Here is a 42,091-nt window from a genome sequence, read left to right as displayed (position 1 = left end):
CAAATCCTATCGCGGTCCAACCTGGCATCAAAAGGTTTGCAGTTCGCACGCTATCTTGCTGCTCCGAGTAAGGGCCAATTTCATTTTGCAAATCACAATCTAATCGGGGTGGACGGAGATAGATGGAGTAAATGTCCTACGATCACAATTTATTCTGAGCCCAATTTCACAAAAATAATGACTCCCAGTGTGGATCCATTTGTTGAAAGAGAAGGAATTCAAATCAATCTGTTGTTTCCACGTACTGAAAAGCTTGTTTTTACAATTTCTTCAATCTCACAAAGTACCACATCCAATTTGTTGCCAGACCTCCTCCTTGTTTCCCCCAAGACAGCCAAGAAAATTCCGCCCGATTATATTTCCTTAAAGACAGGAGTAACAAGCCCAGATGGTTTATTTTTACTGAACTCCAATTCACACTATCGTTCGCTCACGGAAAGATATGTGGATAGTATTGTTACAAATTTATAAAAGTCATTTTTACCTATGTTGTTTGCTGTTTACGGAACAAGAGTTTTTGTTAGGTAGTAATGAATCGCTTCTTTCCAAATACATTAATTCTTTTTGTCAGTTCTCTTTTTTTAGATGCTGATGTGGTATCCGAAAAAAAATGGTTTTCTGAAACTCCGCAAAACCATGCTGATCTCAATGCAATTCAGGATCGGTTGAGGCTAATTCTATCTGAGGCAAAAAAAAGTTTGGTCGCAATTGAATCTGATGATGGTGCAGGGAGTGGTGTAATTGTATCAGAAGACGGACTCGTTCTTACCGCGGCACATGTTATTGGGAAAACTGGCAAAAGAATGAAGGTTCGTCTCCCTAACGGTAAGAGTTTACCGGCAGTAAGTTTAGGTGGTTCAGAAATTTCCGATGCGGGGATGTTAAAAATAACTAAAAAAGGAAAATGGCCTCATGTGCAGATTGAAAAAATGAACAGTTCAAAAGTGGGGGATTGGTGCTTCGCGATTGGGCACCCCGGGGGATTTGATAAGGAAAGGGGAATAATAGTTCGGCTGGGCCGTGTAATTGGGAAAACAGAGGACACATTACAGTCTGATAGCCGTCTTCTTGGCGGGGACTCGGGTGGACCATTATTTAATCTAGATGGAAAAGTGATCGCAATACATAGCCGTATTTCTAAAGAACCGGATCAAAACTTCCATGTTCCAATTGAATGTTTTCATATAAATTGGGACTTTTACAGAGAGGGCCAACTACTTACTTTTGATAAACTTGAAGAGAAAGGATTTTTGGGAGTATCTTGCGAAGCCACAAAGGACGGATTAATGATACTAAATGTAGTAGAAGGTAGTTCCGCACAAAAAATAGGTCTTCAAAAAAACGACGTCCTTTATTCATTAGATGGGGAAAAATTGGATTCGCGAGAAGAACTGACCATTTTAATTTCGGGTAAAAAACCAAATGAAGCAGTTACGATAGAATACCATCGAGGTGAAAAACAACTTTCTCTTCGAGTTGTTTTGGGCGAAAGACCAACTGAATAAAGCTATTTAAAGATGAAAATCTTGAATCAAATCATTCTTATTTTATTATCTACATTACAAGTTCATGCATATACGGACTTGAATAATTCAGAGTTGTTAATCGCTTCAGATCGACTCAATGGGAGTTCAATTCAAAATGCATTTGGGAGTTCAAAGGAGGTGGCAATTCAAGCAACGGTACGATTACTGAGAAATAATAAATTAATTGCACTGGGTAGCATTGTCCATCCCAGTGGTTACGTAATAACCAAGGCAAGTTCCTGTGTTGGTGCTCGTGAGGCAGAAACTTTTGACGGGGAAAAATATTCGCTTAAAATTAAAAAAAGGTACGAAGAAACGGACCTCGCTATATACAAACTCGAGACCGACAAGAATTCTTTTCAGGTAATTGACTGGGATGTAGATTGTAACACGTCAGAAGGAAGTTGGGTTTTTGCAGCCCATTCGAATCTAGAAGAAATTCGTATCGGAGTCACTAGTGGCCTGCCTCGAAAAATTGGCCGGGAAGGCGGCGTAATGGGTGTTCTTTTAACAACTGACACCAGCAAAGTTAAAGGAGTAAAAATTTCAGAAGTTGTTCCGCAAGCAGCCGCCTACCGAGCGGGCCTTCTAGAGGGCGATATTATAACAGAGGTTGATAATAGAAGGGTTAAAAACCAGGACTCACTCATCAAAATAATCGGTAAAAAGGATCCGGGTGATGTGGTTCGTATAGAGGTAAACCGAAAGGATGAGATAAGAAAATTCTTAGTAACCCTTGGCCATCGTTCCGTTACATTTGATTTATTTAATCGAAACTTACAAATGAGTGGGCCTGTCTCGAAGCGAAAAGATAACTTCGAAATGATTATCCAGCACGACTTACCGATCGGTAAGGAATCTATGGGTGGCCCATTATTTAATTTAGATGGAAAATGTATAGGAATAAATATTGCAAGAGTGGATCGAGTTTCGACTTATGCACTACCCGCTTACCTTCCAAGTAAGGTAATCGCACCATTCCTGGAAAAGCTTCCTTAATGTAAGACTATAAAACGGGATAACCAATCACCATTCGAAAGCCTATCTCTGAACCACGGTAGGAGGGCTCGTAACTCATTCTACTGGCTGAGCGACAATCATGTGCGGTTCTGTAAAAGCTACCACCCCGTACCACTCGCCTACTTCCATTAAATGGGCCTAGCGGGTTGATCACTGCTGACTTGGAAGAATATTGACCATAAAAATCTTGGCACCATTCCATCACATTTCCATGCATATCATAAACGCCCCAAGCGTTAGGGGGGTACCTCGGAGAATTGGGATTGATTGGAGATACCACCTTTCTGTTAATTAACATAGGCTCACCCCCCAAAACATACTCCGGGCGCGATCCGTTCAAACAAGCATTTACGCCCGACAAACGCTCCCCACTCCCCAAACCAGAAAAACCTAATGTTCCGGCCCGACATACATATTCCCATTCTGCCTCGGTTGGTAATCTAAAAAACATTCCTTTAGGTAACTTTCCGAGGCTGTGCGCAAGGGTAGATTTATTCCAACAAAATGCAGTTGCTTGTGAATATGAAATATGAGTAATGGGGTTCATTTGTCCAATTCGTCCGATCGCTGAAATTTTGTTTTGAGCAAAATATTTTGTAATTTCACTGAGAGAAGAGAACTTTATACTATTAATAGCATAACTTTTTCGGTTTTTCCCTCCTATTGCCCAATTTCCAATAGTTCCAAAATTAGGATATGATTCTTCTAAAAAAAAACTTTTTTGGATTTTCCCATTTGATATCACTTTTTCGTACTCTTGAATAGCATAATTCCCATCAATAAATTCTCCTTCTTTGCAAAGTTTTTGAATAGTCCTGCTTTTCAAAGAAAATACTGGATGACCACGCTTTAATGAGAATGGTAAATTTTGGTTCCATTCCCTCTTGGTGACCTCAAATTTACCAATCCAAAAAGGCTTAGTAAGAACGACCTTATGGGGATTCTCATCTTCTCCCCTTCCGGGCTCGCCTCGTGGACTTCCCATCGTAAATTCGCCCGGGTGAATCCTTACAAAACTTTTGAACTGACTTAATTTTTGAATGTCATTTTGTTTAATTTTTAAATCTAACTCAGATGAAAAAGGCGAATAGGGTTTCGTATCTAAGGAACCGGAAACTTCGGTTTCTGAGCAGCAATTAAAAAAAGCACAGGAGAACGAGAAAAAAAAATGAACTACTTTTAATCGCATTCTATTTATCCTCTACTCCCTTGTTATCCATCGGGAGTTTTATAAAAAAAGTAGTTCCTACACCCTCCTGCGTATCGAACCAAATTTGTCCGGAATGGGACTTTACAATTACATTATGTGCAATTGCTAAACCCTGTCCTGTGCCGACTCCGACTTCTTTTGTAGTGAAAAAAGGTTCGAAAATACGGGTTTGAACTTTTTTAGGAATTCCGCCGCCATCATCATTAATTGAAATAACCACACAGCCTGCATCTGCATAATGCATAGTAGAAACTTTCAAGTTACCTTTTTGGGCCTCTTGAAAGCGATCTCTAATTGCATGGGCTCCATTAACAACAAGATTTAAAACCACTTGGTTAATTTCTCCAATATTGCAGGGAACAAAAGGCAAATTCTCATCCAATTCTAATTTTAATTCGGCATGATATTTCCATTCGTTTGTCGCAACCACAATAGTGGATTGAATGGCCTGATTTAAATCACTTGGCCTCTTGGCTGATTCGGCATCTTTGTAGGCAAAATTCTTCATCGACTTAACAATTGTGGTAATCCGACTGATTCCTTCTTTTGCCTGATCCACTGCCTCAGGTGCATTTTCGACAAGAAATTGCAGTTCCTTTAGGTCGGGTGCCGTAGCCTCCCCTCGTAATTTTGCAATAAATCCGTCTACTGCATCCTTTAAAAATAGTATATTATCATTTGCAAATTGGGAGGGAGAGTTAATTTCATGTGCAATACCGGAGGCCAATTGTCCCACCGCTTCCATTTTTTGAGCATGTACTAGCTGGGTTTCTAATTCTTTCCGCTGGACCATTTCCTCCTGCAATTGCACCGTTTTAGCCTGCAATTGCACTGTCTTTGCCTGCAAGGAAGACGTGCGCTTTTTTACGGTGGACTCTAAGCCAAGAATAAGTCCTTGGAGCCTTCTAATTAAGGACTTTATTTCATAGGGGCCTGATTCTTTTAAGGTGAACGGTCGATTATCTTCAATTGAGCTTTTGGCAGCGGACTCGAGCTTTCTAATAGGGCTCGCAAAACTTTTATAGATGACAAAAGCTAACGAAGTAACGAGTAAAAAATATAAAGTGCTCGCAATCGACAAAAGAATCAAATCGCTCTCTTCTTTTTGATTTAATTCGGATTGCTTCGCATCTAATGAGGATTTCGATTTCTGTAAAAATTGTTCCGCTGCTTGCTCCAAAAAATTAAGCCCCTGGTCTAATTCTTCCCTCGCATTGTTAAATTGTTTTTTTAAATAATTTATACGTTTTATATCGTTGTCTTCTTCGGTTACTTCCCATACCGACATTTTTTCCATTTTCTTAATCGACAAAGATAAATTATTTAATCCGTTTGCAATAGGTTCCAACATGCTTTGAGGATAATTCTTAAGGTACTGGTCAGAAATTTGATTGAGTCCAATTTTAGCAGCCGTAAAACGATCCCAAGTTACCCCAAATATACCCTCGTAATTTTGGGGATACACTTCGAAAGATACTACAATTCCTCTGGTAACTTCCAAAAAATCCTTTACATCGGAATATTCTCCGGCTGATTGCCCAGAAAATTTACTTTCCTGGTGAAGTTCATTTGCTAATTGATTGGTGCTACGAAACATCCACCACCCAAAAATTCCCACTAACAGTGCACCTCCTATACTCGCTGATGAAAGTATCCAAATATATGTTCTTACTTTCAAAGCGTATACATATAAAATTCTTAAGAAGTCACTGGTACTGTGACTTGTAGTTTTCTTGGAAACGGGCTTTCCGCATAACAGGAATTATAATTACGAATTACCTTGAGGAGCTGTCGATCAACATCTGCACCGCAGGATGCAATCAAGAAACCGTCATCTAATCTTAATTCCTGAGCTAAACGCATTCCAATTTCTAACTCTTTAATTGGTATTTCCTCGAGATGGAATTTTTTTTCAGCGACCACCAATAAATTGGACAAGGAATCAGTTATTATTGGGTCATAATCATTACTCCGACTCTTTAAAGTCTGTACAATTACACTCCGATCGTGGCCAAGTTCTTCATAAAAGTCGAAATCTAAGCTGACCCGTAAAATAGAAGCAAGCGAACGAACACCCGAGCCGTCTTCTTTTTCAAATCGGTGTTGAATCTCTAATTTTTGCAGAATGGCATCGACCTCTTCCAGTCCGGGAATTTTGGAGATTAAGTTTTGGGTGTCAATCGGTACCTGTTTCACCAACTTTTTTACTTCAGAGCTTAAATCTCTTTTATGATAAACATCCTCTGAAACAGATTCTGGTAATGAAATATAGCCAAGTTGCGAAAAAACGCTCGCTACATCGACTCGCCACCGGTTGGGTATATTTAGCATTTCTGCTAATTCATTGGACAGTCGCCCCACCCGTTGCGCTCTTCCGAAGAAAAGTGGTTTTACCGTGGAAAGTGATTGGGCAAGCGCATCCACTGCTCCGCGCAAAGTTTTATCCAATAATATTCGCTTACTCCGAATTAAGTCGTGCTGCTCTAACCCCGCTCGCAATACTTTAACTAATGTTTGGGGAGGGCATGGCTTGGATAACATACGAAATACATTACCGTCATTCACTGCTGCCATTGCGGATTCAAAATCTGTATGCCCGGTCAATAAAACGGTGACCACTTCGGGATCTCTCTTCTTAATTTCAGAGAGCATTGTTGCCCCGTTCATCTCTGGCATTCGCATATCAGATAACACAAGTGCAAATCCTTTTTCCCTGTCGAATACCTCCAAACCTTCAACTCCGTTAGAAGCCATATGGAGTTCAAAGTCTTTTCTTAAGTTTAGTTGAAATCCTTTAAGGATAGATTCTTCATCATCGACGCAAAGTATTTTATTATTCATAGGGAATTATAGGGGAATTTTCAAATCCTTAAAAAAAGATACCCTAATATTACAATAGCAGTGTTTCATATCAATTACTTTTAAAATTTAATTCGTATACACTTTGTTCGAACTATTAATCGATTTTGTCATCCGCGCCTGAGACTTCCCAGTGTTTGGCATCCCATTGATTGATTAATGCCCAGTTCCTCAAATTCATAAAAAAGTGCAGGGATTTTGTGAAGATACTCAGGGTCTCCAAGTTGACCAATTAAATCTGCTGCACGAGCAAGACCAGCAAGATCATCAGTTCTTTCATGAGATTGTCCCTCAGGTACTAGAAATAGTATCTTTTCTATACAATCTGTCACTAAATCTTTACCTGTAAGCTTGAAGCTCTATTTTCACTGGCAAGAAAAGCAGCATAAATAAAGAAATTTTTGGTATAAAATATCGATCGAAATTATAAATTGAACAAATTCCTATTCTACTGGTGCCTTACCATTAAATTGTTTCATGCTTTGAATAATTTGGCTTGGGGGCCACCCTTTTGCGGGATAATCCTGATTGGCCTGTAAATCAGCAACTGACAGCTCACTCGCTTTGGCCCCACCTGTGGGTACTTTTGCTTTGGAAATCCAAATAATTCCATTCAAAACAAGCTTACGAAAATTATCAGACCCCCAATTTACATGGTTATGCCCACCAGTAAATCCGAACGCTCGTCCATTATTGTATTCTTCTCCTCGTTGGTAAGCCCACGCAACATGTTGTTTTTCTTTACGGTCTAAAACTGATTCTCTTACATGTGGATTATTGCTATGAGCTCCATCCTTTCTTTTTAATGTATCTGCAGATGGTAGCGCGGACAATATGGGAGTAACTCCATTCATCGATTCGCGAAACCGCATATGATAATACCATTCATCTTTAATTGAAAAAGGCTTTACTCCCGAACTAATGGGATGTTGGGGAAATAACTTAAATTCAGCGACCCAATGCGGGTTTACCGACCAATTGGTCTCAAAATATCCACCCAACCATTTAAGAAAATAATCCCCGGGTGCTCCCTTCGGTACCTCCACGCCATAGTGAATACAAGCCAGGCCAACCCCCCTCTTCATTACGCGATCAAACTCCTTGAGGTGAGCGTTTAAGAGGTGCCTTCCCCCACCATCACAATAAACAACAATCGCAACCGCATCGTCAAATACACTTGGATCTTTAGGGTAACCGCCATCGGTCACAACAACAGATTGTAATCCCACATCTGCCTCATCAAGTTGCCTGGCTAATAATTTGGAACCTGCAATGTGCTCATGGGAGAAATAACCATGGCTCTTCGCTCCCGCGACAAAGACCACTTTTTTGTCTTCTCCTGTCAGGAAAGAACAAAATAAAGGTAACAATAAAAGAAAGGATTTTTTTATAGTAGGCATAGAAGTTATGAGTTGAAATAAAAAGATTTATTTATCGGGGTTTCATAACCTGCTTTCAAGTAGAAAAATACCTACAATACAATGCTATTACTTGGTAACCTAACTTATTCCATTCGCCACACTTTCTTTTTGAAACCCCATTATTGTCGCATATGCCAAAACATGTCAGGCAAATTTGGGGGCTATTTACTCTTTTCGTTCGGGAGAGTAAAAAATATACATTGGAGGAGAAAAAAGGAACGATTGCATAGCTAAAAGGAGCAAAAAAGATTGAAGCCAATACTGATTAGCCATACGGAATTAACCTTAGAACAAACAATGATTGCATATATGTAATTATTTCTTGGCACTTACGGAGATACTGTTAACTTTAAAACCAATATGAGTACATCCTTAGTTTTTCGTTTTTGTATTATGATGTTTCTTCAATTTTTCATTTGGGGAGTCTGGTATGTCCCTATGTGGACCTTTCTTGGTACTTTAGAAATTGAAGCAAGCCTACGAGGAACTGCATATGCTGCAACTGGAGTCGCGGCAATTATTTCTCCTTTTATTGTTGGAATGATAGCGGACCGATTTTTTCCGACCCAAAAAGTGTATGGCTGGCTGCACATCTTAGGAGGAGCCAGCTTGTTAATGATAGGCCAAGCTACTAGTTGGGAAAGTTTTTATCCCTATTTGCTCCTACATTTAGTTTTTTACATGCCAACCTTGGCGTTAGCAAATTCTCTGTCCTTTCAGAATATGATGGACCCACAAAGGGAATTCCCACCGATTCGGACTCTTGGTACAATTGGTTGGATTGCTTCGGGCATATTAGTCGGTAGCAGTTTTTTTGAAAATGGAATTTATCATCTTTCATGGCCCGCTTTTTTAGGCGGGAACCCACCCCCAAATGGATGGAGTTCAATTGCCAATACATCAGGAACTTTTGAAATTGGTGCGATCGCCTCCTTCGCACTTGGCCTATACGCATTTTCACTTCCCAATACGCCTCCAAAAATGAAAGGGAAAACTGTATCTGTGGGAGAAGTATTGGGACTCAAAGCGTTTAGGCTGATGAAAGATCGATCCTTTGCAATTTTTATATTTTGTTCATTTCTTACCTGCATTCCACTGTCGTTTTACTTTCAGTCCGCCAATGGATTTTTAAAGGAAATGGGCATTTCAAATTCAGAAGGCGTAATGACCCTCGGACAAGTTTCAGAAATTTTCTTTCTCTTACTAGTGCCCTATTTTTTTCGTAAACTTGGTGTGAAAAAAATGCTGATGATTGGTATGTTTTTCTGGGTTCTACGGTATATTCTTTTTGCAAATGCAGATGCTCAAACACACGCATTACTTTACTTGGGAGTCATTTTTCATGGTATTTGCTACGACTTCTTTTTTGTAACTGGTCAGCTCTATGTGGATAAAGTTGCCCCCAAAGATATTCGCTCCAGTGCCCAGGGGTTTATCGCATTTGTAACTCTTGGGGCAGGCATGTTCGTTGGCGGAGAATTAAACGGTTGGTGGAATTCAAAGCAAGAGCTAGCCACCGGGATGAATTGGGAAGCAATTTGGTATTTTCCCGCGATTATGGCAGGAATAGTTTTATTGATTTTCTTTTTTATGTTTCGAGATCCAACCTCAACCAACGAAGTTTAATTTTTCTTACTTTATTGCTTTTAAAATAACTTAATATCAATAAAACTGACCTACATCTATGAACAATCAATCTACTCGACGAAATTTTGTTAAAACTGGTTCTACTTTAACCGCAGGTGCCCTGCTAGCCAGTCCCTACATTGCGAATGCTGCCAAAGATGATAAAATTATCAAAATTGGCCTAGTAGGGATCGGGGGAAGAGGTAGTGGTGCTGCCGCACAAGCCATGAATGCAGATCCTAATGTTGCCCTCACTGCTATCGGCGATCTTTTCGAAGATCGAATAAAGCTTCGAAGTCGAATTCTTAAGGCTCGAGGAAGAGATAAATATCAGGTTACTGATGACACCACCTTTATTGGTTTTGATGCCTACAAAAAAGTCATCGACTCTGGAGTTGATGTGGTGATCTTAACCACTCCCCCCGCCTTTCGCCCACAACATTTGGAATACGCTATTAAAAAAGGGGTTCATTGCTTTTTTGAAAAACCCGTAGCGGTTGATGCTGAAGGTGTTCGTAAAGTAATTGAACTGGCCAAAAGGGCAAAAGAGAAAAACTTAAGTTTTATGTCTGGTTTTTGCTGGAGGCACCACCAACCAAAAAAGGATGTATTTGGACGGATTTTGGACGGAGCCTTAGGGGATATAAATGCAATGTACAGCACTTATAACGGGGGTGAAGTTTGGAAGAAAAAGCGCGAGGAAGGCTGGGGAGATCTCGAGGCTCAAATGAGAAATTGGAATGCTCACTTATGGCTTTCTGGAGACTCAATCGTTGAACAAGCAGTTCATTGTATTGATATGATGCAATGGGCGATGGGCGAGACACTACCTACACACGCTGAAGGTTCGGGAGGTAGACAAGTTTACAATGATCCTGATAAATACGGTAATATTTACGATCATTTTGCAATCGCTTATCAATGGGAAAACGGTGCACGCGGTTACCATTTCTCTAGGCAACAAAATGGAACGGCTGGGAGTTATGAGCTTGAACTACTTGGGAAAAAAGGAAGCTGTTCTGCAAAAAATCGCCATATGATTGACGCGGGGGAAAATTCATGGAGATATCGAGGAGAAAATAATGATATGTACCAAAGCGAACACGATGAATTATTCGAATCCATTCGAAAAGGAAAACCATTCAATGATGGCGAACGAGCTGCCCACAGTACAATGGTTGCAATCCTCGGTAGAATGGTAGCATACACAGGTCAGAAAATCACTTATGACGATGCATTGAATTCTAAAGAAACCCTCGTTCCTGAAAACTTTGACTGGGAAATGGAACTCGCAGTTCCGAATCCTCCAGTACCAGGCGTTACCCGTTTTTCATGAGGTGTTGCTGATTGATTCCCTTAGTTGGATTGTAATTTTCTGCCTAACCAATCAATCACTGACTCAGTAGCTAAGTGAAGAGCATCACCAGAAAAAAGGTGGTCAGCACCTTCAATTTCTACAAGTTCGCGGGTTTTTTCGAAGTTTGTAACTAAAGACTGAGACTCTTTACAAGAGATAACATCATCCCTTTTTCCATGGATAAGAAGCCACGGAATTTCAACCCCAGACACACGGGGTACAATACTATTAATTTGAGTTATGTCGTCTGCAAATTCTTGAGATAATGGACATGTTTCTTCGTTCCACATATTATCCTTACCAGGAGTAAGCATAGCAAATTCTGACTCAAAAAAGTTCTTTGTATTGGCGATTCCGGCAAGAGAGATTAAAAATTCAATTCGAGAATCAACCGCAGCAGTCAATGCACCTACAGAAGCACCCATACTATGACCGGCATAAATAGGACGCCAACCGCGTTCTTTGACCGCGGTTACTATACATTGTAAATCCTCGATTTCCTTAGTCATTGTACATTGGTCAAACCGACCGCCTGAACTCCCATTACCAGGAAAAGAGAATCGCAAAACAGACATTCCCTGCTCCGCTACTTTTTCAGCCAACTTTTGAATAATTGGTTCATCCATGTTCGAGGCAACTCCATGGCCAATAATCAAAAGATAAGAATTTCGTCCGGTTCCTTCATGAAAAATATATTCAATATTCTCTTGTAGGCTATTTGAGATATTTTCGTTCATGGACCCTTTTGATTCTCAATACCTACATTCTAAAAACCCATCCAAGATAAAAACTTAATTAAGCGGTGATTCCTCAATTGCTCTCAATGAAATATAATATCGATAAAAAAGGGGGTCTTTGGTTTTGATTTGCCCTAATACCCCTTGGCCCATTTCATCAAAACCCAAACCTAGTTTTAAAATTAAATCACGATTAGAAACTAGCTTTAATTTAGGATCATCCGAATTAATTTGTCTGTATTCCTTTATAATTTCACAATCAAAACTCGGACGATTATCAAGCGGATTAATTTCCTCCTGCTTTTCCAAAACACTGATAGAATTTTCTATTCTGCCTAGATCAAAATTGTTTAATTCCTGAAAGTTCTCTGTCGTTTCTACGAGTTCATTCTCGGGAATTAAATTGGACTGAATTGATTCATCAACCGGAGCAAAATTTTGTGGTTTGATAAAATCGTACGAAATATCTTTCATAAATCGGGAACAATTTATGACATAGGAAGCAAAAGAAGAAGGAATCGATTTATTTAGATAAAAATTTTGGCTTATTCTTACTAACCCGGCCAAACGTGAAACATAAATATTTTCATTAGAACGAGCTAAATTAATCCACTGATATAAATGATCTAAGCCTTCTTCCTCTAATCTCCTGTCATCATCAATTTCAAAGTACATCCAAGGCAACTTCACATCAGTAGGGGGAGGAATGAAGTCGTCTGGATCAGTTATCATAATTGCTTGCCAGCAACTGGGCTTTATTTGGCATGACTTTAACAAGATTGTAGCAGTATTTCCATCTGCCCATGCATAAATGTTTCGAGCTAATAAACTTTCTTTCTTCTTAAAATTTTCAATTTTCTCAATGAGGTCTGTGCTGGAAAAAACGGGGAGTACGACGCAAGCAAAGCCTTGTTGTAGCATGAAGCCAAAACTGGATTCGAGTTCAGCATTTTGTTCTTTATATGAACCTGAGCTATCTCTTAAAACAACCTTTACAAAAACTCCATGCGCGTACTCCATAGGATCGCCCACTCTCCTCGCTTTCTGCTTTTGCACATCTACAACCGTTGCACTCTTTTTTAATCCCGGTAACACGACACCTTGAATCTCTTCATAATCCCGGATTTCATAATTTGCGAGAGGTTCAAATACTGTCTGAATGTAATTTTCATAAATATCTCTTGTTGGCCGGGTAAAGCTCATCACTTTAGAAGAGTATTGATCCTCCTCCCCAACCCAATAGCCCAAATGCTGAGGTTTGGGTAAATCTGTTGGTCGCCTGACAAAATGATCTAGCGGTAATTTTTTAAGAATCGAGTTGAAGGCAGCTTCGCTAGGTTTTCCCCAAGCTAAAGTAAGTCTCCAGTTCGCATAATTTTCAACTAAGCGAAAGCATGCACTCTCTAATATGTACAAACAAAATAAAGAAAAAAGGATACATAATAAACCCTTGGTGAAATTGATCATTTAAGTCGGGCTTCTTTCATTAGAATTTTTTTCCTTCGAATTACCAACCCTAGTTTCTGGAGTTTGTAATCCATCCTCTGCTGAATTATTACCAGAAGGTACTTCCGTTTCTTGAAGGTCAGTATTTTCACCTGCAAGCGTTGCGCTATTTTCAACAGGGTTATTATCTAACTCAGTTCCTTGATTATCAGTCTCATGACTAGGAGGAGTACCTGAATTAATAATTGGTAAAATGTCTTCACTTCCGGGTTGAGTTATTTCATTATCCAATGATTTGCCCTCCTCACTATTCCCTAAATCATTGCCTTGAGTAGGTTGTGAATCGATCGGGGAAGCTGTACCTAATAACTCGCCTTCACCACCCTCTCCAGATTTCGAGCCCTCGTCCTCAGAATTCGATACACCATCCGTTACACCAACTTGAATATCCGCACTGGATGATGAACTCTTTTTAGCAGAAGTTTCTACATTCTCTTCTACAAGTGTTCTTTTTGAAATTACCTTCCTCCTTGATCGTAATGAGTAGGAAAATAGAAAAATGGATAAAACTAATGAAATCGTAGTGGCGAGAAAAAGCTCTGTTTTTTCAGTCTTAACTATAATATGATCTTCATCGAGAAATTTGAGCCAAAATAAAATTACTATAGTAAATAGGGGAATTGCGATACCGCGAAAGAGAAACTTGATGCGCTTTGTATTTTCCTCCACCGAATATAAACTAATAAAAAATAGAGCATAGGCTAACAATGCGAGTGAAAGAAAAATTTTAAGTCGGAAAACTTGACTTACTGGTGAGTCAACATTTGAAGCACCAAACAATTCTGGTACGGGATACCCTACAAAATAACTTTGTGATAGGGTAAACATAAAATTTTCTAAGGACTTATAATCGAATACTAAAGCCAGCCAAAAAAATGGTATCAACAGAAAGCATACGCTTCCTAATGAAAGAAAAAACACTCGATTAATACTAAGCACGGAAATTTTATAATCTATATAAATAAGATTAATGCAAGAATATCTAGGTTTCAGTTCTTATCAAAAAGACTGTTTTTTTTATTTGGGAAACAATCCGGCTATCAAACCAAGTTGAAATATTCTGCCTTGCTAATTCATTTCCCGCAGTCGAAGCCCCAGCTTCCGCACACAAAATAAATTTCGCGATACGGGATATTCTCTTGTGAGAGAATTTTTCTAGTTGTCGGAAGCAAGCGGAAATATGTCACTGTCCAATTATATCTTTTCCGTCTTATTGGATTCTCCGCTTAATTGCACTGACAGGAATAGGAATAAAAAAGAAATCGTTTCATTTCTCCAAATTTCTAAAAAAACGGTCGGACACGGCACACATTACGCGTATCCAAAATGTCTTATTATCTTTCAATGGATAAAATCCTAATATCATCAAATTGAATCGGCGTTCCCGCATAGGGGTATCCCCAAATGACACATTTACCACCTTTAAATAAAACATCATCTGAATGTTCTACAAGCCAAGTTTTAGGTTCCTCTAAATCCCTTGGCCAAATTTTTAATTTTAGTAAATTCTTGTCCTGTTTTAGAGGAATAACTTGAAAACGGATTTTCCACCACTGGTCACTTTCCCAGGTAAATACTTTTTCCAACAATAGGGTCTCATCATTATAAATAAGGATTTTTCGAGTGGACGCATTCCAGCGAAATCGGTATCCGCGAATTCCCCCAATACCGGCAGCAATTGCTGGATACCTTCTGCCCTGCTTTGAGGAAAGAAAAGAGAAATTTAATTCCATCGCTTTTTCACGAACCCGAGGCCCGAACATGAATCCAAAGTCGCCGACTGGACTGCCAGACAATTCTAATTGGTTGCCGGCTTTATTTTGTTCTACCAAAAAAGAACCATCCAGAATGAATAGGTTTTCCGGTTCATCTTGGGGAGTGAGGCCGGAAAAGTTTTCTTCAAATTCAACTTTCCATGAATTTATGTTCTCTACGATATCATTGTCAAAATCACCGGATAAAAAAAACGGGATATTTAAAAGAGTAAAAATTAATAACGGTAATATTGTAACATTCATAATGTATTTCGAATTCGATTTCACTCATCGTGCAAATGCTTTATTTGGCTTTTTCTCAAAACCAAGTTCACTGAAAATTTAGTCCAAAGAAAGCACAAGATTATCAAAGCGAAGAAAAAGTATAGGAATCCCAACCCCGGTAACTGGCCAACTTCGCCAAGAATTGCCGGAGCAATTGCAAGAAGAGCAGAAATCGAACCCACGCCCAAACCCCAAAGGGCCAAAGTAAAGTGTTCCGAAAAAGCAAGATTTCTCAAATGTCCAAGCCGATAACCCAAGGCCTCCATTACACCAAATTCTTTTCCTCTTTCCATTAAGTTCCTTGCCACCACGACGGCCAACCCAACTGTGCCCAATAACATACCAAGACCACCAAGACCCTGAAAAATTGAGAGATAAGTATTCTCCACTTTCTGAAATTCGGAAAGACGATCAATTGATTCGGTGAGCTCCAATCCATAATTCGAAAACTTTTCCTCTAAATACGCTTGCATCATTTGAGATTCAGAAGGAGGAACACTGATCATAAAACTGCGATACCCTCCCTGTTGAGGAAACTTTTTTACAAATTGTTCTTCTGGTAAATAGATCGCTCCCTGTAAAATTGAACCCTTCACAGCTGCAACCAATTGAACGAAAAAGCTTCTTCCTTCTCCATCGAGAAATTCGATCTCATCTCCAATTCCTTTTTTTAAAGCCCACATCATTGTGTTCTGGTCCACCACCGCTGGTATTTTGCCATCTGGGAGTATTTTATTCAGTTGCGACCAATCTCCAATAGCAAAAGAAAATCGGCCCGCCATTTCGCTTGGATTGACTCCGTAAATCCTGGGTCTGACCGCCTTATTTAAATTTAAACAGCTGGCATCATCTCCCTCCCTAAAACGTATTGGAACTACCTGTGTATTTTGTAAAAGAGTAGTATTCAAATCGTATAATTCCCGTCCTTCCACACCATTTAGATCATCATAAATCGGTAACGCAGATTCACCAATCAATGAGAATCCTCCCGTGCCGGATAAAGGATCTTCTGGGGACACTGGCGGACCTTTGCGAAACGCTCCGGTACTGACTACTAAAAATGTCCCTGCCGCCATCGATGCCATGGTGACCAGACTCCGTCCAGTCCTTCTCCCCATATTTCGATTCGATAAATCTTTTGCAACCTTGAGTACTGTTATTTGTTGCCCGAATTTTTTTACCAAATAATAACGGAAATACAAAATTCCTGAAAGTAAAAGCATTGCTCCCGCTCCAAAATAACCTTCCGAAGCTCCCGGTGCTGAGAAATCCGTAATCGCGACCAATCCAATTGCTCCAATAAAAAAGATCATTGAAAGACAGAGCGAACCGCTCCATTTTCTTTTTTTGTGATTCAAATTGTTTTGATTCAAATTTTCTCCTGCTGAAAGAAGCTCTCTCGGTTCAAATTTCAACTGCCGACGCGTGGACCATGACATTGCAATAATCGACATTATTAATGCAGCAATTCCACCCCCTAAAATCGATTTTGGATCTACACTATACTCAAATATTGTACCGGATACGGCTCCGTTCCAATCGCCCGATAATAAACTTACCATTGACTGCCCGTAAAGAACAGCCAGTCCAACCCCAATCAATACTCCAATGATGGAGACGCAAAGCCCTTCACCAAGAACAAGCAGTCTAACCTTTTGGGGTGATAACCCGACGGCAAGAAGTAGCCCGACCTGCCGATTCCTTTGTTCAATTGAAAAAGCAAAAAGCATCCCCGTTAACGCTAAGGCAGCAATAATGACAAAAAAACTAAATGATAAAAATAACTGTCCAAAATCAACTGGAGACTCAGTTCCGGCTTTTGCATCTGCACGCAAAGATTGAAATATCAGACCTGCCTGATTTGCAGTCATTACATTTCTAAGTTTATTTTCAAACTTTATTGGAGAATGAATTTCGCGGGAAAACCGTAAACCGGTCAAAGAACCCCATCGATTCGTCCAAAGTTCTTGTCCCGCCTTCAGTGAGATGTATGCCTTCGGACTTCCCCTGTGCTGATTCCAATATTCTTCATCTTTTGGACGAATCTTATGGGTAATTGGAATTCCGGTATCCCATTCTCCACACGATTCTGCATCTGATAAACCTGGGAATTGCGGAGTCCAGTCACTCTCCTCCCCTTCTACCACATTTGGCGGATTGGGGCATACTCCACGAAGAATAAACTTTTTGCTCTCCTCCACCAGTTTTCTACGCTTACCCACAGAAAAATAACGCAATGTAATTGAATCTCCTATTTTTACACCGAGATCATCAATTGCCCATTGATTTAGGATGATCTCATCTTCACTCCAATCATCCGGCATAAACAACACTTTCTTCGGATCGACTGCACTAACCATTGAATACGGGATCAACCCACTACCATTGCCATCTACATTTTCCGTTTCAATGGTGTTGACTAGATAAGTGAGCACACCAGTGGCGTCTGAATCGATTGACAGAGCCGCTTTTTCCAAAGAAGGATTGAGAAAGACTTGCCGTGTACGAACTGAGAAGGCACTGGTATCCCGTAAAAGTTTTACGCTGATCCCTGCATCGGCCAAAGTCCACGATTTTTCCAAAGCGAAGCGGGTAGAATTTTCATCAATTACTCCCTTATCTGATCTGCCCAGCAAGAGGAAATTGGCAAAATCAGTTATTCCATTCTCTTCATCAAAAGAACGAAACATTCTCTTCTGTAGTGTTTGAAGAGGGACAAATAATGTGAGAGGTTCTCGCTGGTTTCCCTGAATCCCGAAATGACCAAATCCGTCCGAAGAAACGGGGCCTGACAATTTACCATTAAAAGAGACGAATTTGTTATCCCGCTCGCCCGACAGAGGAGCATCCCTCGAGAAAAGGCTTGGTTCTTCAATGCGTAAAATAATCCTGCCCTGCCCTGCCACCTTCAAGAGTTTATGTAACCGTTCATTGGCGAAGAAATTACCCGCTCCCCATTCCGGCCAGTTTTTTTGATCCGCCCACGATCCTATTGGAGAATGTGCGATATCCGGGGCTAGTTGCCAAAAACTCTCCTCCACACCAAGAACCTGTACATTCCCCACCCTCCCCGATCCATCGGGCAGAGAAATCGTTCCACGGGAAACCACAACCGGTGCCACCACAGTTCCACCTTCCAATTCCGTTGAAATTTCATTTGCTAACTCGTCACGAAAAAAACCGTCGGTTGCCAACAGGGCCATGTCTGCTTTGCCAATTCTCGCTTCGGCTATCTTAGATAAAGTAGAACGGACTGAATCTCCCACAGTCAATGCTCCAATTAAAACCATTGCACACAACGCGACACCCAATGCGACGCCCAGATTTTGTCTGCGAAAATAAAGGAGATTTTTGGCAATTATTTTCCAAAAACTCATCTTCAAAACTCGGTCAGTTTTCCCTCGTCCATCAAGTAGGTCGTCTTCATCTGCCTGGCAATCTCTGGAGAATGAGTAACCATCAAAAGGGTCAGCGCAAGAGCTTGGTTCAATTCAACCAATAATTCAATCAGCCTTTCTGAATTCATCTTGTCCAAGGCCCCGGTAGGTTCGTCCGCTAAAAGCAAGTCCGGTTGATTGATTAGAGCCCTCGCCACTGCGACCCGTTGCTTTTCACCGCCGGAAATTTCAGCCGGCCGATGATTCACCCGGTGGGAAAGTCCGACCTTATCCAATAGTTCCATCGCCCTTTTTTGCAGTTCCTTTCCCGTTAAGTTGCCAAATCCGGCCAATGCGGGAACCATTACATTCTCCATCACGGTACATTGAGGTAGCAGGTGATGAGATTGAAATATAAACCCGATTGATTGATTACGAAATTCAGACGCCTCTGCCACGGTAAACTTTCCCGTCGACCGTCCATCCACATAAACTTCTCCACCGTCGGGTTTATCCAGAGTACCAATCAAGTTAAGAAGCGTGCTCTTACCCGACCCGGAAGGTCCGACAATGGCCACCGATGAACCCTTGGGTATTTCCAGATTAACTTCGCCAAAAACATCCACTCTTTCTTCCCCTTCGGGAGACGGGTAGGATTTTGATATATTAGTAAGTTGTAAAAATGTTTCCATAAATTGATACGTTTAAATTGATTCTATTCCCATCTTTTTGCCTTCATTTCGAAACGGGGCAATTTTCCTTCCTCCACCGATTGAACCGGAATGCGAAGAGAGAAAGCATCCTTTAACTCCGTTTCCACTAATTTTGCAATTTCGGGTTCCGCCTCCACTTTAATTTTTATTTCAACCATTGAACCAGTATTTTCTTTGTATACGCGATACTCACGAACCTGGTTAAATCTTCGAATTACCGCATCCACGGATGCCGGGTACAGGTTTACTCCGCGTACCACAACCATGTCATCCGTACGCCCTAAAATTCCCCCAATCAGATCAAATATTGGATTTCCTTGCTGGTCCATCCCGGTTTCCAATCTTACCAAATCACCCGTTCGGTAGCGCAAAACGGGACAGCCAGTTCGTCCAAGGGTAGTAAGAACGAGTTCCCCTAGTGCACCTTCGGCAACCGGGAGTCCAGATTTTGAATCGACGACTTCAGGGAAGTAACTATCTGCAATAATACGCAATCCACCCTGCCCACCCGGAATCTCATAGGCCACCGGGCCCACCTCAGTCATCCCGTAATGGTCAATTACCTTTACCCCATGCCACTGTGTTGCGATTTTCTCCCGGAAACTCAGCTGACTTCCTCCCGTTTCGCCCGCAACTATGATCGAGCGTAAATGATTATCCGATAAATCTATTCCGGCCTCTTCCGCAACCTCGGGTAATCGAAGAGCGTAAGTAGGAGTGCAGAAAAGATGATCCGCTTTTTGCTCAAGAATCGTTTTTAATCTCTGCTCACTGCTTTGACCTCCACCCGGTATGCACAAGCAACCCCTCTTAGTAGCCGCATCATGGGCGGTCCAAAAGCCTAAAAAAGGACCGAAGGAAAAAGCGAAAAAACACTTTTCCCCTTTTTGTACACCTGCATTTTCCAATACCAAGTCCCAATTTCCCAACATCCATTGCCAATCACCCGGCGTGTCCAACCAGGCCATTGGGACTCCCAAAGTTCCGCTGGTCTGGTGGAAACGGGTATATTGATTCAAGGGGTAGGTTAAGTTAGTTCCGTAGGGCGGATTATCAATCCGGTCTTTGGCCAACATATCCTTGGTGGTAAAAGGGCACTGCTCCTGAAACTGGACAAATCCATTCAGTTGACTCACATTCTTAATTTGAGGCCAATGAGATTGTTGAAAACTATTTTTTTCCACCAACTCACCCAACATGGCCTGAAATTTTGGCCAGCGAATTGTATCTGGTTGATCAGCAGATTTTAAATCAGCCGATTGTTCCATGGCTCAACCTTAGGAGGGTTTAGTCGCGACCGTATCTAAGGGCACCTTCGGCGGCTTGGGTGCATGCTTGGTAATCAAGTAGCCACCAAAGGCAGCCATCGCAATCCCCAACACGAAAGGCCATTTCACATAGGACCAATTTCCTTCCTTAGTAGTGCTTACCACTGCATTGACCATCGGTGCACCCGCAAAAATAATCGACATAATGACCGGAACATAAGCAGGAGAAGACATTTTTCCAAAAGCAAGTAATACCCCCAATGCTCCAATTGCACCAAGAGTCCCGGCAATTAGTGACCATTGCCAACCCTTGGTCGGATACGCCCAAAAAGCAATATTACCCCCTTTCAGCTTAAGAATGATCAGAGGTGCGACCACTGCGGTCAGGAAGTATGCCAACCCGACCCATAAGAAAGCCATGATTCGTCCGTTTTCCTTATCTCCCATATTGGTTGAGCCAATGTGCATGCAAACACCATAGGTTCCCCAACAAACAACTGTAATTAATGCATAATATAAAAAATTCATAACAATCCTTTTTTCATCTGTTTTAAATATAGTTTCACGACTGAACATTTATTTTTTCGAGAACTACTTCCGGAATCATAATCGGGGCCATTGACCCCGATGCTTGGTCGAAACTAACACATGCAGCCACGACTTCTCCGACTGCAGCTTTTACCCGTTTTCCGCTTTCATCCTTCCAAAATTGAAAGGCGTAGGAAATTGATTTATCCCGAATTTCGGTAATGATTAATTTCACCTCCACTTCCTCCTCAAAACGAAGAGGTCTTTTAAATCGGCAGGATGTTTTGACTCGAGGCCAACCAAAGCGTCCATTCTCATCTTCCATGTCCACGGATAATCCCACGCTGCGAAGGAATTCATGTTCGCAAATTTCCATCCAGCGATAAAAATTGGTAAAGTGCATGATGCCGGCCAGGTCAGTCTCGCTAAATTCAACGCGTCGGGTGATAGAAAATTCAATTGCCATGTTCTCAGTATTAGGAAGTCGCTATTGCAGGGGCGAGAATATTATCGACCAAAGATTTTGCCAGTTTTTCGTTGGAATACTTTTCCATGACAACATCACGACCGAAAATTCCCATTTTTTTTGAAACTTCTGAATCTTTTAATATTTGATCGAGTGCAATGGCGAGGTCACTGGGATTATTTTCCTCATAAATAATTCCCCCACCCGTATCCTCCACAATTTCCGGAAATGCCCCACTTTTTGGAAGCACAACCGGAGTACCTGCCGCCAGCGCTTCGATTACATAAAGCCCAAACGCTTCGGGGTAGCGCGAAGGAACGGAAAACACATTGAGCCCCCTTAATAATTTGAGTTTCTCATCGCGTTCAATATTGGGTCGAAAAGTACTGCATGCAGAAAGACCGGCATTCTCGAGTTTGTCCTTTTGTTCCTGAACAAAAGGCTCATCTTCCCCTGTCATTCCACCTGCGATTTCTAACCGCAAGTCAGTATGCTTACTAGACTTTTTTAAAATAAGAAATGCGTCGATTAAAATATCCAATCCTTTCAACGGACAAAGACGGGCAAGAAATCCAACCGTTGGGGGGGAAACCACATTTTCATTACAAGAAAATCCATCTGTGGTAATCCCATTTGGATGATGCAGGACATTTGCCGGTTCCAACTCCAACCGGGTCGCCATAAATTCGCCAAAATATCGGCTTGGTGAAATACAACCATTCAATTCCCTGACATCGTTTCTAAGAAGTTTCCAGGCTTGGTTTCTGTACTCTGGAAGCAGAGAATCGAGAAAGGAATCTTCACCCTGTAAAAATCCAAAAACGGGAATGTTTAGTTCCCTACGCAGAACCTTACCAATCCCGGCAAGCATGATCGTGGAGAGAAGAATAACATCTGGTTTTCCGTGAGCGTGAAACCAGTCCACCACCTTGCGTACTTCTTTAACAAGAGGCCCATCCTCTCCCCGAAAAGTAGAGAGCGTAATTTCACCCAAATCTTTACTGGATGTCATACCGCTTTTCGCTGCGGCTTTCTTTAGCAGCCACTTACTGTCAAGTGCCTTGTCCATCCAGGCGGGGGTATGGCGAAAGAGAGAGAACTTGTGTTGTAAGTAGACATTAATTCCACCAAAGAAAATAGGTAACTCATCGGCGGCAGGTTCTTCATCCAAAAAATGAGGCAGGTAAGTGGGAAGCATGGTAACCTCATGCCCAGCATCAATCAAGCAACGGGCGAGGGAATTATCACGCATGCAAACACCGCAGTAGTAATTCCCCGTTCCCGGGGTAAGGAAAGCAAGCTTCACGAGGAAGCAGTCGTCAAACCATGCTCCACTGGCTCGGGAAGGTCGGCAAGGTCAGACATGGCATCAAAGAGTTCTCGGAATTCATTATCGTCCACATTGCCAATCAAACAATCAGTAAGGGCAGCACGTAAATGATCACCTCTTTTGGCAAGGTCTCCAAAACTAAAATCCTGATCGTAGAATGCATAGACAATTTTTCTCATCGTCTCGATGGAGGATTGCATTCGTTTTCCGTATCGATCAAAACTTTTGGCAGAAAGATCGCCGGCATCCAAAGCCAGATCAATTTCATCGGCAAGCATGACACCGCTTTTCAAGGCCAGGAAAACGCCTGAAGAAAAAACTGGATCTAAAAATCCTAGTGCATCACCAGCTAATACAAGGCCCTCACTTGCACAGTAACGATTACGGTAAGAGTATTCTCCGGTAATACGATATTCCCCGGTTTGTTCGGCTTCGGCCAAATGTTCCTTAATCCATTCATTATTCAATACTTCACGCTGAAAAATTTCCTCGTGATCCTTGGTCGATCCATTAAAAAGATAATCCCGCTCCGCCACAATCCCGACGCTGACCATATCACCGCTCAATGGAATATACCAAAACCATCCCTTGTTGGGCAGGTAAGCAACCGTGGTTGCGCCTTCATCCAACCCGGGGTCGCGCTTAGCACCCTTATAATATGTCCACAGTGCAATCTTTTTAAGCTCCGGGTCACGAATCTTCCATTTTTGTTTATGTGCAGCAAAGCAATCCCGGCCCGAAGCATCTACTACAATTGGTGCCCGTAATTCTAATGATCCAAACTCTTCGGACTCGACTGTAATACCTTCCACTCGATCGCCCGATTTAATCAAATTCTTGGCTTTCGTTTCCTCCATGACTGTAGCACCATTTGATCGTGCTTTGTCGAGAATCATTTTATCGAATTCAGAACGCCAAACCTGCCAAGTGGTAGAGGATGGATGGTCGAAGTGCTGGAAAAAATAAAAGGGCTGCGAAAGAAAGCCGTCTTGTCGAACAAATTGGACACAGTATTTTCGGGGATTTGCAGACTCCATCAAGGTATCAATCAAGCCCAGTCTTTCCAGCGGAAAATAACAAAATGGCATTAATGATTCTCCCACATGGTAACGGGGGAATTTTTCTTTTTCCACGATCAATACGTCGCGACCTTTTTCTGCAAGCAGTGCTCCGGTTGTGGAACCAGCAGGTCCAGCTCCCACAACGATTGCATCATAATTTTTTTTAAGGGATATCATGATAGTATTTATTCAAGTCAGGTTTTCTGTTTTTACAAATATAGAAACTAATCAAAGAGAGGGTAATATTTCTACAATGCGAGCTATTATATCGCCATTGTAAGAAGTAATTTCATTACTTCTACCATATAAATAATCCGCTTCCACGGAGCCAAATGCGTCGACAATTGCATTGTCGGGAACTATTTTCAGGAACGCCCGAGGCGCACTGGAGTAGGGAATGCGGGCTTCATTTAGAATCGCCCCCAAGGGTCGTTGAGCCTCGATTACTGCTGTTCTCAGTTCTTCCTCCAAGTTCTGCAGGGTAATTTCAATTGCACCATATTCTGTCGCTTTCTGAGCGTTTTCCGCGTGCAGTACAACTTCTCGAAAATAAGCTTTTCCATCACTGGAAGAACTTAACTTTCGGACCTTAATTTCATCTTCATGAAATGCTTCCAACCGGGATGTCATGTCTCCCTCATGTACTAATAAAGAATAATAGGGATCTGGTATTTCCTGGGGGTCCACTTCCTCAAAAGATAATTTCGGAATCCCGCGAGCCCGACGAATAAAGCTCAAGGGATAAAGAAGGTCAGGAGAAAAATTTGATAAATTTGCCATTACAATCGCTTACACATACCGAGCATCTTGATGGTGAGGTAAGAAAAACTGATGAAGTAAAGAATCTACTCGTAAAAGTGCATCGCGTATAAGAACAAGATAGTCTCCTTCTTCTATCAGGTCACCATTTTCTTTCCACTTCGTAATAATTAATGAAAATCGCTCGGTTACAGATATACCAAACTTTTTTTGAAAATATTTTTTGTCCACCCGGCCCAATTTCCATTGCAGAATAAGTTCCCTGATAAAACGTTCTTCTTCCTGAGTCATTAGTGCCCGTCGAACGGGAGCTTTTTTAGCTTCCACGGAGTCGCAATAATGATCGATATTGGTAATATTTTGATAATGAATACCACCCAAATGTCCAAAAGAAGATACCCCCAGGCCAACCATATCAGCACCCGACCATAATCGATCACGGTAAATAAATTTTGTAGTTTCTGGATTTTTAACTGCGGTGTAAGCACTGGTTATCGTATAACCTGCTTTTTCCAATTTTTCATACGCTTCTGCAACCCAGCGACGCTTAGTTGGCCAGTCTGCTACAGGAGCACTTAACTTGCCCTCCTCCTTCATATTTTTAAAAATCCCGGTATTAAATGGTACTTCCATTTGATAAATGGTGACACAGTCCGGAGATAAATCTACCACCTGATCCACACAATCAGACCAATTTTCATCAGTCTCTTCGAGCATGCCTGCAATCAAATCGATGTTAATATTATCAAAACCAAGTCCCCGAGCGAATTCATAAGCTCGAAAAACTTCTTTCGAGCGATGGGCCCGTCCATTAATTCCTAAGATATGATCATTAAAATTCTCGACCCCTAAACTTAATCGGGTCACTCCAAATTCTTTGATTACACTAAGCTTCTTCTCCGAAAGCGTTCCCGGTTCGCACTCAAAGGTGACTTCCTCAGCTTCATCCCATGGCAAGATTGCCTTCATTTGATCGGTTAATTCGGTAAGTTGCTGGGCCGATAAATAGGATGGTGTACCACCACCAAAATAAACAAATTTAGGCTTACGCCCCTGCAAGTAAGGTGACTCAGAATACGTCCTCAATTCCTCAATCGTGGCCGAGAGGTAGCGGCGAACATCATTCGAGTTTTTATCTGTATATACTTTAAAATAGCAAAAATGACAGCGCTTTCGACAGAAGGGAACATGATAATAAATTCCCAATGGTGCAGTTCCCTGGGAGGGACTATTAATCATGCTATTTACGCAGGGAACATCCTCATCATTCCAAAAAGAAAAAGGAGGGTAATTTGAAACAAAATAATTCCCTGCCTTTGTTTCATCTTCAGTCTGATAGTCAGGTTTAATAAAAGTTGAATCGCTCATTTGATTAATTTTACTTTAAAGGCATACACATTTCCATCTTCACAGCTTACTAGAATTCTTTCATTTACTACCGCTGGAGTTGATGAAATTGGCTCTCCCACTTCATAAGATGAAATTTCTTTTCCGTCTTTCATTGAAAGAAGATATAGTTTTCCATCCATTGAGCCAAATACTACTTTATCGCCCGAAACAACTGGCGAACTATCAATTCGGCCCCGTGCCGAGAAGCGCCAATCCTGCTTTCCCGAAATTCGGTTAATGCAATGAAGTCCTTTATCCCGTCCACCAATTATAACTTGGGTTTTAGTTACCGCAGGGGATGCAACTGGCGAACTATCAATTCGGCCCCGTGCCGAGAAGCGCCAATCCTGCTTTCCCGAAATTCGGTTAATACAATGAAGTCCTTTATCCCGTCCACCAATTATAACCTGGGTTTTAGTTACCGCAGGGGATGAAAAGTAGGGGAAACTTTTCTGCCGATAATTCCATACGATGTCTCCCGTTTTCAGGTCAAAAGCCATGACCGCTCTGTCCATATTTCCCACATAACCAATTCCGTCGGAAACCGAGACTGAAGCCGCAATAGGGGCCTCCACTTCTACGGACCGAACTAATTTCCCATCCTCTAGCCCTATCACATAAAGCACGGAATCACATCCCCCGATAACCACATATTTGCCCTCCGAAATAGTCGGTACTCCATTTACATAGTTTTGCGTTTCAAATGTCCAAACCACCTTACCTGTTTTAGCATTTACGCAATGAACAAAATTATCATAACTCCCAACCACCAGAACAGAGTCCTTTGTAGTAGGGCGAATTCCCTGATTGGCCGCCCCCATAATTTCACCCCCCGTTTCATATTTCCAAATTAACTTCCCACTTTTAGCATCAAGCGCATAAAGAAAGCCATCTGTTGACCCAGTGTAAACGACGCCCTCATGAACCAAGGGAGGAGCGTCAATCCCAAGACTCGTTTTGTATTTCCACACTTCCTTTCCATTATCTAAAGATAGCGCAAAAAGGGTACCCGTTTCGGCACCTATGAAAGCAAGGTTCCCAGAAACAACGACGGATGATTTAAGAAAATCGCCTGTTTTAAACTCCCAATCAAGCTCAAGAGTTTTTCCGATTTTAGCTTGTGATATTCCTCTCAATTCAGCTCCACCCCGATGGCGGGGCCAATCAATTCCAGCTTGTTTATTTTTTGCTATAATTGAACCACTTACAATGAACAAGAGAGCGTAAAAGAGTACTAGTATATTATTCCTCATTGGAATCAATTTGCCTGAGCGACCTGATTTTCACAAGTAGCAGTCGGAAAAAGAAGAGAATAAAGATTTTTGAAATCACTTGAATTAATGGATCGTGGATTAAAACTGGCTGTCCATTGCTCTTGAGCGGCAGCGGCTAAAGAGTTTATCTCTGAAGGTACAAAACCATAATCCTCTAACGAGGATGAAATATTAGCTAACTTCAAGATTTCACATACCCGGGCAATGAGATTTCTTGTTGCCTCAGAATCTAGGCTATTCGGCCCTGCCAGTCCCGACTTTCTTGCAACCTCCGCATAAATACGATTAGTCTCCTCTTGTTCTGCATTAAATTTCATAACTTGAGGCAGTACCATGCCCACCGCAATTCCATGGATCACTCCACGGCTTGCGGTTAATGGATTCGCCATTGAATGGGCAGCACCAAGCATACTTCTTTCAATTGCGGCACCCGCATGGGAAGCACCCAGCAATACCGCTCCCCTACTTTTTAAATCTTGAGGGTTTTCAAAAACTAATGGTAGGTTTTTCTGAATTAAATCAAAAGCAAGTTGAGCGTGTCGATTGGAACTGGGATTTCTTTTAGTTGTCACTAAAGATTCAAGCGAATGGGCCAGTGCATCAACTCCAGTACAGGCTGTAACCGAACTCGGTAAAGAAAGAGTTAATTCTGGATCCAGAATGGTAATTTTAGGAAGTGCTTTCTTATCCCCACAAGCCATTTTTTTATTAGTTTGATCCTCTGAAATTAAAGCAAACGACTGGCATTCGCTTCCAGTGCCCGCGGTAGTTGGAATTGCAATAAATGGGAGCATTGGTTGGCTGGCTTTGCCAATACCCCAGTAGTCTGACATCCTGCCTCCATTACTAAGAATGAAGTTACATCCTTTTGCAGTATCCATAGAACTTCCTCCTCCCAGTCCCACTATTAAGTCAACATGTGCTTCACTTGCTACCTGCACGCAACTTTGCACACTTGATTCAGTTGGATTCTCGATAGACTTGTCAAAAAGAGTAACATTCAAATTCGATTGTTCGAAAATCTCTTTTAGTTTTTGAGGGTGCCCCGCAGAAGATAAACCGGAGTCAGTAACAAGTAAGAGATTGCTTCCACATTCCTTAGCTACTTCCCCCGCCTTATTAATTACCCCATTTCCATAAATAATTTTTTGAGTAGCCTTCTCGCCATCAATAAAAAAAGAATCTCCTTTTACATCATCTGCGTGTGAATCTATCATTGGCAATGGAAAGTCAATTATGCTGCCATTCCGATTGATCTGCGCTTGTAGAGAAACTCAAACATATTTCCTTCGTGAGGCTGATCCCAAGATATTTTCATTGTGGAGATTGGGCCAAGGTTTAATCGTTCGATATTCGATGCAGAAAGTAATTGTCTCTTAAATGTTTCATCTTTTGTGATAGCAGAAACAACTAAGGTAGGCCCTATTGCATTGAGCATATCTGGTTGAGGAACTTCCACTACACTCGCATAGGGACATAGGAACTCGCGGTTAGAAAGCGGGTGATCCATCGATTCACAATAGACAATTGTGGGACATAAATAGGTTCCACCCTCCGCTTGTAATAGACGGGGTCCGGTACGATAAATCGCGGTAGTGTCGATCGCCCCTTTCTGGCATAAATCAGCATCGATTGCACCATCTATCCATTCGCCCATTTTAGGATTTGCAAATCCAGAAAGTACCGCGTTCGGGTCATCGACAGGTAGCGGTTTTAGGGAACCCAACCTTTTACCAAGAGCGTCCGCAATTTCCTTTGCATATTTGGGAACAATGATAGCGGATGCATTTACGCAACTTCTACCACCATTATCTGAAATAGAGGATGCCATAACGTCAATAAAGTCAGGCCAATTTTCAATTTCGTCTTCCCCAATCAGTACTTTACTAAAACCTGGTCCATGTACTTGTACTCCGGGATTGCCCGCATATAAATCAGTGGTGCTTTTATCTCCAAAAATCAATGCTCGATTGCAAAGTCGAAGAATATCCGCCGCACCCTCATGGTCAGTGGGATAAAAACCAAAGGCTTCCCGTGGGCAACCTGCGGCAATAAATGACTGAATAAGCCTGAAAGGGGTCCATGGTTCATCCCGACCCGGTTTCATAATAATGGGAATTTTTAGTGCAATTGAGGGCAACCATAGTGAGTTTACTGCCGGCGAATTACTTGGCATAACTAAGCCCAATGCATTGGTTGTGGGATAAAAACATACGGGAGATCCTGCCTGTTCTCCAAAACCTCGATCTAGAATCGAAGGATCAATCCCGCGGGTCAACCCATTCAAAATTAATTCCACATGGGTAAGAGCATAATGAATTTTATCCATATTTCTTTTTACCATCACATGGGGTAAACCACTGGTGGCTGAAAGCGTTTCCAGATAATCTTGCCCACTTTGTGACCTTCCCCCTTCTCCCAGCGGAAGAGTTCCATTCAGAAATAACTCACCAGCCTTTGCACTAATATCAATTAATTCTCGGGTAGTAAACTTTTGCAGTGCCTCACGTGCTTGATCGATCTTTAATAGATCTCTTCGAATTACGCCGGCATTGACTTGGCTCATAGTAGCTTTTACCGCACCGTTACGGTAATCTTTTACTTCTGATTCGTTAAAGCTACGATACTCTTTTCCAAGACGTAAGCACGGTATATGGGGTGTATTCATATTAATATACTCCTTCTACAATATTTTTTTCCATTGCACCGAAAGGGCGAACTTCTGCGACCCCGTCCCATGGAGCCTCGCTCCAAGGTTTTCGACGTAAAGCTTCATCACGCTCCAAAAATCGGGGCATAAAAAATTCTTTCGTTAAAGTTGTTAATTCGACCCGACCCCAAGAATCGTAGTCGACAGTATTATTTGTATCGGGGTTAATAACACGAAGAACGGCCCTTGGCTGTGGAGCATAGTACGCGATTGAGTAGTCATTTTCTGCACCAAATGGATGGTGCCTGGCAAGACCCATTAAGGTATTTCCATAAGTGGGTACAAATCCGATTTTTCCGCCTTCACATACTTCCTCGACTAAAAATCGGGCATATTGCTTGTCCATGGTAGTACCTCCACAAAAAACGCCCTTAATTCCTGCTTTTATCAAATCCTTTCTCTCCGCCAGGGCTTCAAGTAATTTCGGTGTGGTGAATAATGCACTTACTTTTCGATGCTTCAGAATTGTTAAGGCCTGATCCACGGCATGGTCCATGTAGGCCCGGGCCTGATCAAATTGCTTACTCGCAATCAATCTCTTCACCCATCGCGGGTCTAAATCAACAAAGTAACACGAACAACCTCGCTCATTGGCTAGGTGCTCTATCGAGAGTCGTAAGCGACGCGGCCCAGTAGGACCGACCATCATCCAATAATCATCACGCGGGAAATGCTCGTCTTTTAATGTTTCGGAGAATGCAGTGTAATCAATACGAAAATCGTCCCAACCAATTCTTTGCTTGGGCATACCTGTAGTCCCACCTGTTTCAAATATATTAAAAGGTTTTCCCTTGTAAGGTTGGGGAACCCATACTTCATTGGGCAGATCCCTCAACCATTCATCTTCAAAATTAGGGAATTTCTGACAAATATCCTCAAAGTTCTTGATTTCATTCAAGGGATCCCAATTTTGCTCTTTCGCCCAATCAAGCCAAAAGGGAGATCCTGTATCTGGCGAAAAATGCCACTTGATCATTTCTACAACATGAGCATCAAGCTCGTCTGCCGCATGTTTAACTTTTTCATCTATACTCATAATGTTTCCATTAAAAAAGGATTTAATAAATTTACAATTTTTTGGCCGAGGGGAAAAATTTTTGTAATGTTTCTTCCGTTGGTGGTTTTGTCAGCAGGGAAACAAGAACCATTGCGATTGCTGCCACGGCAAAACAAACTGCGGCTGGAATAATACCTGGGCCAATCACCAATTCACCTCCGTACCCAGAAAGGTGAAAGAAATAAAGCCAAGAAATAAGAGCTGCAATGATACTGGCAAATGCACCTTCTTTTGTTGCCCGCTTCCAATATAAAGCTGCAAAAACGACCGGAAAAAGAGCTGAGAATCCGCTAAAACACCAAATCGCGAGATCGAAGACGTTGGCATTTTTTGCCCACATGGCGAGGACATAAGTCAGGGCAACAATGACCACAATAAATACACGGGCGATCAATATCACCTGTTTATCACTGTACTTATTTTTTCCCGCTCGGTGGATCACAATATCATTGGTAAATATGGTTCCAAGACAAAGAAATTGAGAATCCAATGACGACATGATTGCAGCCAAAACTCCTGCCGTTAAAAGCCCAGTTAGCACGGGATCTCCAACTAATAAATTAAGCATGGCGGATAACACTGCGGGAGGAGGAATACCGGGCGGAAGCACTCCCGATGCCCACACTCCGACTAACACGCATGGCACCCAAACCACCATAATACACAGAGGGTGAGCAATTACGGTTAAACGAAATGCTTTGGCACTTTTCGCAGTAAGCCAATGTTGAAAGAGGTGGGGAAACATTCCCACGCTTAGCGGTATAAAGAAGTAGGATAAAAAGGTAATGAAAGGAATTCCGAGCTCTCTTTCAAACGAAGAAATTACTCCTGTTTTTGGGTTCTTCTTTTTGAATTCCACCTGGATTGGGGTACGGGCTAAGTGAGGTTGCTTATTTGATAAATCAACAGTGGTTGAATCGGTAACCCGTCCAATCGGTTTTGGTTTTTCATTCTTTACCAACTCCTTTGTGGTTTTATCAAATTGATAATCTTGTACAATTATTCCCTTCTCGGTTATTCGTGCCGGCACCTTACCCGCCTGCTCCATTCCCCCTAATCCATTAATGATATATACAAAAGCGACTACTCCCATCACCATGAAAACTATTGTCTGAAATGTATTCGCATACGCGGCCCCTCTGGACCCCCCCATAAAGACATAAGTCAGAACGACAAGGGAAACAACTAAGCCGGTTAGCCAGGGAGGTATCCCCCCCAGCCATTGGGGAGCGGTAGGGTTGGTAAAAATTTCTGTAAATGCACCCGCGGTAACCGGCTCGATCGTCTTACCGGCTCCAATTATTCCTATCAAAAGATAAGGAACAACGAGCAATACAAGAATTGGAAAAAGTAAATAGCCCAACCCATCTGATTCAAACCGAGCCCGAAAAAATTGGATTTGAGTAATATATCCATACTTTTTCCCAAAAGCCCACAATCGAATCCCAATAAGAAAAAATATACCAGCATGTACAAGACCACTGATCGAAGCCATTAAACCATAAGTTCCGATCCCTCTTTCAAAAGATTTTCCAGTCGAGCCAACTAATGCAAAGGCGGTCATAGTTGTACCAAAAACACTCATTAACAGTAAAAAAGGCCCAATACTATGGCTTGCAACGAAGTAGTCTTTGCTCGTACCCCTAAATAAACGACTACTAAAAAAACCTAGTCCAAGTAGTAAGCACAGGTAAAGAATTATTACAATTAGGGTAGTCATTATATGGCATTCTCCTCGTCGTTATTTTCTTCGGCAAATCGTTCCAAATCGTGCGGCCATGCATACTTAATTGCTGCCCAACCTAAAATTGCACACACGATTGAAAAACCGGCATGGAAAGCTAATCCTATTGGTAAGAAATCAAAAACAAGAAAGGCATCATCCCACCACCAAAAATCTTGGTGCACAATGAAAAGAAGTAGGAAAAGGAACCAAATAACTCTTTTTTTCATTAGGCTGGATAAAGAATTCACCTCTATTTTCCGATTGCGTATAGATGTGTTTGCGTACCGATATAAAGAACGCCGTTTGCAACGACAGGGGAACTATAAACAGGAGCACCCATGTTTATTGTCTTCACTTTCGGTTTCGATTTTCCATGATCCATTACCAATAAATCGCCATCCTCATTTCCTAAAATAAGTTTTCCATCGGCAATGAGAGTGGAACCCCAAATCCGGCTAAATGAATCGTGGGTCCAATATACTTTTCCAGTGTTTGCATCTACACAATGGATTAGCCCGGCATATTCTGCGATGTAGACCAAATCATCGGCAATAGATACCGTGGATATGGTTCGACCCACATCTGTGTATTTCCAGACTATTTTGCCCGTCTTTGCATCGATACAGGAGAGTCTCCCGACCCCATCTCCATGCTCTGGATCCTGACCGATCGCACAGTACACTTTTCCTTCATACAAAACTGGCGTCCCAATTAATTCACTTGGTCCAGGAGGAGTGGCATAAGGAATTTTCTTTCCGTCCGAATCTTTGCGGTAATTGGGTTCATTACAATCAACCTTCCAGATGGGTTGAAACAAATCATACCCATCGGCATCTTTCTCTGTTTTGTTATTATAACCATAACAAAATCCATCCGTTCCGCCCCATATCAAAATTTCAGCCCCATCGACATTACCATAGGTTAATGAAGACCAAGCCGCATGTAGTGCATTTTCACTTGCTCCGGAACCATCTTCCCCAATTAATTCACCCGTGGTCTTGTTGAGGGCAATCCAACTCGGTGAAAGTGGGCTGGGTATGTTCGTATGTGACCAATCCACCCCGTTAGAAGTCGCAACATATACTGTATCACCAATAATTACCGGAGAAGAACTCGTTACATTGTGCGGAAAAACTCCCAATTCGTCCCGCATGTCATACATCCAAAGGATATCAGCATCTAATTTTTCATTCAGAGCATCTGACATCCCCTTTGGTTTGATATAGGATGCCTCGTCTTTAAAGGGACCGTCATTTCCATTAGTTAAACCATGAATGTCCAAACAGACTACCTCACAGCGATTTGTAACAACATAAACTTTATCGCCGTCTATTGCGGTAGAGGAACAAATGCCAATATACTCCCAATCACTCACCTTTCCTGCACCGAGCTTGGGTATAACTAATTGCCACTTTAATTCGCCCGATTTTTCATCCAAGCACATCACTACTCCTCGGTCTCCTTTTTTTCCTGGATCGCGGGGCGACTCATTATTGGTTCCGACAAATACACAACCGTTTCCAATGGTTACATTTCCATATGCCTGAGATCCCAATTTCGCCACCCATCTAAGGTTTTTCGTGGTTTTCATATCCACCACTTCATCGTCACTCATTTCACCCGCCACGAAATCGAAAGTAATTTTCTTTTCATCGGAGACCATATTTCTACTTCCATCTTTTCCCCACATGGGCCAATCTGCGCCGAGCAAACTGGACATCGAAAAAAGGAATATAACGAGTGGGACTGTTGATTTATTGATCATGTGTAATTTCATAGAGATTTAAATTAATTGTTATAGCGGATAGACAAATTATCGAAATATACCTTCTTCTTACTCTGAGGTGACATTGCATAAACACCTGGAGCACCTTGTAAGTGGGGAGTTTCATGTGCCACCTCGATAGTCCATTGGTCTGGTTCTTCGGCCGATTTTGGCCAAGCTTTAGCCCGAATCATGCCCGTTCCATCCTCGAGAATGTCAACCCGGGTTTTTAGTGTATACCAAATATTTGTCTTAAAAGAAAACGGGACGGAATGCCTAAATCGATCGTAGTTTGAAATAATTTCTAACTTTTGCCCATTTCCAATCAATGCAAATATATAACGCTGATTAATTAACCCAATATTTGATTTTATACGACGATCCCCATCTGTCATAACATCGGCTTCAGCAGTATAATTATTCATATCCTTATGCCCAACAAAATTAATAGCCCGTTGAAATAAAATTCGATCCAAAGTATTACCGGCCACTAAATTTCCTGATAGCTCCTGTACCTGCCATCTCATTCTTGCTCCAAGCCAGGCAAGGGGAGCATAAGAAAATGGGATTTGGTCCGAACTTTTCTGGGTTAATGAAAATCCTTCCTCAAAATTTTCTTCATAGGGTAAGTCCTGTAGGATCCGGCCTCGAGTAACCCCGTGCAAGTCACCCTTACTTACCCGAATAGCACCTGCAGAAAGCGTGGCATCCTTTTCGGCTACCAAGATTCCGTTAGGCCTTATTTCTGCATCTACTTTAGATTGAACTTTTGCAGTTGGCGGAATCCATTTTGCCCAACTTAAGCCCTCTTTGATTTCAGCAATTCTTTGGCCATTCTCATTCAAAGAAAAAACCTTAAAGGCGAGTGAATCTCCTGACTTAAGCGCAAACTCTGCAGGAATTACTTGCAAGGAAACGGCTTTTTGACTGCTGAGTTCTTTTTCTGATTGATGGGAAATAAATGCAGGAGCGACTTTATTAGAACCAAAGCAATAAAGTCTTTTTTTGGATTGAACAAATACTCGCCCGTGCGCCACTGCCGGACCCGCTAAACACGAACCATCAAGTTGAACCTGGCTTAATATAACGCCTTCCTGACCTGTGTCCTTCACTACTGAAACTTGACCGTCAAACATGGGAACAAAAAGTTTTCCATCCGCCCAAACGGGGGAGGCATGAACCTGATCGGGTGCCAATTTTAAAGTCCAGATTTCTTCTCCTGTACCAGCATCTAAACAAATGAGTTCGCCGCGTTTAATCGTAGAATAGACTCGATCATCTTTATAAACTGGAGTGCTCGTAAATGCTTCCATTGAATTATTCCTCCAAACCTCATCCTCTTTTCCAAGAATTAGAATTTCTTCATTTAACAAGGGAAGTTTTTTGGGTTTTTGAATCGCGACCATTCTGCCAATGGTGGAAGAATCAATATTTTCCTTACCGTGAACCGCAATCACAGAGTTTTCGTGAATCACTACTCCGGAATTGACTCCTCCGTACGACATCTGAAATCGCCACAAAGGCTGTCCAGTACGTGCATCGATGCAAACCACATGTCCGCAACCCGTTCCACTGTAAAAGACTCTTCTTCCACTTGGCAAATCTTCAAATGTTAAAGGCGAAAAAGAACTGTCTTTCGGGGTAATTCCAGGAGTCGATGACCAAACTAAATCTCCAGTATTTTTATCAAATGCATAAAATCGATCCCGCGCAGGTCCTTGTTTGCCCCAATTAGCGGTAATTGCGTGAATGATCACTAAATCTCCATCCACGCAAGGCCCACCTGTCCGCCCATTAGGAAATGTTAGTCGGGCAAACTCCTCCATTAATGAACGCTCCCATAACTTATTTCCATCCGAGTCATACCCAATTAATAATCCTGGACTAGTTTGGAAGTAAACATTTCCAGTAGCAGGATCGACCGAAGCGGCTCCTACTCCATATCTATTATAAACAATATCACTTATGAAATCACTATGAGTACGCTCCCAAAGAATTTCACCGGATGCCGCATCAAAGCAAACCAAGGCCTCCTTCAACTCCTCTTCTACCCCATAATAACCGAATTGGTATGCCCTACCCCCAGCAATTACGGGTACTCCACCGCCTTGTATTTCGTGGCTCCACAAAAGAGATTCATCATCTAAACTAAGAATATCAGGCAAATTGGTCTGCTTAGAGACTCCGCTTCCGTCCGGCCCACGCCAAAAAAGCCAATCCTGGTCCATGGTGAGTGTTTTGACCTCTTCCTTAGAAACCCTCTTGGAACTGCTAACCGGAGAACAACTGGAAAGAAAAGTAAAGATCAAGCAAGTGGTAAATATTTGATAAATCATTGGATAATTCAGATTAATGTGGATTTATTTTAAATTAGTACTTGTATGTACTATATTGTCAAATACCGAAGGTCTAAAAACACTATTTTATAATTCAAGGTGAAACCGCTCATTCAAACACCCAAAAGATTACCTCCGCTACTTAGAGAGTGCTGGAATAAGTTAAACAGTACTTTTATGAAACGGGTAAAAACGGTAGGACTTACCCCCGATCAATACATTGCCCTTCGTTGGCTTCATGAATTTCCTGCGGGGCAAATATCGCAGGTAAAACTTGCCGAGTTGATGTTTACTGACTCGAATAACATTGCCGGCTTAATGAAGAGAATGGAGCAATTAAATTTAGTTCGAAGAAAAGCCAATGCAACGGACCACAGGAAAAAAAATATTTTTCAAACTAAACTTGGGAGTTCCTTATTCCACAAAGGGAAAAAAATTGCGGAGAAATTGGAGTCGGAGGCTCTTTCTTGTCTTTCTTCCAATGAAAAAGAACATTTCCTTGAATTGCTTACTCGATTGTCGGAGCGAATCAATGAAGAAAGAAATCTACCGATCGATCATACATAATTTATTCCCCCATCTTCAAACAAACCCAATTTCCTTTGGAATTTCGACAATGCATCTTTCCATTTAGATAAGTGGGAGGAGTCCAATTATTTTTTCCTGATAAAACTTGGAATCGAGCCAATTCGATAAATTGCCTGTTATTTGCCTCCGCCAAACACAATTCTCCGCGATCACTGAGAATGACCAGCGTATCCCGTACAAGAAGTACTGTACCAAGTCCGAAGCCTTTTTCACTCCATTTCTCTTTACCGGTCGCCAGGTCTATGCAAAAAAGTTTTGACTGTTCAGAGCGCCCACCCGCTTGCCCATGTATTCCAAAGCCATACTGCCCTTTTTTCACCAAACTCGCCATTTGACATGAGAAAGATTCTGATTCCCATATTGCAGTAGGAACCCGTTTTGTAAAATCAACCAAAGCAGCTCCTTTTCCATATGCAGAACTGATCAGGATACGATCTCCATAAAGCATTGGTTGTGCTGCGTTGATTCCATAACGGGTCTTATGCTGATACGATTTTATTACTTTTCCTGTGAGAATTTCGTGACTGACAATCCCAAATTCATTAAAAATAAGAATTTCATTTTTTGAATTAAGCATGGGCGAAGCATATCCCGCCTCATTTTCCCCACTCCTCCAAATCACATCACCCTTTTTGGCATCTAAGCAGACTAATGAGCCATTCGCCGAACCCGTCTCTAGAATTAGCTTACTTTTAACTACTAATGGAGAGCCAGAATACCCCCACATTGGTCGCCTTCCATCAAAATCCTTTATCAAATTTTTTGTCCATAAAATTTGGCCACTCTTGGCATCTAAGGCATAAAAGTCTCCCTCGTGACTACCTAGGTATAAAATTCCATTTGCTATTGTGGGAGTGGCACGGCTCCCACCGTCAAAAAACTTTGGTGCTTTTTCACAGGGATAACTGTGTTGCCAAATTTCTTTACCGGTCAACGCTTCAACGCAATATAATGTATTTCGACCCTCTGAATGACCCTGCGTGTAAGCGAACCCACCCACCTCTATTACTGAAGAATAACCGAGGCCAATATTAAGTTCCCATAATCTTTTTGGCTCTTCCTCCTCCCAATCTGTTTTTAATCCTTTCTCATCCGAAATTTGATTACGTAGAGGACCGCCAAAATTTGGCCATGTACCCCCATATGCTTGGGTCAAAAAGAGAAAAAAAAGAAGAAATTTCATGCCCCTCACCATTCCTCAGGCATGTTCGTTGTCAAGAACAACCGAATATTTTTATGCTTTTATCAGAGCGGTCCGATTGTATCTTTTCGATCAATCAAGAGATTGATCGAAAGCCCATCTGCATAGTGTCCTCCAATATCAGGAAGCAGTGCATTAGGACCTTCTTTTTTTGCAGTCATAGAAACGATTACAAATTCGGTTCCGGATGGTAGCATGAAGTCTTTTTTCAGTTCCTCCCAAGTGGAGGGATTCACATCGCTATCTAGTAAATAGTCCTGATACCCAATCGAAGTATTTTCATTATTCGCGTCACTTGCAATCGCATGGAAAGAGAGTGCAAATTCTGTGGAGTCGCCGGCAATGCTCACGCCTTTGTTGAAATACAAACTGGTCTGGAGATAGGCAGTCATGTCTTTGTCTTCTTGGCTTACCTCCCTTACATCTAGGATTTGTAAAGTCTCCGAAATTTCAGCAACTTGTGCATGCACATCTACATTCATCGAGGAGAATTTTATCATTTCTTCCCCCTCCATTGGTAAAATACCATTCTCTGCAGGCACTGAAAGATGTTCCGTTCTTTTCCAACTGGAAATATCATTCGCAAATTCAACGACTCCTCCCACTCCGAAACTTTTATTTTTTCTCAGAATTTCTATTCCATATGCAGCATCATTTCGAGCGACTACCGACCTGGCGAGTTGGGAATTAAACGGTAAATTAAGTGATGGGGAAGATTGTGCGGTGTCAGATTGCTCAAAAGTTAAGTTTGGAAAAGAAGTGAGATCCGGAAAATTACTTTTGCCGGGAGAAGCTTGGTTTGTGTAAAGTGCGACTTCTTTTGCATCCAGACCAGGATTTACATCGGTCGTGTGAAAACGCCATACTCCAAATAATGCGACTATTGCTGCCGCAATTGAAGTGATAACGGGAAAAGTAATAATTGAAGATCGACCGTTCCCCGAATTTGCGGTTTCCAAATAATCTACTGACTCCCAATGCAATAATGAATCTTGAATCGTTAATTCTGAATACCTCGTTCGTGCCGATTTACTCCCCTTCAACAGGCTATTTAATCGGTGTAGTTCTTCTTCGGTAAAATTATCATCCAAAATCTTGGATGTTAACAATTCAACCTCAGATAATTTATTGGGGTAAGTTCTCATAGGATAAAAGTTGGTATACAAGTACTTAGCACCAACCGGAATTTTCTTACAAAAAAATTCGACTTTCTTTTTGCAGAAGACTTTTTATGAATCCATTTCTGCCTCTATGGAGGGAATTTTTTCTTTTACGCAGGCAATTAAATTGATACGAATTCGATGTAATGTGGCCGAAACAGAACCCATAGGTCGTTTCAATGCCTCGGATATTTCACTTAAACTTTTATCCTCTCTAAACCGTAACTGCGCCATTGCTTTCATGTGCTTTGGCAGTAGTTCATAGCAAATTTGCAGTGCCTTCCGGGATAAGTCCATCTGTATTATATCAGCCGATTCCTCTGCGAGATTTTCGATCAAATCGGGGCTGAAGTATAATTTACTGCGCTTGAATTTTGACATATGGCCCATCACTTGATACCGAGCGATGTTAAATGCCCATCCTTGAAAATGCCCATCCGGGTCATATTCTTTTGCTTTTCGACAAAGAATGAGGTTTGTCTCCTGTAAAACATCCTCTGCCTCCGTCCGATTCGGAAGAAGCGTAAGTATGTAGGCGTACAGGGGTCTCTGCAATGCAGTTAACTTTCTTGAAAAGTCAAAAGGGATAGGATCTTCTTCCAAAACAACTACATGGAAAATTGAATAAATTCTTTTGTCAACCTAATGCAACCTCCCCACCGAATGCAACCACCCAGGATGGCTTTCATTGGAGGTGTGATAACTTGTTGCATTAATGCTAAATGTTTTTTTTACTATTCTCATGCATCCGTGGCAAAGCGTATTGCTTATATTGATTACTTTAACTGTTTTTGGGGTTGGCTTTTATTACGACCAAATCGAAAAAGATTCTGCCCTTGCATATGAAGATTCCTTAATCGCATTAAAAGAGCAGATTACGGAAAAGAATGAGATGAACTCTTCCACCCCGTTCCTGCAAGAAAGTGCCCATTTGGAAAAATCAAACGCCTGGGCAGAAACAAAAATAATCCTTGAGGTATTGCATAAGAATTCCAATTTCGCCCATATGCACAAAGAAGCCATTAAGGGGGATACTTTCATTGCCTCGCTTTTGGAAACTCTAGATAAAAACCCAACAGCGAAGGAACTAATTTTTAGTCCTTTTATAAATGATTTTTTTTCAGAACCCGAATCTGCAATTTTGCAATCACTCTACTCAATTGCTTTAGAGATTAAGGCCAAGAATCAGTTGTTATTAACAGTCCGGGGGCACTCGAGCAAAGCATCAACTCTCCTCGCTAAAGCGATTATTGACACCTACAAGAGAGATCTAGGACAAGAATCAAGAGATAAACCACTTGTGAATAAGTTACTCAAGCAACGAAAGGAAATTACAATGTTGGAGCAAAATCAATTACAATTGGCCGAACAAATACAAGAGGAAAATGAAAACAGCTCAAGCCAATCGATCGAAGAAATCGCGATCCGTTCTGAACTCATACAGACCACAAACGAAATTAATTCGTATGTTGCCGCACTCTTAGAAATCGAAAAAATTCATCTCAGTAAGAAAGATCCAAATGAATATCTTACCATCAACGAACTATCTACTTTTGGATCTGTAGAAGAATTTCTTACCAGTATTGATCGATTACAAAGAATGCTTGTTAATCAAGATTTGGAACCGATTTTGAAAAAAGAAGTTACTAAAAATCTGACAAAATTAAAAGCCTCACTTAATCAAGAACTCGCAATGGGAATAGAGCATATTAAAGAATTATCGAGAACTGCTTTGGAGCAAAAAATACAACTACAAAAAAAACTTTTGGATTTAGAAATGATGAAAAACGATATTCACTCGCTTCATCCACGCTTCAAATTATTAAAATCTGTAAAAAGTCAACTCGATGAAAAAAGAGCTATCTTTTCAGCCGATTTTCAAAGATGGCAAAATGTGAAACAAGGGGTAGTCTTTACAATAGTTCCTTAAGATAGTAACTCATCCACATAATTTCTTTGGTTAAATAATTTGTTAGCCTGTGCAAATATAGCGGTTGTGGACTGCATCTTTATTTCCGCCCGGGCCAGCCTGCTTGCCGTGATTGCCATATCAACATCCTCGATACGGGATAGGGATTTTTC

37 protein-coding genes are annotated in these 42,091 nt (G+C 41.5%); 7 read left to right on the top strand and 30 right to left on the bottom strand.

Going from position 1 to position 42,091, the window contains the following annotated elements:
* The 3 genes from ACKPQ5_RS04815 to ACKPQ5_RS04805 all read left to right on the top strand — a co-directional run.
* On the top strand, positions 1 to 471 hold a 471-nt coding region (locus ACKPQ5_RS04815; protein WP_407677967.1), incomplete at its 5' end, for a hypothetical protein.
* Positions 472 to 530: 59 nt separating this feature from the next.
* Positions 531 to 1,505 carry a S1C family serine protease gene (locus ACKPQ5_RS04810; protein ID WP_407677966.1) on the top strand — a complete coding sequence of 325 codons (975 nt, stop codon included), beginning with the start codon at positions 531 to 533 and terminating at the stop codon, positions 1,503 to 1,505.
* Between the two features lie 12 nt (positions 1,506 to 1,517).
* Positions 1,518 to 2,525, top strand: a complete 1,008-nt coding sequence (locus tag ACKPQ5_RS04805; RefSeq protein ID WP_407677965.1) for a PDZ domain-containing protein — start codon at positions 1,518 to 1,520, stop codon at positions 2,523 to 2,525.
* A gap of 7 nt (positions 2,526 to 2,532) precedes the next feature.
* Here the strand turns inward: ACKPQ5_RS04805 and ACKPQ5_RS04800 are convergent, their stop codons facing one another.
* The 5 genes from ACKPQ5_RS04800 to ACKPQ5_RS04780 all read right to left on the bottom strand — a co-directional run bounded on the left by ACKPQ5_RS04800 (position 2,533) and on the right by ACKPQ5_RS04780 (position 8,015).
* On the bottom strand, positions 2,533 to 3,735 hold the full coding sequence (locus ACKPQ5_RS04800) for a formylglycine-generating enzyme family protein (protein WP_407677964.1): 1,203 nt from the start codon (positions 3,733 to 3,735) through the stop codon (positions 2,533 to 2,535).
* A gap of 1 nt (position 3,736) precedes the next feature.
* Positions 3,737 to 5,374: a sensor histidine kinase gene (locus ACKPQ5_RS04795; protein WP_407677963.1), complete on the bottom strand. Its 1,638-nt coding sequence runs from the start codon at positions 5,372 to 5,374 to the stop codon at positions 3,737 to 3,739.
* Between the two features lie 80 nt (positions 5,375 to 5,454).
* The gene (locus ACKPQ5_RS04790) at positions 5,455 to 6,597 is read right to left on the bottom strand and encodes a response regulator (RefSeq protein WP_407677962.1); all 1,143 of its coding nucleotides are present in this window, start codon (positions 6,595 to 6,597) and stop codon (positions 5,455 to 5,457) included.
* A gap of 128 nt (positions 6,598 to 6,725) precedes the next feature.
* Complete coding sequence (locus tag ACKPQ5_RS04785) at positions 6,726 to 6,947, bottom strand: hypothetical protein (RefSeq protein WP_407677961.1); 222 nt, start codon at positions 6,945 to 6,947, stop codon at positions 6,726 to 6,728.
* A gap of 111 nt (positions 6,948 to 7,058) precedes the next feature.
* Complete coding sequence (locus ACKPQ5_RS04780; RefSeq protein ID WP_407677960.1) at positions 7,059 to 8,015, bottom strand: ThuA domain-containing protein; 957 nt, start codon at positions 8,013 to 8,015, stop codon at positions 7,059 to 7,061.
* 381 nt (positions 8,016 to 8,396) lie between these two features.
* Between ACKPQ5_RS04780 and ACKPQ5_RS04775 the strand changes: the two genes are divergently transcribed.
* Both ACKPQ5_RS04775 and ACKPQ5_RS04770 read left to right on the top strand, forming a co-directional pair.
* Positions 8,397 to 9,662, top strand: a complete 1,266-nt coding sequence (locus tag ACKPQ5_RS04775) for an MFS transporter (RefSeq protein WP_407677959.1) — start codon at positions 8,397 to 8,399, stop codon at positions 9,660 to 9,662.
* 58 nt (positions 9,663 to 9,720) lie between these two features.
* Positions 9,721 to 10,998, top strand: a complete 1,278-nt coding sequence (locus ACKPQ5_RS04770) for a Gfo/Idh/MocA family protein (protein WP_407677958.1) — start codon at positions 9,721 to 9,723, stop codon at positions 10,996 to 10,998.
* Positions 10,999 to 11,018: 20 nt separating this feature from the next.
* On the opposite strand, the gene ACKPQ5_RS04765 is transcribed toward ACKPQ5_RS04770, so the two are convergent.
* The 21 genes from ACKPQ5_RS04765 to ACKPQ5_RS04665 form a co-directional block, all read right to left on the bottom strand.
* Positions 11,019 to 11,756 (bottom strand): alpha/beta hydrolase family protein, encoded by a 738-nt coding sequence (locus ACKPQ5_RS04765; protein WP_407677957.1) that lies wholly within the window; start codon positions 11,754 to 11,756, stop codon positions 11,019 to 11,021.
* Positions 11,757 to 11,810: 54 nt separating this feature from the next.
* Positions 11,811 to 13,223, bottom strand: coding sequence for a hypothetical protein (locus ACKPQ5_RS04760; protein ID WP_407677956.1), 1,413 nt, complete (start codon positions 13,221 to 13,223; stop codon positions 11,811 to 11,813).
* Entirely contained in the window at positions 13,224 to 14,090 is an 867-nt protein-coding gene (locus ACKPQ5_RS04755) for a hypothetical protein (RefSeq protein ID WP_407677955.1), read from the bottom strand. It lies immediately after the preceding gene.
* Between the two features lie 506 nt (positions 14,091 to 14,596).
* Complete coding sequence (locus tag ACKPQ5_RS04750; protein ID WP_407677954.1) at positions 14,597 to 15,280, bottom strand: hypothetical protein; 684 nt, start codon at positions 15,278 to 15,280, stop codon at positions 14,597 to 14,599.
* A gap of 20 nt (positions 15,281 to 15,300) precedes the next feature.
* Positions 15,301 to 18,678 carry an ABC transporter permease gene (locus ACKPQ5_RS04745; protein ID WP_407677953.1) on the bottom strand — a complete coding sequence of 1,126 codons (3,378 nt, stop codon included), beginning with the start codon at positions 18,676 to 18,678 and terminating at the stop codon, positions 15,301 to 15,303.
* 2 nt (positions 18,679 to 18,680) lie between these two features.
* Positions 18,681 to 19,370 carry an ABC transporter ATP-binding protein gene (locus tag ACKPQ5_RS04740; protein ID WP_407677952.1) on the bottom strand — a complete coding sequence of 230 codons (690 nt, stop codon included), beginning with the start codon at positions 19,368 to 19,370 and terminating at the stop codon, positions 18,681 to 18,683.
* A gap of 23 nt (positions 19,371 to 19,393) precedes the next feature.
* Positions 19,394 to 20,659: a phenylacetate--CoA ligase family protein gene (locus tag ACKPQ5_RS04735; RefSeq protein WP_407677951.1), complete on the bottom strand. Its 1,266-nt coding sequence runs from the start codon at positions 20,657 to 20,659 to the stop codon at positions 19,394 to 19,396.
* 9 nt (positions 20,660 to 20,668) lie between these two features.
* The gene (locus tag ACKPQ5_RS04730) at positions 20,669 to 21,187 is read right to left on the bottom strand and encodes a hypothetical protein (protein ID WP_407677950.1); all 519 of its coding nucleotides are present in this window, start codon (positions 21,185 to 21,187) and stop codon (positions 20,669 to 20,671) included.
* A gap of 34 nt (positions 21,188 to 21,221) precedes the next feature.
* On the bottom strand, positions 21,222 to 21,653 hold the full coding sequence (locus ACKPQ5_RS04725; protein ID WP_407677949.1) for an acyl-CoA thioesterase: 432 nt from the start codon (positions 21,651 to 21,653) through the stop codon (positions 21,222 to 21,224).
* 10 nt (positions 21,654 to 21,663) lie between these two features.
* Positions 21,664 to 22,959, bottom strand: a complete 1,296-nt coding sequence (locus tag ACKPQ5_RS04720) for a glycosyltransferase family 4 protein (protein WP_407677948.1) — start codon at positions 22,957 to 22,959, stop codon at positions 21,664 to 21,666.
* Positions 22,956 to 24,221 (bottom strand): NAD(P)/FAD-dependent oxidoreductase, encoded by a 1,266-nt coding sequence (locus tag ACKPQ5_RS04715; RefSeq protein WP_407677947.1) that lies wholly within the window; start codon positions 24,219 to 24,221, stop codon positions 22,956 to 22,958. The genes ACKPQ5_RS04720 and ACKPQ5_RS04715 overlap by 4 nt, the downstream gene beginning before the upstream one ends.
* A 51-nt stretch (positions 24,222 to 24,272) precedes the next feature.
* A complete protein-coding gene (locus ACKPQ5_RS04710) occupies positions 24,273 to 24,824 on the bottom strand; it encodes a hypothetical protein (protein ID WP_407677946.1) in 552 nt (183 codons plus the stop codon).
* A gap of 9 nt (positions 24,825 to 24,833) precedes the next feature.
* A complete protein-coding gene (locus ACKPQ5_RS04705; protein WP_407677945.1) occupies positions 24,834 to 26,171 on the bottom strand; it encodes a coproporphyrinogen-III oxidase family protein in 1,338 nt (445 codons plus the stop codon).
* Entirely contained in the window at positions 26,168 to 27,445 is a 1,278-nt protein-coding gene (locus ACKPQ5_RS04700; RefSeq protein ID WP_407677944.1) for a beta-alanine-activating enzyme beta-propeller domain-containing protein, read from the bottom strand. Before ACKPQ5_RS04700 ends, ACKPQ5_RS04705 begins: the two co-directional genes overlap by 4 nt.
* Positions 27,446 to 27,450: 5 nt before the next feature.
* On the bottom strand, positions 27,451 to 28,683 hold the full coding sequence (locus ACKPQ5_RS04695; RefSeq protein WP_407677943.1) for an iron-containing alcohol dehydrogenase: 1,233 nt from the start codon (positions 28,681 to 28,683) through the stop codon (positions 27,451 to 27,453).
* 17 nt (positions 28,684 to 28,700) lie between these two features.
* Complete coding sequence (locus ACKPQ5_RS04690; protein WP_407677942.1) at positions 28,701 to 30,134, bottom strand: aldehyde dehydrogenase family protein; 1,434 nt, start codon at positions 30,132 to 30,134, stop codon at positions 28,701 to 28,703.
* A 1-nt stretch (position 30,135) separates the two neighbouring features.
* Positions 30,136 to 31,212, bottom strand: coding sequence for a hypothetical protein (locus ACKPQ5_RS04685; RefSeq protein WP_407677941.1), 1,077 nt, complete (start codon positions 31,210 to 31,212; stop codon positions 30,136 to 30,138).
* Between the two features lie 31 nt (positions 31,213 to 31,243).
* A complete protein-coding gene (locus ACKPQ5_RS04680; protein WP_407677940.1) occupies positions 31,244 to 32,953 on the bottom strand; it encodes a sodium:solute symporter family protein in 1,710 nt (569 codons plus the stop codon).
* A complete protein-coding gene (locus ACKPQ5_RS04675) occupies positions 32,953 to 33,186 on the bottom strand; it encodes a hypothetical protein (RefSeq protein ID WP_407677939.1) in 234 nt (77 codons plus the stop codon). Before ACKPQ5_RS04675 ends, ACKPQ5_RS04680 begins: the two co-directional genes overlap by 1 nt.
* A gap of 23 nt (positions 33,187 to 33,209) precedes the next feature.
* Complete coding sequence (locus tag ACKPQ5_RS04670; RefSeq protein ID WP_407677938.1) at positions 33,210 to 34,724, bottom strand: outer membrane protein assembly factor BamB family protein; 1,515 nt, start codon at positions 34,722 to 34,724, stop codon at positions 33,210 to 33,212.
* 23 nt (positions 34,725 to 34,747) lie between these two features.
* Positions 34,748 to 37,060: an outer membrane protein assembly factor BamB family protein gene (locus ACKPQ5_RS04665; protein ID WP_407677937.1), complete on the bottom strand. Its 2,313-nt coding sequence runs from the start codon at positions 37,058 to 37,060 to the stop codon at positions 34,748 to 34,750.
* Between the two features lie 177 nt (positions 37,061 to 37,237).
* Between ACKPQ5_RS04665 and ACKPQ5_RS04660 the strand changes: the two genes are divergently transcribed.
* Positions 37,238 to 37,627: a MarR family winged helix-turn-helix transcriptional regulator gene (locus ACKPQ5_RS04660; RefSeq protein WP_407677936.1), complete on the top strand. Its 390-nt coding sequence runs from the start codon at positions 37,238 to 37,240 to the stop codon at positions 37,625 to 37,627.
* 1 nt (position 37,628) lies between these two features.
* Here ACKPQ5_RS04660 and ACKPQ5_RS04655 read toward each other — a convergent pair whose 3' ends face one another.
* The 3 genes from ACKPQ5_RS04655 to ACKPQ5_RS04645 form a co-directional block, all read right to left on the bottom strand.
* Positions 37,629 to 38,831, bottom strand: coding sequence for a PQQ-binding-like beta-propeller repeat protein (locus tag ACKPQ5_RS04655; RefSeq protein ID WP_407677935.1), 1,203 nt, complete (start codon positions 38,829 to 38,831; stop codon positions 37,629 to 37,631).
* A gap of 62 nt (positions 38,832 to 38,893) precedes the next feature.
* Complete coding sequence (locus ACKPQ5_RS04650; protein ID WP_407677934.1) at positions 38,894 to 39,994, bottom strand: hypothetical protein; 1,101 nt, start codon at positions 39,992 to 39,994, stop codon at positions 38,894 to 38,896.
* Between the two features lie 84 nt (positions 39,995 to 40,078).
* Positions 40,079 to 40,612 carry a sigma-70 family RNA polymerase sigma factor gene (locus tag ACKPQ5_RS04645; protein ID WP_407677933.1) on the bottom strand — a complete coding sequence of 178 codons (534 nt, stop codon included), beginning with the start codon at positions 40,610 to 40,612 and terminating at the stop codon, positions 40,079 to 40,081.
* Positions 40,613 to 40,724: 112 nt separating this feature from the next.
* On the opposite strand from ACKPQ5_RS04645, the gene ACKPQ5_RS04640 reads away from it, so the two are divergent.
* A complete protein-coding gene (locus ACKPQ5_RS04640) occupies positions 40,725 to 41,939 on the top strand; it encodes a hypothetical protein (protein WP_407677932.1) in 1,215 nt (404 codons plus the stop codon).
* On the opposite strand, the gene ACKPQ5_RS04635 is transcribed toward ACKPQ5_RS04640, so the two are convergent.
* Positions 41,936 to 42,091: flagellin (locus tag ACKPQ5_RS04635; protein ID WP_407677968.1), on the bottom strand; the 156-nt coding region annotated here is incomplete at its 5' end. The genes ACKPQ5_RS04640 and ACKPQ5_RS04635 overlap by 4 nt on opposite strands.

The organism is Candidatus Seribacter sulfatis (assembly GCF_964187635.1).
GTDB lineage: Bacteria > Verrucomicrobiota > Verrucomicrobiia > Opitutales > Seribacteraceae > Seribacter > Seribacter sulfatis.
Note: the sequence above shows the minus strand (reverse complement) of the source record. Positions and strands in the feature narration are given on the sequence as shown.

What these genes read in the sequence shown, in the direction of transcription:
- ACKPQ5_RS04810 (WP_407677966.1), top strand. Translation starts at nt 531, where the DNA reads ATGAATCGCTTCTTTCCAAATACATTAATTCTTTTTGTCAGTTCTCTT.
- ACKPQ5_RS04805 (WP_407677965.1), top strand. Translation starts at nt 1,518, where the DNA reads ATGAAAATCTTGAATCAAATCATTCTTATTTTATTATCTACATTACAA.
- ACKPQ5_RS04800 (WP_407677964.1), bottom strand. Translation starts at nt 3,735, where the DNA reads ATGCGATTAAAAGTAGTTCATTTTTTTTTCTCGTTCTCCTGTGCTTTT.
- ACKPQ5_RS04790 (WP_407677962.1), bottom strand. Translation starts at nt 6,597, where the DNA reads ATGAATAATAAAATACTTTGCGTCGATGATGAAGAATCTATCCTTAAA.
- ACKPQ5_RS04780 (WP_407677960.1), bottom strand. Translation starts at nt 8,015, where the DNA reads ATGCCTACTATAAAAAAATCCTTTCTTTTATTGTTACCTTTATTTTGT.
- ACKPQ5_RS04775 (WP_407677959.1), top strand. Translation starts at nt 8,397, where the DNA reads ATGAGTACATCCTTAGTTTTTCGTTTTTGTATTATGATGTTTCTTCAA.
- ACKPQ5_RS04770 (WP_407677958.1), top strand. Translation starts at nt 9,721, where the DNA reads ATGAACAATCAATCTACTCGACGAAATTTTGTTAAAACTGGTTCTACT.
- ACKPQ5_RS04765 (WP_407677957.1), bottom strand. Translation starts at nt 11,756, where the DNA reads ATGAACGAAAATATCTCAAATAGCCTACAAGAGAATATTGAATATATT.
- ACKPQ5_RS04760 (WP_407677956.1), bottom strand. Translation starts at nt 13,223, where the DNA reads ATGATCAATTTCACCAAGGGTTTATTATGTATCCTTTTTTCTTTATTT.
- ACKPQ5_RS04755 (WP_407677955.1), bottom strand. Translation starts at nt 14,090, where the DNA reads ATGTTTACCCTATCACAAAGTTATTTTGTAGGGTATCCCGTACCAGAA.
- ACKPQ5_RS04750 (WP_407677954.1), bottom strand. Translation starts at nt 15,280, where the DNA reads ATGAATGTTACAATATTACCGTTATTAATTTTTACTCTTTTAAATATC.
- ACKPQ5_RS04745 (WP_407677953.1), bottom strand. Translation starts at nt 18,678, where the DNA reads ATGAGTTTTTGGAAAATAATTGCCAAAAATCTCCTTTATTTTCGCAGA.
- ACKPQ5_RS04740 (WP_407677952.1), bottom strand. Translation starts at nt 19,370, where the DNA reads ATGGAAACATTTTTACAACTTACTAATATATCAAAATCCTACCCGTCT.
- ACKPQ5_RS04735 (WP_407677951.1), bottom strand. Translation starts at nt 20,659, where the DNA reads ATGGAACAATCGGCTGATTTAAAATCTGCTGATCAACCAGATACAATT.
- ACKPQ5_RS04730 (WP_407677950.1), bottom strand. Translation starts at nt 21,187, where the DNA reads ATGAATTTTTTATATTATGCATTAATTACAGTTGTTTGTTGGGGAACC.
- ACKPQ5_RS04725 (WP_407677949.1), bottom strand. Translation starts at nt 21,653, where the DNA reads ATGGCAATTGAATTTTCTATCACCCGACGCGTTGAATTTAGCGAGACT.
- ACKPQ5_RS04715 (WP_407677947.1), bottom strand. Translation starts at nt 24,221, where the DNA reads ATGATATCCCTTAAAAAAAATTATGATGCAATCGTTGTGGGAGCTGGA.
- ACKPQ5_RS04710 (WP_407677946.1), bottom strand. Translation starts at nt 24,824, where the DNA reads ATGGCAAATTTATCAAATTTTTCTCCTGACCTTCTTTATCCCTTGAGC.
- ACKPQ5_RS04705 (WP_407677945.1), bottom strand. Translation starts at nt 26,171, where the DNA reads ATGAGCGATTCAACTTTTATTAAACCTGACTATCAGACTGAAGATGAA.
- ACKPQ5_RS04700 (WP_407677944.1), bottom strand. Translation starts at nt 27,445, where the DNA reads ATGAGGAATAATATACTAGTACTCTTTTACGCTCTCTTGTTCATTGTA.
- ACKPQ5_RS04695 (WP_407677943.1), bottom strand. Translation starts at nt 28,683, where the DNA reads ATGATAGATTCACACGCAGATGATGTAAAAGGAGATTCTTTTTTTATT.
- ACKPQ5_RS04690 (WP_407677942.1), bottom strand. Translation starts at nt 30,134, where the DNA reads ATGAATACACCCCATATACCGTGCTTACGTCTTGGAAAAGAGTATCGT.
- ACKPQ5_RS04685 (WP_407677941.1), bottom strand. Translation starts at nt 31,212, where the DNA reads ATGAGTATAGATGAAAAAGTTAAACATGCGGCAGACGAGCTTGATGCT.
- ACKPQ5_RS04680 (WP_407677940.1), bottom strand. Translation starts at nt 32,953, where the DNA reads ATGACTACCCTAATTGTAATAATTCTTTACCTGTGCTTACTACTTGGA.
- ACKPQ5_RS04675 (WP_407677939.1), bottom strand. Translation starts at nt 33,186, where the DNA reads ATGAAAAAAAGAGTTATTTGGTTCCTTTTCCTACTTCTTTTCATTGTG.
- ACKPQ5_RS04670 (WP_407677938.1), bottom strand. Translation starts at nt 34,724, where the DNA reads ATGATCAATAAATCAACAGTCCCACTCGTTATATTCCTTTTTTCGATG.
- ACKPQ5_RS04665 (WP_407677937.1), bottom strand. Translation starts at nt 37,060, where the DNA reads ATGATTTATCAAATATTTACCACTTGCTTGATCTTTACTTTTCTTTCC.
- ACKPQ5_RS04660 (WP_407677936.1), top strand. Translation starts at nt 37,238, where the DNA reads ATGAAACGGGTAAAAACGGTAGGACTTACCCCCGATCAATACATTGCC.
- ACKPQ5_RS04655 (WP_407677935.1), bottom strand. Translation starts at nt 38,831, where the DNA reads ATGAAATTTCTTCTTTTTTTTCTCTTTTTGACCCAAGCATATGGGGGT.
- ACKPQ5_RS04650 (WP_407677934.1), bottom strand. Translation starts at nt 39,994, where the DNA reads ATGAGAACTTACCCCAATAAATTATCTGAGGTTGAATTGTTAACATCC.
- ACKPQ5_RS04640 (WP_407677932.1), top strand. Translation starts at nt 40,725, where the DNA reads ATGCTAAATGTTTTTTTTACTATTCTCATGCATCCGTGGCAAAGCGTA.